The sequence below is a fragment of the Actinomadura luzonensis genome (genome assembly GCF_022664455.2).
In the GTDB taxonomy this organism is placed as follows: Bacteria; Actinomycetota; Actinomycetes; order Streptosporangiales; family Streptosporangiaceae; genus Nonomuraea; species Nonomuraea luzonensis.
The window spans coordinates 5,367,224-5,423,131 of the sequence record NZ_JAKRKC020000001.1; the positions used below are offsets into that span (position 1 = coordinate 5,367,224).

Genomic DNA, 55,908 nt, shown 5'->3' on the forward strand with positions numbered 1-55,908 from the left:
AGCCCGCGGCCATGAAGGCCGCGGCCTCCTCATGGTGGACGAGGACGAAGCGCACCCGGTCGCGGTGGCGCCGCAGCCCCTCCATGATGCCGTTGATGCCGTCGCCCGGCAGGCCGAAGACGGTGTCCACGCCCCACTCCGCCAGCCGTTCGATCAGAGCTTCCGATGCGATTCGTGCCATGGGAGCCGCCCTACCCCTCTGCGGCGGGGGCATGTCAGTCATGCGCGATCGGGGGTAGAGAGGCGCGCATGCGCATTCTGGTCACGGGAGCCACGGGCATGCTGGGCAGGGCGCTGGTGCCCGCGCTGGTCAAGGCGGGGCACCAGGTGCGGGCGCTCAGCCGTACGAAGAGGGAGAGCCGCGGGAACGTCGAGTGGGTGTGGGGCGACCTATTCTCCGGGCACGGCATCCCCGAGGCCGTGGCGGGCGTGGACGCCGTCGCGCACCTGGCCACCAGCGGGCGCAAGGGCCGCGGCGCCGCGGACATCCCCGGCACCCGGCAGCTCGTCCTCGCCGCCCGCGACGCCGGGATCGGGCACGTGCTGCTCACCTCGATGGTCGGCGCCGACCGCGTGCCCGTCGGGTACCTCACGTACAAGCTGGAGGCCGAGCGGCTGGTCGCGGGCAGCGGCCTGGGCTGGACGGTGCTCCGCAGCACCCCGTTCCAGCAGTGGCTGCACCGGCGGCTGCGCGACTACGCGTCGCTGCCGGTGCTGCCCGTGGACCCGTCGGTGCTCGTGCAGCCGGTGCACACGGGCGAGGTGGCGGCGCGGGCGGCCGAGCTGATCGCCGGCGCGCCGCTGGGGGCGGCGGTGGAGTTCGGCGGGCCGCAGGTGCTCGGGCACGCCGAGCTGACCAGGACGTGGTGCCGGCTGCACGGGCTGCGCCGGATGTTCCTGCCGGTGCGGTTCCCCGGGCGGCTGCACGCGGCCGAGCGCGCCGGCGACCTCACCACGGACGCGACGCCGGCCGGGACCATCACCTGGCGCGACTTCCTGGCGCCGCCCGCCCCCGCGGACACCCCGCCCGGCGGCTCCGACGACTTCGCCACCGAGCACACCGCCTCCCCCACCAGCCCGGCCACCCAGCCCGAGCAGGACCCGGACGTGCACGTGTACGGCGGCGACGACGGCTACGAACGCCCCACCCGGAGCTGACCCGGGGGGCTCAGCCGCGCCGCCACGGGTCGTAGTCGACCTCCAGCGGCTCCTGCGGCGGCCGCTCCCCCTCCGGCACGTGCTCCAGGTTGACCCGGATCCGGTACCAGACGCTGCTGCGGCCCCGCATGCCGTCGACCAGCACGTCGGCGGGCTCCAGCAGGGCCGCGGCCGCCGGGTGGCGGGCCTTCCACCGCTCGAACCCGGCCATCGCCTCGTCCTTGTGCTCGGCCCGCGCGATCTCGATGACCGGCTTCGTCTGCTGCCTGCGCCCCTCGCCCTTGGGCGGCTTGGGGGCGGGGCCCAGCTCCTCGGCCAGCGCCAGCAGCCCGTCGAGGGAGCCGGGGTGCAGGTCGATGTCCTCCCACGGGTCGCCGCGCTCGGCCAGCCGCGCGGGCACGGTCTCGATCGTGAACAGCTCCGGCCGGCAGCCCGGCACCTCGTCCCAGGTCAGGGGCGTGGACACGCGGGCGTCGGCCACGGCCCGCACCGAGTAGGCGGAGGCCACGGTGCGGTCGTAGGCGTTCTGGTTGAAGTCGACGAACACGCCGTGCCGCTCCTCCTTCCACCACCGGCTGGTGGCCAGCCCCGGGGCGCGCCGCTCGACCTCGCGCGCGACGGTCTCGGCGGCCCTGCGGACCTTGGCGAACGGCCAGCGCCGCTCGATCCGCGCGTACACGTGGAACCCGCGCGAACCCGACGTCTTCGGCCAGGCCACGAGCCCGTGGTCGGCCAGCACCTCGCGCGCCACCTGGGCGGTCTCCAGCACGTCGGACCACGGCACGCCGGGCACCGGGTCGAGGTCGATGCGCAGCTCGTCGGGGCGGGACAGGTCGTCGGCGCGCACCGGGTGGGGGTTGAGGTCGACGCAGCCGAGGTTGACCACCCACAGGAGCTGCGCCAGGTCGGTGCAGACGACCTCCTCGGCGCTCAGCCCCGAGCGGTACTTCAGCTCGGCCACCTCGATCCAGTCGGGCCGCTTGGCGGGGGCCCGCTTCTGGAAGAACGCCTCCTGCTCGATGCCGTGCACGAACCGTTTGAGCACCATCGGCCGCCCGTGCACGCCCCGCAGCGCGCCCTCGCCGACGGCCTCGTAGTAGCGGACCAGGTCGAGCTTGGTGTGCCCGGTCTCCGGGAAGACCACCTTGTCGGGGCTGGTGATGCGCACTTCGCGGCCGGCGACCTCGATCTCAGGCATGACCTCACGATACGTGCCGCCCCCGACAATCAGCCGTCGCGCCGCCCGGGGCCTAGAAGTCGCCGTGCCTCCCCTCCCCCTCCCTGAACCGGGCCGCCCCGCCGCTCGCCTCGGGCAGGGACGCCAGCCCGTGGCGCAGCTCGTTGCGCAGGGCCTCGCGCTCTCCCAGCCCCTCCTGCTCCAGCACCGACAGGCGGTCCTCGCGCAGGCAGGTCTGCGGGAAGCGGGCGATCTCCCGCGCCAGCTCCTCGGCCCGCGCCCGGGCCTCGCCGACCGGCACGACCCGGTTGACCAGCCCCATCTCGTACGCCTCCCGCGCCCCGACCGGCCGCCCGGTGAGGATCAGGTCCATGGCGCGGGACGTCCCGACGAGCCGCGGCAGGCGGACCGTGCCGCCGTCGATCAGCGGCACCCCCCACCTGCGGCAGAACACCCCGAACACGGCGTCCTCCTCGGCCACCCGGAGGTCGCACCACAGGGCCAGCTCCAGCCCGCCCGCGACCGCGTGCCCGGCGACGGCGGCGACGACCGGCTTGCCGAGCCGCATCCTGGTCGGCCCCATGGGCCCGTCGCCGTCCTCGGCGACCCGGTTGTCCATCGCCTTGAGATCGGCCCCCGCGCAGAACGTGCCGCCCTCCCCCCACAGCACGGCCACGGCGGCGTCGGACTCCTCGAACCCGCGGAAGGCGTCGGCCAGCGCCCCGGCCGTCGCCCGGTCGACCGCGTTCCGCGCCTCCGCCCGGCTGATGACCACCGTCGTTACAGCACCGGCTCGTTCCACCCGCACAGCCATCGAAACTCCCTTTCTTCGATAACCCGTCACTCCGGGTATTGCTCGTGCAACCATACGTGTCATGCCGTCTACTCAGCACGACGCACTCGTCCAGATGTTTACCGACCAGCCGGAGCTGGCGGTGGAGATCCTGCGCGACCGCATGGGCGTCCCGCTCCCCGACACCCCGCACCTCAGACAGGAGGAACGCTCCTTCAACACCCGCCCCTCCGACGACCTCGCGGCCGACGTCGTCTTCAGCATGGGCCCGCCCCGCGAACCCGCCCACGGGATCATCGTGGAGGTCCAGCACGACAAGTCGAAGGAGCCCCGGCAACTCGCCCGCTACGCCGCCGCGCTCTGGCTGCTGCTGAAGTGCGACGTGACCGTCCTGGTCATCTGCACCGACCGCGCCGCGGCCAGGCACTACTCGGCCCTGATCGACTCCGGGCTGACCGGCTACCGGCTGCGGGCGCAGGTCCTCGGCCCCGACGACATCCCGGTCATCACCGACCCGCGGGAGGCCGCCGCCAACATGGCCCTCACGGTCATGTCGGTGATGGTGCACGGCAGGGAACGCAAGGTCGTCGAAGCCTTCGTCACGGCGCTCGCCGACGCGCCCGCCGATCACTCTCCGAAGTACACTGAATACGCATACAGCATGTCCCCGTTCGAGATCCGCTGTCTCCTGGAGGAAATCATGGCATCCACCTCGTGGCCCGTCTTCACCCCGTTCGCCAAGGAGCACTACGGCCGCGGCGTCGAGGAGGGCATGGAAAAGGGGATGGAGAAGGGCATGGAGAAGGGCATGGAGAAGGGGATGGAAAAGGGCCGGGCTGAGGGCGCAGCCGAAGGGGCGGTCCGCGAAGCAGCCCGGATGCTGATGCTCGTCATCAACGCCCGCGGCTGGATCATCCCTCCCGACATCCACACGCTGATCACCACCACCAGCGACCTCGACACCCTCGAAGACTGGATCCTCAGGTCCGCCACCGTTCAGACCCCACAGGAGCTGTTCGACGAGCGCGATCGGCAGCCCGAATGAGGAATGCCGAGGAGGAGGGAGCGCCCGCCGCATCTCCCTGGCCCGTCTTCACCCCGTTCGCCAAGGAGCACTACGGCCGCGGGGTCGAGGAGGGCATGAAGAGGGGCCGGGAGAAGGGGATGGAGAAGGGCCGGGCTGAGGGCGCAGCCGAAGGGGCGGTCCGCGAAGCGACCCGGATGCTGATGCTCGTCATCAACGCCCGCGGCTGGATCATCCCTCCCGACATCCACACGCTGATCACCACCACCAGCGACCTCGACACCCTCGAAGACTGGATCCTCAGGTCCGCTACCGTTCAGACCCCGCAGGAGCTGTTCGACGAGCGCGATCGGCAGCCCGAATGAGCAATGCCGAGGAGGAGGGAGCGCCCACCGCATCTCCCTGGCCCGTCTTCACCCCGTTCGCCAAGGAGCACTACGGCCGCGGCGTTAAGGACGGCATGGAGAAGGGCCGGGCGGAGGGCATGGCGGAGGGCATGAAGGAGGGCATGAAGGAGGCATCGGCCGAAGGGGCGGTCCGCCAAGCGGCCCGGATGCTGATGCTCGTCATCAACGCCCGCGGCTGGATCATCCCTCCCGACATCCACACGCTGATCACCACCACCAGCGACCTCGACACCCTCGAAGACTGGATCCTCAGGTCCGCCACCGTTCAGACCCCGCAGGAGCTGTTCGACGAGCGCGATCGGCAGCCCGAATGAGCAATGCCGAGGAGGAGGGAGCGCCCGCCGCATCTCCCTGGCCCGTCTTCACCCCGTTCGCCAAGGAGCACTACGGCCGCGGCGTTAAGGACGGCATGGAGAAGGGCTGGGCGGAGGGCATGGCGGAGGGCATGAAGGAGGGCATGGCGGAGGGCATGAAGGAGGGCATGAAGGAGGGCATGAAGGAGGGCATGAAGGAGGCATCGGCCGAAGGGGCGGTCCGCCAAGCGGCCCGGATGCTGATGCTCGTCATCAACGCCCGCGGCTGGATCATCCCTCCCGACATCCGCACGCTGATCACCACCACCAGCGACCTCGACACCCTCGAGGACTGGATTCTCAGGTCCGCCACCGTTCAGACCGCGCAGGAGCTGTTCGACGAGTGCGGTCGGCAGCCCGGGTAAGGGTACGTGGTGCGGGCGGCGGCCGCCCGGGCCGGCGAGGAGTTGTTCGGTGAGCCGGGCGGCTGACCGCGGTCAGAGTGTGAGGGCTCCCGTGACGAGCGTGTCGAAGGGGTCCTCGGGTGGGGCGTCGAGGCCGCGCAGCGGGCCGTGGTCGGCGAGGTGGGCGTCCACGTAGAGGCGGGCGACCAGTGACTTGCGGCCGTCGTCCAGGCCCCAGCCGGCCTGTTCCTCCAGCAGGGCGGCGGCGTGGACGTCGGCCATGAACTGGGCCAGCGGGTAGAGCCGGGCCTCGGCGACGGCGGGGTCCAGGGCGGCCCAGGCGGTGATCGCCTTGGCGAGGTCGTCGATGCGGGTGTGCACGAGGTCGGAGGTGGCGGCGGCGCGCAGCCGGTCGAGGAAAGGCAGGTGGGCCTGTTCCTTGACCATGGCGCGGCGCACGTCCAGGCAAAGGATGTTGTCGCCGCCCTCCCAGATGGGGTTGACCTGGGCGTCGCGCAGCAGGCGGGCGACCGGCCACTGCTCGATGTAGCCGTTGCCGCCGTGCACCTCGACGGCGTCGCTCGCGGCGGTGAGGCCGAGCCGGGCGGCGCGCAGCTTGACCAGGGCCGGGGCGAGGCGGAGGCGCGGCCCGAGGTGGCCGTCGAAGACGAGCGCCTGCGCGGCCTCCACCTCGACGACGAGCTCGGCGAGCTTGCGGCGCATCAGCGGCTGTTCGATGAGCGGCCGGCCGAACGCCTCCCGGGCGCGGGCGTAGCAGATCGACTCGACCAGCGCCCGCCGGGCCACGCCGAGGCCCATCATGGCGACGCCGAGGCGGGAGGCGTTGGTGAGCTTCATCATGGTGCCGAGCCCGGAGGACGGGCGGGCCCCGGCTGCCGGGGAGCGGTCCATCAGCAGGAACGCCTCCGCGCCGGTGAACTCGACCTCGCCGGAGGCCACCGAGCGGGTGCCGAGCTTGTCCTTGAGCCGGCGGATGCGCATGCCGTTGCGGCTGCCGTCGCGCCGCTCGCGCAGCACGAGGAACGGCGCCACCCCGCCCTCGGGCAGCCGGGCGAGCACCACGAACGCCGACCCGCCCGCGTTGGAGGCGAACCACTTCAGGCCGGTCAGCAGCCAGGCGTCCCCGGCGGGTTCGACCGTCGCCTCCAGGGCCGCGAGGTCGGAGCCGCCTGTCCGCTCGGTGAACATCTGGGCCGCTTCGCCGGAGTAGTAGCCGTCGGCGAAGATCTCCCGTACCCGGTCGCGGACGTCCGGCGGCGCGTGCCGTTCGGCGAGCTGCACCACCATGTCGCCGCCGGTGCCGAGCGCGCAGCCCATCCCGATGTCGGCCTGATCGAGCAGGTACGTCCAGGCGGCGGCGAGCGCCGACGGGTTCGCCCCGTTCGCCCGGGCCTGCTCGGCGAAGGCGGGTGAGGTGAAGTTGTCGGCCATGAGCGCCTGCCGGGCGGCCTGGAACGACGGCGGCATGACGACCTCGCTGAGGTCCCTGCCCCACTTGTCGTACTTCTCCAGCCGGGGCGGGTTGCGGTCGGTCTCCTCCGCCCAGGCGGCGACGGGGCCGCCCATGAGCGCGCCGAGCCGGTCGAGGTGCGGCTCGGCCCAGGCGTAGCCGTCGCCGAGGTGGCGCCGCATGAGCAGGCGCAGCGTGGGATCGCAGGCCCACCAGTTGCGGCCGGCCGCGCCCTGGTAGCGCTCGGTCGCGTAGCGGTCGCTGCGGTCGAAGGGTTCGATGAGATAGCGGCCCATGCCGGGAGTGTTACATATACTCGACACGCGATGGAAGAGCGTAACAGTCTGAGTGCCCGGTCGGCCGTGCTGAGCGCGTTGCTGGGCAGCCATCCCCCGCGTCTGCCGGCCCGGCACCTCGTCCGTATCGGAGCGTTGTTCGGCGTGGCCGAGGGCACGGTCCGGGTGGCGCTGTCGCGCATGGTGGCGGCCGGCGACCTCGTCCAGGACAACGGCTTCTACACGCTCTCGCCGCGCCTGGTGGAGCGGCAGGCCCGCCAGGACGAGAGCCGCGACCCCCACACCCGCCCCTGGGACGGCACCTGGGAGGTGGCCGTGGTCACCGCCGAGCGGCGCGCCCCGGCCGAACGCGCCGCGCTGCGCCAGGCCATGACCGCGCTGCGCCTGGCCGAGCTGCGCGAGGGCACCTGGATGCGCCCCGCGAACCTGGTCCGGGCCGGCTGGCCGGAGATCGTCACCGCGCAGTGCACGCTCATCGACGGCCGCCCGCACGGCGACCCCACTCCTTTGCTGTGGGACCTGGACGGCTGGGCCGCCGAGGCCCGCCGCCTGGAGCGGGCCCTGGAGCGGGCCGACGGGCTGGCGGAGGGCTTCCTGGTGTCGGCCGCCGTGCTGCGCCACCTGCTGGCCGACCCCCTCCTGCCCGCCGAGCTGCTGCCCGGCGACTGGCCGGGCGCGGAGCTGCGGGCCCGCTACGACGCCTTCGACGCGCGCTACCGGGAGGTCCTGCTCCGGCATCTGACGGACCCGCCCTAGTTATTCCTTGACACGAATATTCGTCATGGTGAATACTTCTGGCCATGGACGAACTCCTCGCCGCGCTGGCCGACCCGGCCCGCTGGCGGCTGGTGCGCCTGCTGGCCGAGCGGCCCCGCCCGGTCGGCGTCCTCGCGCAACTCGCCGAGGCACGCCAGCCGCAGACCACCAAACACCTGCAGACCCTCGAACGCGCCGGGATCGTGGTGTCCCGGCGCAACGGCCAGCGGCGGATCTACGCCCTGCGCCCCGGCGCACTGCGCGACCTGGCGGCCACGTTCACCGGGCTCGCCGACAGCGCCGAGCGGGCCGGTGAGACCTTCGACCGCTACGGCGTCAGCCTCGACGCCGAACGGCTCGCCGCCGCGGAGCCGGGGTGGGCCGACGGCCGCTCGTTCACCTTCCACCGGTCGCTGGCGGCGCCTCCCGACCTGGTCTGGCGCCACCTGACCGAGACCTCCCTGCTCGGCCGGTGGTGGACGCCGGACGACCTGCGCGTCTCCGAGCTCGTCTTCGAGGCGCGGCCGGGCGGCCGGATCGTCCTGGAGTACCGCGACGCCGAGGACGCCGGCGGCTCCGACGTGGTCGCCGGCCGCGCCGAAGGCGTCGTGGAGGAGGCGCGCCCCGGCGAACGCCTCGTCTACCGGTCCTCGCCGCTGCTCCCCGGCGGCGGCGTGGCCTTCACCAGCCACGTCGACCTGCGCCTGCGCCCGTCGGCGTCCGGCACGGACCTCGACGTCACCTACCGCGTCACCGACAGCACGATCGACTCCGCGGACTTCGTCGCCGGCATCGAGATCGGCTTCGGCCAGAGCCTCGACAAGCTCGCCACCGCCCTCACCAGCACCAGCACCACTGACTCTAGGAGCACGAGATGACCAGCACCAACGGCCGCAAGGTGACCGCCAACCTCAGCCTCACCCTCGACGGGCGCTACAACGGCGCCGGCGGGCCCGGCGACTTCAGCGCGTTCGCCCCGTACGTCACGAGCGACGTCGCCCGCGACCACATGACCCGCATGTGGCAGGACGCCACCACCGCGCTGCTCGGCCGGCTGAACGCCGAGGGCTTCATGGGCTTCTGGGCGCCGGTCGCCGAGGACCAGCACGCCGACCCGCGCGACCGCGGGTACGCCTCGTGGCTGGTCGGCGTGGAGAAGGTGGTGCTGTCGAGCACCCTGACCGAGGCGCCCTGGGAGCGCACCCGCGTGGTCAACGCCCCCGCCGCCGACGTCGTCACCGAGCTCAAGGCCGCCGGCGAGGGCGACATCCTGGTCAACAGCAGCGCCAGCGTCATCAAGCCGCTGCTGGCGGCCGACCTGCTCGACCGGCTCCACCTCCTGGTCGTCCCGGAGATCGCGGGCGGCGGGCGGCGGCTGTTCGACGACGGCCTGCCGGCCACGAAGTGGACGCTCACCCACCAGGAGACCGGCAAGCTGGGCGAGCTGGCGCTGGTCTACGACCGCGCCCGCTGATCAGAGGGCGACCCCGAAGACGATGCGCCGGTCCTTGAACTCGGTGAGGCTCCACAGCTTGCCGTCCTGGACGGTGAGGTCCTCGGGGCCGATGGGGAACGGCCGGGTCTGCCACGCGCCGCCGCGCAGCACCAGCAGCTTGCCGTTGCGGGTGGAGTCGCCGGCCTGGCTGAGGTACCAGGTGTCGCCCTGCGAGAGCGCGCCCTGGATCTTGGCGTGCCCCATCAGGTAGGCCTCGGCCGGCTCGCCGCCCGCGAAGGGCAGGTCCCAGCGGCCCACCCAGCCGCGGGACACGTCCTCGCTGTACTCCCCGGAGATCAGCCTGGGCGTGCCGCCGTGGCGGTCGACGGAGACGAACGAGAAGTGCGGGCCGCTTTTGGCGAGCTGCCACATGTCGGTCTGCGGGATGACGTAGCGGTAGCCGAAGGCGTTGAACTTGCCGTTCTGGCGTCCGATGCGATCGGGGTCGCCGAGGTCGTTCTGGACGGTGCGCAGGTCCAGGATGTTGCCGAGGTCGAAGACGCGCAGGCCGCGCTCGGTGTCGGCCACGTAGAGCAGGTCGCCGTGCACGGCGATGCCGCCCGCGTGGATGTTGATCGGCCCGTACGAGCCGTCGGGCTTGGCCAGCACGAGCAGCGCGTGCCGGTAGCGGAGGGTGCGCGGGCTGAGGAACGTCAGCCTGATGCCGCGTTCGCCGGCCTGCGGCTTGAAGTACCAGCTCGCCAGGAACGCCGGCACGCCGATGCCGCCGGAGTCGGTGCTGCCGGTGAGTCCCTGCGGGTACCAGTCGACCGTGGCCTGGTCGGCCGCGTCGAAGGCGTACCACTCGGCGGGGCGGGGCCGCATGGCGCCGAGCGCGGCCGTCGCGCCCCTGCGCACCAGTGTCCGGTTGGCCGCGGCGAGCACGGCCTCCACCGCCGTGGCGCCGATCTCCTCGGCCAGTTTGGCCGCCCCGTCGGCCAGCTCGCCCGTAGCCCGTATTAGGGCATAAGGCGCTTTATCGGTTGATTCCATCCCCGTCGCCGCCATATGTTCCTTCCTTTTCCGTCCCTTTTACCAAGTGTGACGGAACGGAGACGGGGATGGTTGTGACTCAGCGCCACAAATGCACCGGCAACCCCGACAGGGCCAGCTCACGGTAACGGCGGACCAGGCGTTCGCGGTCGCCGCCGAAACGCTCCAGCGTCTCGCGCTGCCACACCGCGCCGGTGCGGCGCAGGCGCACGCGCTGCTCCATGACCTCCAGCGCGCGGTCGGCGTCGCCGGGGGCCACCCCCGCGCCCAGCAGCCCGGCCCGCGCCTCGGGGAGCAGCCGCAGGACGAGGTCGGCGGCGTCGTGCTCGCCGTCCCAGCCCGGCCAGGACAGCTTGGCGTCCAGCCCGTGCATCGCGGCCCGGTAGAAGTTCTGGTACGCCTCGGCGAAGCGGTAGCCGGTGAGGTCCCGCTCGGCCTGCGAGAGGGTCAGCCCCAGGAGGAAGGCGGTGTTGGCGGCCATGTCGGCGCACGAGGGCCCGGCGGGCAGCGCCCGCATCTCGATGCGCAGGTGACCGCCGTCGGCGGGGTCGTAGACGGGCCGGTTCCACTGCCAGATCGTGCCCTGGTGCAGCCGCAGCTCGGGCACCTCGTGCGGCGCGGCGTCGTCGGTGAGGTCGGGCACGATCGGCTCGTAGTCCTCGACGTACCGCTCGAACAGCTCGATCGCGCCCTCGCGCACCCAGTCGGAGCCGAAGGTGACCCGGCCGTCGCGGCGCTCGGGCCGCGCCACGTCCCGGTCGTCGACCGCCTCCTCCATGAGCGCGATCCGGGTCTCCTCCCACTTGCGCGGGCCCAGGAAGATCGGCGAGTTGCCGCACGCCGCCAGCACCGGCCCGATGGCGAGCTGGGCGGCGTTGAACAGCCGGGCGAAGCGCTCCGGCGGCGTGCGGATGTGCACCTGCCAGGAGGTGTTGGCGCTCTCCAGGATGACGTCCTCGACCGACAGCTCCAGGTCGTCGATCTTCACGAGGAACGGCTCCAGCCGCAGCCGCCGCACTCCCCTGCTCATGGCCCGGTACCGGTTCTGGTCGCTCATCGCGCCCGCGGTGAAGTCCCCGGTCTCCAGCGTGGGCAGGATGCCGATGGGCAGCGCGCCGCCGCCCTCGACGGCGGCGTCCACCTTGGAGACGGTGTCCTGGACCTCGGCGCTCAGCAGCTCGAACGGCCTGCCCTCCAGCGTCGTGGGGGTGAGGTTCACCTCCAGGTTGTAGCGGCCCAGCTCCAGCACCACGCGCGGGTCGCCGAGCGCGTCGCGCGTCTCGCTGTTGCGCGGGAGCGGCCTGCCCCGCTCGTCGACGAGGAACAGCTCCAGCTCGGCGCCGATCGTCACGGGTCCCTGCCCGAAGCCGGGGGTGCCGAGCAGCTCGCGGAGGGTGCCGAGCTGCTCACGGATGCGCTCGCCGAAGCGGGTGTACTCCTCCTCGGTGAAGCGCTCCTTGTCCAAGTCTTGTCCCATCACCCCTAACTGTCCCGCCCGCCGGATTCCACACCTTCACCTGGCGCCCCCTAAGCTCATGAGATGCGAGCGGTTGCGTTTGACGTCTTCGGGGGCGAGCTCGACGTGCGCGAGCTGCCCGACCCGGCCCCCGCCCCGCACGGCGCGGTCATCAGGGTCGAGGCGACGGGGCTGTGCCGGTCCGACTGGCACGGCTGGCAGGGCCACGACCCCGACATCAAGACGCTGCCCCACGTGCCCGGGCACGAGTTCGCGGGGGTGGTCGAGGCCGTCGGCGCCGACGTGCGCGGCTGGCGGCCGGGGGCGCGGGTGACGGCGCCGTTCGTGTGCGCCTGCGGCACCTGCCCGTCCTGCGCGGCCGGCGAGCAGCAGGTGTGCGAGCGGCAGACGCAGCCGGGCTTCACCCACTGGGGCTCCTTCGCCGAGTACGTCGCCGTCGGCCACGCCGACGTCAACCTGGTCGCCGTCCCCGAGGACATGGCCTTCGCCACGGCGGCCGGGCTCGGCTGCCGCTTCGCCACCGCCTTCCGCGCGGTCGCGCAGGTGGGCGAGGTGCGGCCGGGCGAGTGGGTGGCGGTGCACGGCTGCGGCGGCGTCGGGCTGTCGGCCGTCATGATCGCGACGGCGGCCGGGGCGCGGGTGGTGGCGGTCGACGTCAGCGGCGACGCGCTGCGGCTGGCCGAGCTGGCCGGCGCCACGCACTTCGTCAACGCCTCGGCGGGCGACGCGGCGGCCCAGGTGCGCGAGCTGACCAGGGGCGGCGCGCACGTGTCGCTCGACGCGCTGGGCAGCCCGCAGACCTGCGCGGCCTCGGTCGAGAGCCTGCGCCGCCGGGGCCGGCACGTGCAGGTGGGCCTGCTGCCGGGCGGGCCGACGCCGGTGCCGATGGGCCGCGTGATCGGTCACGAGCTGCGGCTGCTGGGCAGCCACGGCATGGCCGCGCACGCCTACCCGGGCATGCTGGAGCTGATCAGGGCCGGCGTGCTGCACCCCGACCAGCTCGTCACCAGGACCATCGGGCTGGCCGAGGCGGGCAAGGCGCTCGCCGCGATCGGCTCGGTGCCGGGCGTGACCATCGTCACTCCTCGAGCGCCACTTTGAGCGTGCGCAGCACCAGCGCCAGCATCCGGTAGTGGGCGACCAGCATGACCAGCTCGATCCGGCCCGGCTCGTCGTAGCGGTCGCAGAGCGCGGCCCAGGTGGCGTCGGTGAGATCGCCGCCGTAGTGGAGGTCGTCGGCGACCTGGAGCACGAGGCGGTCCTCGACCGGCCAGAGCGCGTCGAGGCGGCGCACCGAGTCGATCTCCAGGTCGGTGAGGCCCGCCTCGCGGGCGATGCGGGTGTGGTGGGCCCACTCGTAGGTGCTGCGGCTGTGGTAGGCCGTGCGCAGGATGGCCAGCTCGCGGTCGCGGGCCGGCAGCGTGCCGTCGAGCAGCGCGCCGCCGAAGCCGAGCCAGGCCCGGTAGAGCGCCGGATGACGGGCCAGGGTGGCGAAGACGTTGTAAGGGTTGGCCTTGATGAAGTCGTCCCACTCCTCAGGGGGAAGAGGCCGCACGCGGGGTTTCATGCTCGCAGCATCTCCCGAATTCGGGGTTAGTTGGTAGAACGGAAGGACCCCCTCAATCGATTGACCGTTTTATCCAGGACACTTTTCACGATCCGGTCAATACGTCAGGATTGAGGGGCCCGCAAACGTCGTGTAAGCCCGGCCGACCGCAAGGACGCACGGTGATTCGAACGTTGCTCGCAGAGGACATGAACCTGGTACGAGGGGCGCTCGTGGCCCTGCTGGCCTATGAGGAGGACATCGAGGTCGTCGCCGAGGTCGACAGGGGCGACCGCATCATGGCCGCCGCCCGGGCCTGCAAACCGGACGTCGCGGTGCTCGACATCGCGCTGCCCGGCAAGGACGGGCTCGCCGCGGCGGGCGAGCTGCACGAGAAGATGCCCGAGTGCGGGGTGCTCATCCTGACCGGCGTGGGCACGCCGGGGCTGCTGAAGCGGGCGCTCGACGTGCACGTGCGGGGCTTCATGGCCAAGGACTCGCCGCCGGGCCGGCTGGCCGACGGCATCAGGCGGGTGGCCGACGGCGAGCGGGTCATCGACTCCGAGCTGGCCATCGCGGCCATGCGCCCGGCGGACGCGCCGCTGACGCAGCGCGAGCTGGACGTCATCGGCGCGGCGGCCGACGGGGCCTCGATCGGGGAGATCGCCGCCACGCTGTTCCTGGCCGAGGGGACGGTGCGCAACTACCTGTCCAGGACGACGGCCAAGCTGGGGGCGCGCAGCAGGATCGACGCCATCCGGATCGCCAGGGAGTCCGGCTGGATCTGATCCGGCCCGCGCGGTCAGACGGTGAGACCGGTGCCGTGCGCGAGGAAGGCGAGGACGTCGGCCGCCAGCCGGATCGACCGGCTGGCCGCCCGCGCCCCGTGGCCCACGTCCGGCTCGTGCCGGAGCAGCACCGGCCGGTTCCCGCCGGCCGCCCGCTGCATGGCGGCGCACATCTTGCGGGCGTGCAGCGGGTCCACCCGGGTGTCGGCGGCCGAGACGGTGAACAGCGTCGCCGGGTAGCCGGCGCCCTTCCTGACGTTGTGGTAAGGCGAGTAGCGGAGCAGCCAGGCGAGGTGCTCGGGGTCGTCCGGGTCGCCGTACTCGCCGGTCCAGGTGGGGCCGAGGCCGCTGAGGTGGTAGCGGGCCATGTCGAGCAGCCCCGCCGAGCACACGGCGGCGGCGAACAGGTCGGGCCGCTGGGTGAGGGCGGCGCCGACGAGCAGGCCGCCGTTCGACTCGCCGCAGATGCCGAGCCGGCGGGGCGTGGTCCAGCCGTCGGCGATCAGCTTCTCCGCGGCGGCGGCGAAGTCGTCGAAGACGTTCTGCTTGCGCTCCAGCATGCCGTCCCGGTGCCAGGACTCGCCCTCCTCGCCGCCGCCCCGCAGGTTCGCGATCGCCAGCACGCCGCCCGCCTCGACCCAGGCCATGGAGTCGGCGGCGTAGCCGGGCATGAGGGGGATGCCGAAGCCGCCGTAGCCGTTGAGTATCGCCGGGCGCGGCCGGCCGTCCGAGGGGCGGGCCACGACGACCATGCGGATGGGCGTGCCGTCGGCGGAGGCGCAGGTGACGTGGTGGCTGCGCACGTCGGGGAGCGCGACCCGGCCGGGGGCGGCCGACCACAGGCCGGTCTCGCCGGTGCGGGCGTCGTAGCGCCAGACCTCGGCGGGCGTGACGGCGTCGGTGTAGGCGAACCACACCTCCGAGCCGCCCTCGGGGCGTGAGGTGAGCGAGGCGATCGAGCCGCGGCCGGGCAGCGGCACCTCCCCCAGCCGCTCGCCGGTGCGGGCGTGGTGCACGACGATCTCGCCGACCGCGTGCCGGGTGCGGCACAGCACCAGCCGGTCGCCGTCCAGCACGGTGAAGGCGCCGAGCACCGCCTCCGGGTCCTCGGGGACCAGCTCGCGCCAGGCGGCGGGCCGGGCCGGGTCGGCCACGCACAGCCGGCGGCGGGGCGCGTCGCGGTCGGTGAGCAGGTAGAGGCGGCCGTCGGCGGCCACGGCGCCGGCGGTGCGGGCGTGCGCGGCCTCCTGGACCGGCCGCGGGCGCAGGTCGGCCGGGTCGCGGCCGGCGAGGTCGGCCAGCCAGAGCGAGTTGCCGGTCTGGCCGCCGGCCGAGACGATCAGCCAGCGGCCGTCGGGGGTGATCTGCACGCCGTACGAGACCGGGCCGGCCCGCAGCACCGGCACGTCGCGGGGGTCGCCGAGCCGGTGCAGGCAGACGCCCTCGTGGAAGCGCACGTAGTAGAACGCCCGGCCGCCGGGCAGCCAGGCGACCGGCGAGTAGCGGCAGCCGCCGATCGGGCCGTCCACGACGGCGCCGGTGTCGACGTCGCGGACGTACAGGTCGGCGCGCTCGTCCCCGCTGCGCGAGAGCTGGTAGGCCAGCAGCCGGCCCTCCTGGTCGGGCTGCCAGTCGTCGAGCGTGGTCAGGCCGGTCGGGTCGAGCTCCATGGGGTCGAGCAGGGGGCGGTCGTCGCAGTAGAGGACGGGGTGCTCCTGCGAGGTGGACTGGCGCAGGTGGAAGCGCCGCCGGCCGCGCCACACCGGGGGCGTGACCAGGCCGGTGACGCTCATCTCGGTGAGGCGGGCGCGGAAGTGCTCGCGGAGCGGCAGCCGGCGGGCGTAGTCCTGCCAGAGCCGGTCCTGGGCGGCGAGCCAGGCGCGGGTGCGGGGGTCGCCGGGGTCCTCCAGCCAGCGGTACGGGTCGTCCGTGCCGGGGAGGGGGACGCGTTCGGCGGGCGGGTAGCTGTCTGGAAATTTCATGACACGGGCTCCGGGTGCCAGTGGCCGGCCAGGTCCGCGTACAACGGGGAGGCCTCGACCAGCGCGTCGTGGGTGCCGATCAGGGTCCGGCCGCCGTCCATGAGCAGGATGCGGCGGGCGCGCAGCGCCGAGGTGAGGCGGTGCGCGATCACGATGAGGGTGCCGCCGCGGGCGGCGAAGGCGCGCTCCGCGCGCGCCTCGGCGGCGGGGTCCAGGTGGCAGGTGGCCTCGTCCAGGATGACCAGCGGAGCGGGGCTGAGGTGGGCGCGGACCAGCGCGAGGAGCTGCCGCTGCCCGGCCGACAGCGCGGCCGGGTCGAGCTCGGCCCGGCAGCCGCCGAGCGCGTCCACCAGCTCGCGGGCGCCGACGGCCGCGACGGAGGCGTCCACCTCGGCGGGCGTGGCGGACGGGCGCAGGTAGGCGAGGTTCTCCATGACGGTGCCGCGGAAGACGTAGGCCTCCTGCGGGATCAGGACGCGGGCGGCGGGCTCGGCCAGCCCGGCCGGGACGCCGCCGATCAGCACCTCGCCCGCGTCCGGCCGCAGCAGGCCGCTGAGCAGCAGCGCGAGCGTCGACTTGCCGGCGCCGCTCGGGCCGACGACCCCCAGGTGGTCGCCCTCGGGGACGGTCAGGTCCAGCCCGTCGAGCACCGGGGCCGAGCGCGGGCCGTAGGAGAACGCGGCGCCGCGCACCACGACCCCGCCGCCGGCCGGGCGCACCCGCTCCGGCTCGGGTCCCGGCGGCGGCGCGGCGGCGGCGATGCGGCAGCGCGGCGGCCAGCCGGACGCCGCTGACGCCGAGCCCCTGCACGAGGCCGCTGAGCGCGGGCGCGAGCGACTGCGTGACGTAGGCCAGCGCCCCGACCACCACGCCCGCCCCCGCCCCGGACGACAGCAGCCACGGCGTGCCGGCGAGCAGCAGCAGCACCGGCAGCCACGAGCCGGCGGCCAGCGACGCCGTGCGCACGCCGGTCACCCGGGCCAGGGCGCGGGCGGCGGCGGCCTGCTCGCGGACCCGGCCGTCCAGCCGCTCGGCCACGCGGTCCTGCAGCCCGCACGCCTCGATGTCGCGCAGGCCGCCCGCCGCCGCGGTCATCTCCTCGGCCAGCCGCTCGTCGGCCAGCAGGAACGCCCGCTGCCGCCGGGCCAGCGCGGGCAGCGAGACCAGGAACAGGGCCAGCCCCAGCACGAACGGCGGCAGCACCAGCACCAGCGTCCGCGGGGCCAGGGTCAGCAGCCCGAGCACCACGCTGACCACGGTGAACGCGAACCCGCGCACGGTCGTGACCACGGCGGCGAAGGCGTCCCTGGCCAGCTCCACCTGGAGCCCGGCGCGGGCCACGGCCGCGCTGCCGTCGCCCGCCGCCGGCCCGCGCCGCAGCGCGCCGCCGACGACGTGCGCGAGCAGGTCGTCGCGGAACGGCTCGGCCACGGCGGCGACGGCCAGCACCACGCGCTTGGCGGCCAGGGCGGCGGCCAGCCAGGTCAGGCCGAGGCCGGCGAGCCAGGCGAGGCCGGTGAGGGGGGCGCCGGCGGCGAAGCCGTCCTCGATGGCGCGGGCGACGGCGTGGCCGATGAGGAAGGCGGGGGCGGCCTCCAGCAGCGACCACAGGGCGATGCGGGCCAGGGCGCGCGGGTCGCGCCGCAGCGCCCGCCAGAAGCCGGGGGGCGGGGTCATCGCGCCCTCCCGGACACCGCGTCGGGCAGCGGCGGTGCGGGGTCCTGCTGGTGGGCGTCCTGGAAGACGGCGCGGTAGGACGGTTCGCGCCACAGGACGTCGTGCGGCCCCACGGCGCGCACCCGTCCGCCGTCCAGCCAGACCACCTGGTCGGCGCGGGCGGCGGTGGCGGGCCGGTGGGCGGCGATGAGCCGGGTCCGGCCGCGCGGGTCGGCGGTGAGGGCGTGCGCGACCTGCCGTTCCGTGACGGTGTCGAGGCTGGAGGTGGCGTCGTCGAGCACCAGCACCCGCTCCCCCTGGGCGAAGGCGCGGGCCAGGCCGAGCCGCTGCCGTTCGCCGCCGGACATGGGAGCCTCGCGGAGCGGCGTGGCGTAGCCCTGGGGCAGGCGTTCGACGAAGGCCGCCGCGCACGCCGCCTCCGCGGCCTCGGCGACCGCGCCGGGGGGCGCGCCGCCGCCGACGGCTTCGGCGATCGTGTCGCCGACCAGCACCGGGCGTTCGAAGGCGTAGCCGACGGCCCGGCGCAGCTCCGCGCGGGACAGCTCGGGCAGCGCGACCCCGTCCAGCAGGACGGTGCCGCGCTCGGGGTCGGCCAGCCGCCCGGCGAGCGCGGCCAGCAGCGACTTCCCGGCCCCGGACCGGCCCACGACGGCCGTCACGGACCCGCCGGGCAGCGTCAGATCGCCGACGCTCAGCCCGTTGGCCGCGACGCCGCGGAACTCGACGGTCCCGTCGCCGGGCGGCAGGGCGCGCTCGCCGTGCGCGGCCGGGGTGAGGGACAGGACCTCCGCGACGCGGGCCGCGGCCGCCCTGGCCCTGGCCAGGCCGCCGACGTGGCCGAGCGCGGTGCTGAGCGCGGCGCCGAGGACGGCGTAGCGGGCGGCCGCGTACAGCTCGCCGACCGTGATCCGGCCGGCGGCGAGCATGAGCCCGCCGGCGGCCAGCACGGCGACCTCCAGCAGCGGCACGACCAGCCCGGCCCGGACGGCGGCGGAGGCGTTGGCGCGCCACAGCTCCATGCCGTGCGCACGCAGCCGGTCGAGCGGGGCGAGCACCCGCCGCGTCTCCTGCCCGGCGGTGCCGGCGGCGGCGATGGTGCGGGCGCCGTCCAGCGCGGCGACGAGCCGGGCGGCGATCTCGCCCTGGACCTCCTGGTAGCCGCCGGAGATCGAGGTCGTGGCGCGCAGGAAGGCGCGCAGCACGAAGAGGATGGCCACGACGCCCAGCCCGAGCGTCAGCGTCAGGAGGGGGTCGATGAGGGTGAGCGCGACCAGCGCGCCCGCGGTGGGCACGAGGAGCGCGAGCGCGCTGGTCAGGGTCTCCGGGGCGCGTCCGGTCTCCTCGGTGTTGAGGCCTGCCCGGGTGACGAGCTCGCCGGCCGGGAAGCGGCGGGTGGCCGGGTGCCCGGTGCCGAGGACGTGCCGCAGCACGCCGAGCCGGAGGCCGGCGGCGGCCTGGGCGCAGCTCGCGCCGCGGGCCCAGACGCCGAGACTCTCGCAGAGCAGGACGGCGGCCACGGCGCCGGCGCAGAGGGACAGCCAGCGGGCGCCTCCGGCGCCGCCGGCGACGAGGACGTCCAGGGTGCGGCCGATGACGTACGGGACCGCCAGCTCGGCGGCCGCTCCCGCGACCGCGGTGACGGTGAGCACGGCCGGCCACGCTCCGCCGCGCCGCAGCGTGCCGAGCACGAGCCGGTCTCCTGCCTGCACCGCGGGCCTCCCGTGTCGTACGGATGGGGGGTCGTGCCATGGCGGGTCCCCGCGCCTCCACGAACGGCGCGGGGACCCGATGTCGTCCGGGGGTCAGTGGCCCGGATCAGTGCACAGCATCAGTGGCACGGCTCAGTGGCACAGCGCGACACTCAGGTTGCTGGGCGTGTGGCTGCCGCACGTGGCGACGGTGAGGCTGCTGCCGCCGCTGGCCACGTCGCTGGCCGCGGGAGCCTCAAGACCCTGCAGGTCCAGAAGTACCATGTCGTACACCTCCTTCCACGGTGTCGCCGGGGGACGGCCGCTCGGGGGTTGCGGCCTCCAGGAACGGCAGGTGGACCTGCTGGTCACCCAGTGCCGCGCAGAGGGCGAAGAGCACGCCCGCCGTTCCGGTCGAGAAATCCATGGACAGGCGCAGCATCTGGTCGCCGGGGAAGGCGAGCCCTCCCTCGTACGGCAGCGCGTGCCACCTGAGGCCCCTGACCAGGTCGTGCGCCAGGGGGTCGCGGGCGAGCGCGGCGATGAGGCCCGCGCGCCCGCGGAACAGCCCGGACTGGACGAAGAACGCCGACCGCCCGACCAGCCGCAGCCGGGGCAGCGCGTCGGCCAGGTCGTCGCCGGGCCGGTGCGCGAGGTAGCGCTCCAGCACCAGGGCGATGCCGGCGGACCCCTCGTCGAGGTACGGCAGCAGCCGCCACCCCTGGTTGACCTGGAGGGACCCGTCGTCGGCCGGCTTGCAGCGGCGCAGGTCCTGCCGCAGCGCGGTGGCCGCGAGGTCGAGCAGCGCCGGGTCGCCGGTGTGCTCGTACAGGCGCAGGAACAGCAGCGCCGGCCCGGACGAGCCGTGCATGAGCCCGGCTCGCGGGTTGGTCCCGCCGCTGATCTCGGGGACGGGGCCGGCCAGCCGCCCGGCGCAGATGTCGGCCGCGCGCAGGGCGAGGTCGGGGTGGCCGAAGCGCAGGAGGTTGAGCCCGATGCCGGACAGCCCGGAGTAAAGGGCCGTGCCGGCGCTCTCCCAGTTCTCGCGCAGGCAGATGCCGAGCAGGTCGTGCGCGTCCTCGTGGTGTCCCAGCAGGTCGAGCACGTACGCGATGCCGTGCATCCCGTCGTACAGCCCGAGCCCGGAGCCGGTCGCGGGGCGCAGCGCGCGCTCGCGCAGCCATCGCTCGTGCTCGGGGAAGGGGCCGAGCCCGGCGGCGTGCAGCGCGAGGAGCACGCCGGCCGCGCCGTTGGCGAGGTTGAGCCCGCCGCCCGGCCGGAACTGGTCGACGTCGCCGGGGAAGAGCCGGTCGTCGCGGTCGGGGGTGGCGCTGGCCAGGATGGCGCGGCACATCGCCGCGCGCACCTCGGGCCAGGGCGCCTCGCCGGGCAGGGGCAGCGGCGTGCGCTCCGGCTCGCCGCCCGCGACGGTGGCGACCGCCGCGTCGATCAGCTCGGCGGGCGCGGGGAAGGTGTCCTTGACGATCTCGCCCAGGTGGGCGACCTTCGCCCGGCTGAGCGGCACCATGATCGTGCACTGCGGCGCGAACAGGCCGAGGCGCAGGCAGGCCAGGGCGTAGCGGTCCACGTCCACGCCCCGGCGGTCGGCGGGGGCGTAGAAGGCGGGGTGGGCGAGCGGCGGCCGGGCCTGGTCCGCGGCGAGCGTGGCGGCCTCGTAGTCGATGAGCGCGATGCGCCCGCTCTCGGTGAGCAGCACGTTGTCGGGGTGCAGGTCGCCGAAGACGACGCCGCGCTCGTGCAGCGCGTCGAGCGCGGCGCTCACGCCGGCGGCCGTCTCGACCGCCCAGGCCGTGTACTCGGCGAGGTCGTCGGGGGTGCAGGTGGCGCGGGTCAGCGGGTAGCGGTGCACCAGGCGGCGCTGCAGCGAGACGCCGTCCACGAACTCCTGCACGAGGAAGTGGTGCTCGCCCAGGGTGAAGTAGCCGCGCAGCCCGGGGGCGGCGTCGAGGCCGGCCAGCCGGCGCAGGATGTCGCGCTCGTGCTCCAGGCGGGCGACGGCGTCGCGGCCGGCCGCGTCGAGCCCGGCGTGCGGCCGGGCCTCCTTGAGCACGACCCGCTCGCCGGTGGCCTTGTCGCGGCCCAGGTAGACGCCGCCGCCGTTGGAGAAGTGCAGCACGCTCTCGATCTCGTACGGCAGCCCGAGCGTGGTCACGGCGTTGCGCGCGGCCAGGTGCGGCTCCAGGAAGGCGGGCAGCGTGGCCCAGGGCGGCACCGAGAACGTCGAGCCGCGCACGTCGGGCACCAGGTTGCCGTCGCCGTCCTCGACGGCGAGCACGCGCTCGCCCGTCTCGGACAGGCAGTGCCGCTCGGCGAAGCCGCCGTAGCGGACGAACAGGGGTCCGTCGCCGTAGCGCAGGTCGCTCAGCACGTACGGGCCGCGCACGTCGCGCAGCAGCTCGTCGAGCTCCTTCAGGACGAGCTCGAGGTGGGCCTCGTCGCGGGGGTAGACGGTGATGAGCTTGCCGCTGGAGGCGCGGGAGGCCGCCTTGGAGTTGACCATGACGTGCACCGCCGGCCCGCGCAGGAACTTGAACGCCGTTCCGCGCGGCACGCAGTAGTCCCAGACGGCGGCGATGGCCTTCTCGGCGTCGTCCGGCCGGGCGGAGACGTGAATCTTCCAGCCCTGCCGGGGCAGCGGGGGGCCGCCGGCCGGCGCGTAATAGGACCACATGTCACCAAGTTCGTGCGCCCAGCCGTCCGGGACGGGACGGTTGACGAAGGAGAAGTCGGCGTCCTCGGCCGTGCTGTGCTCGATGGTGTCGTAAAAAAACGGATCTACCAGGCAGTACAGCTCGTACTTGTCCATCGGGGGCGGACCTCCAGGGCGGTGTGGTTAAAAGACTGCCGCCTGGAGGGCTTTGCGGCTAGTTACACGTCACACGCCCTCAATATGGCTATTTGATATTCAATTGTGCAGCTATCACAAATCAACAGTTATTTCTTTCTGGGCACGTACACGGAGAAAGTGAATTGCCCGGCCCGCGTCGAGGTGGCCTCCAGCCAGCCGCCGAGGCTCGCCACCCGTTCGGCCAGGTTGAGCAGGCCCTGGCCGGCGCCGTCCGGGCGGCGCGAGGGGCGCACGCCGTCGTTGCGGAGCGTGAGGCGGACGAGCTGGTCCCGCTCCAGCAGGTGGATGGAGCACTGGCGGGCCTCGGCGTGCCGCAGCACGTTCGTGACGCCCTCGCGCAGCGCGTGCGTCAGCGCCTCCTCGACCTCCTCCGGCAGGTCCCGGCAGGACACCTTGATCTGGCAGCGCACCCGCGCCGACTCCAGCAGCGCCCGCGCCGAGCCCAGCTCGGCGGCCAGGGACGAGCTGCGCAGGCCGTGCGCGACCGCCCGGACGTCGGTGGACAGGCTGCGCAGCAGCTCGATGGTCTCCTCCACCTCGGCCCGCGCCTTCTCCTCGTCCCCCTCGGCCACCAGGCGCTGCACGAGCTGCGCCTTCAGCACCAGCACGGTGAGCCGGTGGCCGACCAGGTCGTGCAGGTCGCGGGTGAAGCGGCGGCGTTCCAGCGCCACGGCGCGCCGCATGACGTCGGTGCGCGCCTCGGTCAGCCGCTCGGCCCGCCTGGTCAGCGACACCAGCGCGAACTCCACCAGGCCCACCAGCGGCGCGGCGACCGCCCACGGCACGTCCACGGCCGACAGCTGCGGCGCGGCCAGCAGCACCAGCCCGCTGGCGGGCGCGAGCAGCGCCAGCACCACCGACCCGATCCGCGCCGCCATGACCAGCAGCGCGCCGGCCAGCAGCCCGGCGACCGGCGTCCAGACCGGGCCGAACACGGTGAGCGGCAGGTACGTCAGCCACGCCTGCACGGCCACGAGCCACCACGACCCCGCGGGCCGGCGTCCCGGGGTCTGCAGCACGAACCAGGCGTGCAGGACGAGCAGCACGACCAGCGTGACGACCCCCTGACCCATGCGGCCCGTGCCGGCCAGCCCGTTCACGACCGGCACCGACAGCGCGGCGCCGCCCGCCACCAGGCCGAGATCGCCCAGCCACCGCGGGGAGGACGGACTCTCGCTCCTGGAACGTGCCCAGGATCCCTTGTCACGTGCCCAGGCGCCCTTGGAACGTGCCCAAGTCAGAGCCCTCCGGTGCGTTTCCTCCACCTCACCCCCGCTCCGCGGCCCACGGACGTCGCTGCGCCGGCCGGCCCGCGCGCCTCACGGCCGGCCCCGTCACCAGAGCACCCCTCTGCCCGGTGCCCTCTAATCGACCCGATCTCCGCCACGTCTGTAAAGGTCATTTCCGCTTTTGGACAACCATGACTTTCCGTTCGACATGGCGGTTAACCAGTACGTTCACCCCCTAAGGTGGTCGTTATGGAATACACACGACTTGGTGCCACAGGCTTGAAGGTCTCACGGGTGTGCCTCGGCATGATGAGCTACGGGGACCCGTCCCGGCAGGACTGGGCGCTGCCGCAGGACCAGGCGGAGCCGATCGTGCGCAGGGCGGCCGACGCCGGCGTGACGTTCTTCGACACGGCCGACGTCTACAGCCAGGGCGAGAGCGAGGTCGTGACCGGGAACGTGCTACGCGCGATCTTCCCGCGCCGCGAGGACTACGTGCTGGCCACCAAGGTCTACTTCCCGATGAGCCGCCGCCCCAACGACGGCGGGCTGTCGCGCAAGCACATCATGGCCGGCATCGACGCCTCCCTGCGCCGCCTCGGCACCGACTACGTGGACCTCTACCAGATCCACCGGTGGGACGACGAGACGCCCATCGAGGAGACCATGGAGGCGCTGCACGACGTGGTCCGGGCCGGCAAGGCCCGCTACCTCGGCGCCTCCAGCATGTGGGCGTGGCAGTTCGCCAAGGCCCAGCACGTGGCCGAGCGCAACGGCTGGACCAGGTTCGTCTCCATGCAGAACCACTACAACTTGCTCTACCGCGAGGAGGAGCGCGAGATGCTGCCGCTCTGCCTCGACCAGGGCGTGGGCGTGATCCCGTGGAGCCCGCTGGCGCGCGGCGTGCTGGCCAGGGCCGGCTCGGCGGCCACCAGCGCCCGGGCCGGCTCCGACGAGCGCATCGAGGCGCTGTACGACCCGGAGAACGACAAGGTCATCGTGGACCGGGTGGCGCAGGTGGCCGCCGGCCGCGGGCTGCCCGCCGCGCAGGTCGCGCTGGCCTGGCTGCTGCACCAGCCGGCGGTCACCGCGCCGATCGTCGGGGCCACCAAGGACCGGCACGTGGACGACGCGGTCGCGGCCGTCGGGGTGCGGCTGTCGGAGGAGGAGCTGGCGCTGCTGGCCGAGCCGTACCGGCCGCGTGACGTGCGCTTCTGACCGTCCCGGACGGTCGCGCCGGATTGTCGGTGGCGGCCCCTAGGGTAGGGGCATGCGGGCAAATGAGGAGGCGGCGTCGGCGCTGCAGGAGTATGCGGAGCTGTTCGCGCTCTGCGGCGGCGACGCCTTCCGGGTGCGGAGCTACCAGAAGGCCGCCAAGGCCATCGCCGGGTTCCCCGAGGACATCTCGGTGGTCGACGTGCGCTCCGTCCCCGGGGTCGGCGAGGCGATCGCCAAGAAGATGGAGGAGTTCCTGCAGCGGGGGAGCTTCCGGCAGCTCGACGACCTGCGGGGGCGGGTGCCCGAGGGCGTGCGCAGGCTCACCAGGGTGCCGAGCCTGGGCCCGAAGACGGCGATCATGCTGTTCGAGGAGTACGGCGTCGACTCCACCGACGCGCTGCGCGAGGCCATCGAGGCGGGCCGGCTCAAGGGCGTCAAGGGTCTCGGCCCGAAGACGCTGGCCAACCTGCTCAAGGGCGTCGAGCAGCTGGAGCAGTCGGGGCGGCGGGTGCACATCGGGGTCGCGATGTCGCTGGCCGAGCAGGTGATGGCGTCGCTGACGGCCGAGCGGGCCGCCTACGCCGGGTCGCTGCGCCGGATGAAGGACACCATCGGCGACATCGACATCCTGGCCGTCGCGCCCGAGTCCGTCATGGAGGAGTTCCGCGCGCAGCCGTACGTGGCGGAGGTGATCGCGGCCGGCGACAAGAAGACCTCGGTCCGCACGACGTCCGGGGTGCAGGTCGACCTGCGGCGCATCCCCGCCGAGTCGTGGGGCGCGGCCATGCAGTACTTCACCGGCTCCAAGGAGCACAACGTCGCCATCAGGGAGATGGCGGTGAAGAAGGGCTGGAAGCTGTCGGAGTACGGCCTGTTCGAGGGCGACCGGGTGATCGCGGCCGAGTCGGAGGAGGACATCTACCACGCGCTCGGCATGCAGTACGTCCCGCCGCCGATGCGGGAGGACGGCGGCGAGGTCAAGGCGGCGCTGCGCGGCGAGCTGCCGGCGCTGGTGGAGCTCGCCGACCTCAAGGGCGACCTGCACACCCACACCGACCTCACCGACGGCATCGCCTCGCTGGAGGACATGGTGGCCGCCGGGCACGCCCGCGGTTACGCGTACTACGCGGTCACCGACCACGCGCCCGACCTGAGCATGCAGCGGATGACCCTGGACAAGGCGCTGGAGCAGCGCGAACGGCTCGCCCGTTTGCAGGAGAAATATCCTGACATGCGGCTCCTGCACGGCTCCGAGCTCAACATCGCGCCCGACGGGTCGGTCGACTGGCCGGGCGAGGTGCTGCGGGAGCTCGACGTGTGCGTGGCCTCGGTGCACTCCCACTTCGGCCTGTCACGCGACGAGATGACCCGCCGGTTCATCGCCGCCTGCGAGAACCCGTACGTGGACGTCATCGGCCACCCCACCACCCGCAAGATCGGCAAGCGCGAGCCGGTGGACGCCGACTGGGACGCCGTGTTCCGCGCGGCCGCCCGCACGGGCACCGCCATGGAGATCGACTCCTACCCCGACCGCTCCGACCTGCCCGCCGACCTGGTGCGGCTGGCCAAGCACCACGGGGTCAAGTTCTCCATCGACAGCGACTCGCACGCGATCCCGCACCTGGCCCACCAGCGTTTCGGGGTCGGCATCGCGCAGCGGGCCTGGCTGACCACCGAGGACGTCATCAACACCTGGCCCCTCGAACGCCTGCTGGCCTTCCTGGGCCGCTCCCGCTGACCGGCGACTGAGGGGCGGCCGCCCCTCAGTCCACCTCCGGCCAGTCCCACCCCAGCTGGAAGAACATCCCCAGCCGGTCGCTGACCGCCCGGATCTCGCTGATCCTCGCGGCGTCCGTCACGGTGAAGATGAAGATCACTTCCGCGACGAAGCGCCGGCCCGTCGGCTCCGGCATGCGCGGGTGGTAGCCGCTGTTGACCCCGTTCATCACCAGCCGGGCGACCACCCGCTCGTCCTCCTGGATCAGGTCCTCGATCGTGAGCCGGAACGGCTCGAACGCGTCGAGCTGCATCTTGAGGCCCTCGAACGCCGCTCCCGGCTCGTCCGGCTCACCGAAGATGATCTTGTTATGGTCCACCACGTCGGCGGCCAGGTAGTTCCCCAGGTCGTCCAGGCGGCGCTCGTTGACGGCGGCGATGAACCCGCGCACGACATCCTTCTTGTCCACGGCAGACCCCTCGTTCCTCTCTTACACTGTAAGACGACGCTATCTTACGGTGTATGAAACGGGTGGGATTGTCAACCGAGAAAGTGCTCGACGCCGCGCTCGGCCTCGTCGACCGGGAGGGCGTGGCCGCGCTGTCCATGCGCAGGCTGGGCCGCGAGCTGGGCGTCGAGGCGATGACGCTCTACTACTACGTGCCGAACAAGGACGCCGTCCTGGACGGCCTCATCGACCGCACCCTGTCACGCGCCCGCGTCCACCCGGAGGGGCCGTGGCGGGCCTGGGCCCGCGACTTCGCCCTCTCCTTCCGCTCCGCCCTGCTCGCCCACCCCGCCCTGCTGCCGCTGCTAGCCACCCGCCCGGTCACGACCCCGGGCGGCCTGGAGACCGTGGAACGTGCCGCCCGGGCGCTCACCGACGAGGGCTTCACCCCGACGGAGGCCCTGCACGTGATCACGACGCTCGCCACCTTCGTGATCGGCCAGGTCCTCGCCGAGGCCGGCCAGACGCCCGGCCACACCGACCCCGACCCCGCCCTCGTCCCCGACCCCGCCCATCACCCCACGCTCATGCGCGCCCTGTCCGCCGGCCTGGGCACCCCCGCCGACCACGAGGACCGCTTCACCTACGCCCTCGACGCCCTCCTGACCGGCCTCCGCCCCCGCGACACCACCCCCTGAAGCCCGCTCTCCGCAACCGACCGGCTCCCCCGGGCACCTCCGGGACTCGATGCCCAGAACGCCCGCCGCCGACGCCTCCGCCCTCCGCCCCCGCCCTTGCGACCCCCGCCACCCACACCGCGCTCCTCAGCGTCCACCCCTGGAATGACGAACCCTGGGTTGATGTGCCGCACCCACCGGATGCGGCAGAGTGTCCTCGCAGCTCCGCGACACCCGCCTCCAACACCTCGCCACCGCCGCCACCGCTGAAAGGACCCCTCGTGCGCCGCAACAAACCCCGCAGGCTGTGGGCACGCATCGCCGCGACGCTGACGGTCCTGCTCGCAGCCGCCGTGGCCGGCGTGGCCCTGGCCTTCCCCTCTGTCGCCGCCACCACCTGCCCCGGCTGCTACGGCCTGACCGAGCTGCAGGACGGCGTCTACACGGAGCCCGACCTCACCCCGGCCCAGCGTTCCCAGGTCATCCAGTCCGTGGCGCAGGCCCGCCAACTGGTGACGGCCTTCTACGGCGCCCGCCGCACCGACCCGTCCCTCCTGGTGTGCCTCACCGACTCCTGCTACCGGCGCATCGGCGGCGGCCAGGAACGCGGTATCGCCATCCTCAACCGCGCCGTGATGCTGTCCCCTCGCGGCGTCAACCCGGTGATCGCCGCTCACGAGCTGTCCCACGTCGAGCTCCACTCGCGCCTGCCCTCCGCCGACGCGGTCCCGCACTGGTTCGACGAGGGCCTGGCCGTCGTGGTCTCCAACGACTCCCGCTACCTGGCGCCACCATCCGCCCAGGACCGCTGCCTGATCGTCCCGGACGGCCCCCTCCCGGCGACACTCGACGAATGGTTGGCCACCGGCACCAAGGACCCGGCCATCTACGCGAAGTCCGCCTGCCGGACCAGCCGCTGGCTCCGCGCCCACGGCGACCGCGCGGGCCTGCTCGCCCAACTCGAACGCCTCAACACAGGCGAACGTTTCCCCAGTTCATAGCCCTGCCCCTGGGGTAGAACACGGACCAGCAGCAGGCCGTCGCCCGGCCGGACGAGCAGGATCCCAGCCAACTCCGGCGGTCATCGGCTCGGCACCACCACCGCAGGGCCTCAACAGAAGCAAGGACAGTCGAGAAGCTTCACTCCCACCGACGTGTCGCCCTCCACGATCACCACGACGACCGCTCACCGGCACCGCTACCGCCGCCGCCACCACCAGGCGCAGACGACGACACACCCACGACATCGTTTGGCAAAGGATCGTGACGGAGAGCAGCGGAAGGAGATTAAATGGTTTCCCGGTAGGGAATGCCGAGTAGCGAGGTGAGAGCCATGAGGAACGCCACGGCGACCATCCTGAAACCCCTGCCCGACCACCTCTTCAAGGTGCACGGCGAGAGCGCCGAGATGCGGTGGGAGGCCATGTCCGGCCAGGGTTACCACACCCCCATCGACCGGTTCTTCGTCCGCAACCACACCTACACGCCGCTCATCGACGCCACCACCTGGCATCTCCGCCTCCACGGCGCCGGCCTCCGATGTCCCCGCGAGTTCAGCTACGAGGAGCTGCGCGCCATGCCGTCGCGCACGTACGACGTCGCCATCGAGTGCGCGGGCAACGGGCGGCGGTTCTACGGCCGGCAGCAGCACGAGGCAGCGCCCGGCACGCAGTGGGGGCTGGGCGCGATCGGGGTGGCGCGCTGGCGCGGCGTGCCGCTCAAGCACCTGCTCAAGGAGGCGGGGGTACGGCCCGACGCCGTGGACGTGCTGCCCGTCGGCCTGGACGCGCCGTTCGAGGATCACGGGCACGTACGCCGCCCGCTGCCGATCGACAAGGCCATGGACGACGTTCTCGTGGCATACGAGATGAACGGCGAGCGCCTGCCGCCGGACCACGGGTTCCCGGCGCGGCTGGTGGTGCCCGGATGGGTGGGAATCGCGTCGGTCAAATGGCTCGGCGAGATAGAAGTTTCAACGAGCAAGCTGCTGAGCCCCTGGAACACCGTCTTTTATCCGGACGTCACCACCCAGCCGGTGAAGAGCGCTTTCGAGCTCGCCTGGAATGCGCGGCTGCCGATCAGCCGCGTTCCGCTGGTGCTGCACGGGCGGTCCTGGTCGGGGCGGGGCAGGATCGTCCGGGTCGAGGTCAGCTTCGACGGCGGGCTCACCTGGCGGGAGGCCGAGTCACACGGACGTCACCTGGTCAGCGCCTGGTTGCCGTGGCACGTGACCTGGGCTCCCCGGCGGCCGGGCCGTTACTTCCTCATGGCGCGGGCGACCGACGAGACCGGGGCCGCGCAGGCGCTGACCATCCCCCGGCACCCGTTCGGGTACCACTTCGACGCGGTTGTGCAACACCCGATTGAGGTTGTCATCGGATAGAGAATTGTCACCAGCAATCCGAGCTGGGAATTCCTTAAGGCAGGCGCGAGGCAGGCGAATTCATCTGGGAGACTCTGGCGGAAACCTCGCGGAAATCCCTTCATGCAATGCTGCCTGTACAACGGGAAAAGGAGAGCACATGCGCCAGCTCACTGCGCTCGACGCACAGTTCCTCAATGTCGAGACGGCGACCACCGCCGCGCACGTGGCGGGGCTGGCGATCCTGGACTCCGGCGACGGCTCGGTCAACCGGGCCGCGCTCGCGGACCTCCTGCTCGACCGGCTGCACCTCTCCCCTGCGCTGAGCCTCCGCCTGGCCGAAGTCCCGCTGGGGCTCGACCGGCCCTACTGGGCGCACGACCCCGGCTTCGACCTCGACAACCACCTGTTCGAGATGACGCTGCCCCGGCCGGGGAGCGACTGGCAGCTCGCCGAGGCGGTGGCGGAGCTGCATGCCCGGCGGCTGGACCGGTCGCATCCGTTGTGGGAGATGCACCTGATCCACGGACTGCCGGAGGGGCGGGTCGCCGTCTACACGAAGGTGCATCACGCCGCCATCGACGGCGTCTCCGGCGCCGAGACCCTGGCCACCCTCCTCGACCTCACCCCCGACGGCCACCTCACCAGCCGCCGCGACGACCACCGGAGCCCGCAGCCCGGCCCGACCGCCACGGACGAACCGTCCGCCGAAGGCCGATCGCCCGCCAGGGACGAGTCACCCGCTCTGGACGACCTGCCCACCAGCATGGGGCCCTCCGCCCAGGACGACCTGCCCACCCTCGCGCTCTCGGCCGCAGCCTCCGCGCCTTCACCTTCGGAAACGGCTGCCCCGGCGACCATGGTCCCGGCCACAGAAGGAGTCGGCTCGCAGACCGCACGCCCACCCGCAGAGGACGTTGCTTCGACGACTGCGGCTTCAGGTCCGGAAGAGGGTGCGCTGCCTGTGGTGGTGGCGGGGCGGAGGGACGAGGGGCCTGGGTGGGTCGGGATGTTGGCCGGGGCTGCGGTGCGGTCGGCGACGCAGCCGGTGCGGGCCGCGCAGGCCGTGGTGCGTGCGGCCGGGGACCTGGACGCCATCCCCGTGGCGTCGCGGCTGCCGGGCGCGCGGATGATCGCGAAGGCGGCGCGACTGGTGGCCCGTGAGCCGGTGGATCGGCCCGAGCTGCCGAGCCTGTCGGCTCCGCGCACGCCGTTCAACGGGCCCATCAGTGGCCGGCGGCACGTCTCGTTCGGGTCGTTGTCGCTCAAGGACGTCAAGAACGTCGCCAAGGCCAACGGTCTCAGCGTCAACGACGTCATCATGGCCCTCTGCACGTCGGCCCTGCGCGGCTGGCTTGCGGAGCGGGACGCGTTGCCGGTGGAGCCGCTGGTGGTGGCCGTTCCGGTGGCGGTCCGTACGCACGGGGCCAAGGACGCGGCGGGCAACCAGATCTCCGCCATGATCGCTCCCATGCCCACGGACGTCACCGACGCGCGGGAGCGGCTGCAGATCGTGGGCGAGACGATGGGGCGGGCCAAGCGCAGGTTCGCCCGGGCGCCGGCCACCTGGCTGCAGGAGCTGTGCTCGCTGCTGCCCGCCCCGGTGACGGCACTGGCCACGCCCGCGATCTTCAGGCTGGCGGGCATGGCGTTCCCGCCGATCAACCTGATCATCAGCAACGTGCCCGGGCCGCAGTTCCCGCTGTACCTGTGCGGCGGCAGGGTGTTGTCGTACTACCCGATGTCCGTACTGACGGACATGAGCGGCGGGCTCAGCATCACCTGCTTCTCTTACGACGGCATGCTCGACTTCGGCCTCGTCGCCTGCCCCGAGCGCGTCGACGACGTCTGGGCGCTGCTGCGGCACCTGCGCGACGCGCTGGACGAGCTGCTAGACGAGCGAGTGGGCGATGAGTTCCGCGACGGCGTCGGGGTCGATCTGGTGGCCGGTGAGCTGCCAGAGGTTCTCCTGGTAGAGCAGGACGGCGGCGAACATGGCGGCGGCGATCTCCAGCCGCGCCGCGTCACCCCGGGCCCCGGGTAGCGCCAGCTCCAGCGCGAAGCGGGCCCGGCGGACCAGCTCGCCGTTGAGGCGGCCGAGCCGTTCCTTGACCGAGCCGTGCGTGTCGGCCTCGCGGAACAGGATGCGCCGCATGGCCGGTGAGGCGCGCAACGGCAGGGCGCGGGCGAGCCGGGCGAGCGTGCCCACCGGGTCGCCGGGCACGGCGTCGACCTCGCGCCCCTCCTCGATCTGCGTACGTTCGTTGACCAGGGCGACCAGTACGTCGATCTTGCGCGGGAAATAGTCGACGATCAGCCCTTTGGGTACCTTCGCGAGTTTGGCGATGACAGCCGTCGGTGTGGCCTCGTAGCCGGAGCCCGCGAACAGCTCCTCCGCCGCGTCCAGGATGCGCGTGCGCATGTCACCCGTCACCACAGCACGAACCATAGCGGCACCATCGCCCCTCCGCCACGCCTCCCGGAGCTCCCACGATGCCACGAGTGGACCGGTCCCAAGCACTGATTCGGGATCGGTCCACGGTGATGCTGGTGGTGGGGAGGGGGTGAGGGGCGCGGGTGACGGCAAGAGCGCCGAAGGGGCCGGCGGGCGATGGGTGAGCGATGGGCGAGAGAGCAGACAAAAGCGTGCGAAACAGACTGGAACGGACAGGCGGGCGAGGCAGTCTGAAGCAGACAGGCGGCGAGGCCCAGGCGGGGCAGCGCGGCGCGGGCGGAGCGACCCAGGCAGGGGCGGCCCAGGCAGGGCGACCCAGGCAGGGCGACCCAGGCGGGGCGACCCAGGCGGGGGCAGGGCTGCCGAGGCGGACGACCCAGGCGGATGGCCCAAGCAGAGCGACCCAAGCAGAGCGACCCCAGCGGGGGTGACGCTGGCAAGGGCAGGGCCCAGGCGGGGTAACCCAGACGGGGCGACCCAAGCGGGAGCGGCGCGGGCGGCGGAGACGGGCAGACCCGGGGGTGTCGCTGGCGGGGCGGCGCACACGGCCCTCTGGGTCGGCAGTTCCCTGGTCGGCGGTCCTCTGTGTCAGCGGGCGTCGGTCTATCCGGTGACGTTCGGAGCGTCGGCGGCCCTTTGCGTCGGCGGGCGGCTGGGGCGGCGGCACTCTGCCTCAGCGGGCGGTTGAGGCAGAGTGCCGGCTGAGCCAGTGCCGGCCCTGGCCGGCGCCCGCTTCAGCCGGTGGGAGTCTGAGGCGACGGGCTTTTGAGACAGCGGGGTGCCCTGGTGGGCCTGAGCCTCTGTCAACGGGTGCCGATCGCGGCGAGGAGCATGGGGTAGGCGCGGTGGAGCTCGCGTTGCCAGTACGTGTGGTTGTGGCCGCCCCGGTAGAAGTGGGTGCGTACCGGGATGTCCAGGTCGCGGAGGTGGTCGGCGAAGGAGTGGGCGGCGCGGTTGGCGAGGTCCTCCACCAGGTCGCCTTCGCCCGCAGCCACGTACAGCTCGACGCCCTTCAGCTTCTCGGCCTGGTCGTACGGGTTGTGCGCGCGCCAGATCTCGCGCTGGGCCTCCGGGTCGCCCCAGATGCGCTTCCAGTCGGTGCCGAAGCAGCCCACCGCCGTGCCCGCCATCACCGCCTGCGGCACGCCGGGGGCGAGGATGTTGACGGCGCCGCTGAAGGAGGCCGCGGCCTTGAAGTAGCCCTTGGCCGCGTACAGCATCGCGCCCTGGCCGCCCATGGAGTAGCCGGCGATCGCGCGGCGCGGGCCGGCCCGGTAGCGGGCTTCGAGGAGGGGGAGCAGTTCGCGCAGGTGGTAGGTCTCCCAGCGCGGGGGGCCGCCGTCGCCGTCGTTCCACCAGTCGGAGTAGCTGCCGCACTTGCCGCCGTCCGGCATCACGACCATGACGCCGGAGTCGCGGGCCAGGTCGGCGACGTCGGTCTTGCCGGTCCAGGAGGTGTAGTCGTCGAGACCGCCGTGCAGCAGCCACAGCACCGGCCAGTCGCGGCGGGACTCCCAGTCGCGCGGGAGCAGCAGGCGGACCTTCGTGGTCTCGTCCCCGAGGGCCGGGGAGCGGATCGTGAGCTCCAGCCTGCGCTCGTCGAGGCGTCGCTCGTCGACGACCTGCGCGGACGCGCTCGCGGACGGGGCGGGGGATTTCCCGGTTTCGGTCGCGGAGGCGGTGGGTTGCGGGCCTGCCCGTTGGTCGCCGCGGGGCAGCAGCAGGGCCAGCCCCAGCAGGAACAGGCCGCCGGCGACCACCGCGCCGACCAGGCATCCACGTAATCGGGGCGCCATTGAGGCCTCCTTGTTGGATGCGCGGAATAATAGCCGGATGAGATCCATAGGCACCACGGACCTGTCCGTTTTTCCGATAGCGCTCGGCACCAACGTCTTCGGCTGGACGGCCGACAAGGAGACGTCGTTCGCGATCCTGGACGCGTACGTCGAGGGCGGCGGCAACTTCATCGACACCGCCGACGTGTACCCCCACTGGGCGACCGGCGAGTCCACCTCGGAGATCATCATCGGCGAGTGGCTGGCCGACCGGCGCAACCGCGACTCCGTCGTCCTGGCCACCAAGGTCGGCATGCTGGAGGGGCGACGCGGCCTGGCGCCGGCCACCATCCGCGCCGCTGTCGAGGACTCGCTGCGGCGGCTCCGCACCGACTACATCGACCTGTACTGGGCGCATGTGGACGATCGCGACACACCTCTGACCGAGACGCTGTCCACGTTCGACGCGCTGGTGCGCGAGGGCAAGGTGCGGTACGTCGGCGCGTCCAACCACGGGGCCGAGCGGCTGGCGGAGGCGCTCAAGGTCTCCGACAGTGAAGGGCTCGTGCGGTACGTGGCGCTGCAGCAGGAGTACAACCTGGTGGAGCGGGGGTACGAGGGCGAGCTGCGGGACGTGGTGACCAGGGAAGGGCTGGTCAGCACGCCGTACTCGGGGCTGGCCCGCGGGTTCCTGACCGGCAAGTACCGGCCGGGCGTCACCGTGGACAGCCCGCGGGCCGGGCGGGCGGCGGAGTACCTGGGCTCCGAGCACGGGCGGCGGACGATGGAGGCGCTGGTCGAGGTGGCCGGTGAACGGGGGGTGGAGCCGGCGTCGGTGGCGCTGGCGTGGCTGGCGGCGCAGCCCACCGTGGTGGCGCCGATCGCGAGTGGGCGTGACGGGGAGCAGGTGGGGGCTCTGATGGCGGCTGCGGAGGTGGTGCTGGGGGCGGAGGAACTGGCCCTGCTCGACACCGCCTCCCGCCCGACTCCCGCCCCCTGACCTTCGGTCCCCCAGGCACCGGCGGCCTCCGCCCGCCGACCGCGTCCGCAGACCGGCGGGCGGGCGCGGGAACGAAGGGCGAGCGGGCGGGGGCTGGCGCGGGTGCGAGCGGGTGCAGGAACGGCGGCCGGCGGGGTCGCGGCGGACGGTCGATCGCGGGGTGGACGGGTGGTGGAGGTTGGGGTCAGGGCAAGGGTGGTGGGCGGGGATCGGCCGGGAGCTGGGGGGAGTCAGTGGGTGCGGGTGGTCAGGGAGGTGCAGAGGGCGCGGAGTTCTGTGGCGTGCGGCAGGTGAGTGTCCAGGGCTCGGAGGGCGGCGGCGAGGTGGTGGTCGGCCAGGGCTTGGGCGTGGGCGCGGCCTCCGGCCTCCTCGACCAGGCGGGCCGCCGCGCCGATCGCGTCCTCGTCGCCGAGCCCCGCCGCCAGCAGGGCCGACAGGTCGCGGGCGGCGGTCCCGTCCGCGGCGAGGGCGCACAGCACGGGCAGGGTCTTCTTGTCGCGGCGCAGGTCGCTGTGGATGGGTTTGCCGGTGACGGCCGGGTCGCCCCAGATGCCGAGGACGTCGTCGGTGATCTGGAAGGCGACCCCGAGGTCGCGTCCCATCTCCCACATCAGGTCGGCCAGTTCGCGCGGCGCGCCGCCGAGGGTGACGCCGAGCGCCGCCGCGGCCCCCAGCAGGCTGCCGGTCTTGCCGGCGGCCATCCGCGTGTACTCGTCGAGGGTGACCGCGTGGGGGCCGTGCCAGGGGCGGTTCTCGAAGGCCATGTCGGTGCTCTGCCCGTGGACGAGCTCGGTCAGCGCGGCCGACAGCAGGCGCATCGCCTCCGGGGCGGTGGCGAGCTGGGCGACGGCCAGGGCCAGCAGGGCGTCGCCGGTGAGCAGGGCGGGCCCCACCCCGTACGCCTTCCACAGGGCGGCGCGGTGCCGGCGCCGCTCGTCGTGGTCGATGATGTCGTCGTGCGCCAGCGAGAAGGCGTGCACCAGCTCCACCGCCACCGCGCCCGGCACGGCGGCGGCCGCGTCGGCGCCGACGGCCTCGGCGGCGAGCAGCGCGAGGGCCGGACGCACCCCCTTGCCGCCGTCGCCGGCCTGGGGACGGCCGTCGGCGTCCGACCAGCCGAGCGTGTAGCCGGCCATCCGCGAGCTCCACGGGTGCAGGCCGGCGACGGCCTCGCGGAGGGCGGGTTCGAGCAGGCGGCGGCAGCGTTCCACGGCCTCCCCGGGAACGCCCGCGCGCTCGCCGGACGGCGGACGGCTGAGACTCAACTGGCGCTCCTACCTCGGTACGATCTTGAAGTTACATGCAAACGCATGCGATGATCCATCCCAAGTTCGCCGTTTGTCATGAAATGTCCGGCATGTGAGACAACCACCCCCACCCAGTTGATCATCACGCGCCCCCCATGTGACAATACGCGAAATATGACAAACGGCCTGTAGTTGCCCAGAAGGCTACATGCCGGCCCGCCGCTGCGTACGCATCCATACCAGGGGATCGCCGCCATGCCGCACGCCACGGACCCCTCCGTGACCAGCCCCCACGTCCTCCCCCTCCACAAGGCCGTACCCCGTTTGGTGAAGGACCCGGTGACCGAGCTGGCGAGGATGGGCGTCGAGGCCCGGGGCAAGGTGGTCCGCCTCGACCTCGGCCCCTTCCGCCCGTACCTGATCTCCCACCCGGACCACGTCCAGCAGGTGCTCAAGACCGACTGGACGAACTTCGTCAGGGAGGGCATGTTCTGGCGGCCCGTGCAGCGCGTGACCGGCCGGAGCATCCTCGGCGAAGGCGACGGATGGGCGTCGGCCAGGAAGATTCTCCAGCCGCTCTTCACCGCCCGCTACACCGCCTCGCTGGCCGAGGACATGGCCGACATCATCCACGGCTGCATGGCCGAGCTGGACGGGTACGCCCGCGCCGGCCGGCCGATCGACGGCGGGCACCAGATGACCAGCATCGTCAACCAGGCGGTCATCAAGGTGTTGTTCGGCGGCCGGATCTCGCGGGAGGTGGCCGAGCGGCTGCAGCCGGAGTTCGCCACGTGCGCCACCTCGATCGCCTTCCGGCTGCTGGTGCCGTTCGCGCCGTACTCGATCAAGGTGCCGGGCGACCGGGCGTTCCTGCGGTCCGCGAAGAAGATCGACGAGATCGTGTACCCGCTCATCGAGCAGGCCCGGCGCGAGCGCCCGCACAGCAACGAGGTCGTCTCCGCGCTGATCGCGGCCCGGCTGGAGCAGGAGGGCGAGGTCGACCTCAAGCAGGTGCGCGACGACCTGGTCAGCATCTACGGGGCCGCCTCCGAGACCACCGCCATGTCGCTGACCTGGCTCTGGTCGGTGCTGCACGACCACCCCGAGGTGAACGCCCGCCTCCAGGACGAGATCGCCGGCGTGGTCGGCGGCGGGCCGGTGCGGCCCGCGCACATGGAACGGCTCCCCTACCTCCGCATGGTGCTCCAGGAGCTGCTGCGCGTGCACCCGTCGGCCTGGATCATCCCCCGGCAGACGGTGGCGGACACGGAGATCGGCGGCGTCCGGATCAAGGCCGGCTCGCAGGTGCTGGTCAGCCCGTACACGACGCACCGGCTGCCGGAGTTCTGGGAGCGCCCGCTGGAGTTCGACCCGGAGCGCTGGGCCGACGAGCGGAGCGCGCGGCGGCACCGCTACGCGTTCATCCCCTTCGGCGCGGGGCCGCATGTCTGCCTCGGTCAGGCGCTGTTCTACGTGGAGGCGCCGCTGGTGATCGCGAACGTGCTCAGCAGGTACCGGCAGGTGCTCACCAACCCGCAGCCGCTCACCCCCGTACCGGGCGCCTCCGTGCGGCCGAAGGAGAAGCTGCTGCTCAGGCTGGAACCCCGGCGATGAGCGCGCGTCTCGCCGCGGCGGCGGCCGAGCTGGTGACCAGCCTCATGCTGCGGCCGTGGGGGCAGGTGTCGCCCTCCGTGTACGAGACCGGGCGGCTGGTCTCGCTGGCCCCCTGGCTGACCGGGCACCGCGAGCGGATCGACTACCTGACCGGCACCCAGCGCCCGGACGGCACGTGGGGCGCCCCCGACGGCTACGGGCTGGTGCCGACGCTGAGCGCCACCGAGGGCCTGCTCGCCGCGCTCGTCCGCGGCGACGCCGAGCGCGGGCGCCTCGCCCCGGCGGCCGAACGCGGGCTCGCCGCACTCCGCGCCTGGCTGGACGCCCGTCCGGACGGGCAACACGACGGGCAGCCGGGCGGGCGGCTCGGGCTGCCGGACATGCCGGCGATCGAGCACATCGTCCCCTCGCTCGTGGCGCTCATCAACCGGCACGCCGCCGCCCTGCCCGGCCACCCGCCGAGCCGCCCGCTGCCGCTGCCGGAGGGGATGAGCTACGACGCGCTCACCCGGGTGCGGACGTGGATCGCCTCGGGCGCGCGGATCCCGGAGAAGCTGCTGCACGCGCTGGAGGTCGCGGGCGAGGCGGCCGCGCGGGCGCCGGGCGTGCGGCCCACGGCCATCGGCACGGTGGGCGCCTCCCCCGCCGCCACCGCCGCCTGGTTGTCCCCGGGCCCTTCCGGGTCCGCGCTCGCGGACGACCAGCCCGAGCGGACGGCCGACGCGTCGGAGGCGGCGCGCGGGCACCTGGAGGCGATCGTCCGCCTGCACGGCGGCCCGGTGCCGGTGGGCCTGCCGATCACCGTGTTCGAGCGGGGCTGGGTGCTGAGCCTCCTGGTACGGGCGGGCGTGCCGGTGGAGGTGCCGCCGGAGATCCCGGCCGACCTGCGGGCCGCGATCGGGCCGGCCGGCACCCCCGCGGGGCCGGGGCTGCCGGCCGACGCCGACACGACGTCGGTCGCCCTGTACGCGCTGGCGCTGCTCGGCCTGCCCTGCGAGCCGGACAGCCTGTGGAGCTTCCGCTCGGGCGCGCACTTCGCCACCTGGCCGGGCGAGCAGGGCGTGTCGGTGAGCGTCAACGCGCACGTCCTGGACGCCTTCGGCCAGTACGCCGCCCGCCGCCCCGGCGCCGCGCCCCGCTACGCCGGCACCATACGTGACCTGGCCGGCTGGCTGCGCGAGCGGCAGGAGCCGGACGGGAGCTGGAGCGACCGCTGGCACGCCTCGCCGTACTACGCCACGGTGAGCTGCGCGCTCGCGCTGGACGCCTTCGGCGGCGAGCGGTCGGCCCCCGCGGTGCGCGCCGCCGCCGAGTGGGTGCTGGCCACGCAGCGCCCGGACGGCTCCTGGGGCCGCTGGGCGGGCACCGCCGAGGAGAGCGCGTACGCGATCCAGACCCTGCTGCTGACCCGCTGCCGGCAGGACCCGCGCGGCCTGGAGGCCGCGCGGCGGGGGCAGGCGTACCTGGCGGGGGCGGCGGGCGCGGACCACCCGCCGCTCTGGCACGACAAGGACCTGTACGCGCCGATCGCCATCACCCGGGCGGCGGTCATCGCGGCGTCCTACCTGGTCGAGCGGGCGGCCCGGGACGCCGCCCCGGCCGGGCGCGACGGACGTTAGCCGCGATGCCCCTCCGCGTCCCTGGCCAGGTCCCGCACGGTGTACGCGTGCGTGTCCCTGGCCAGGTACCAGCCGCCGTTGAAGGCCACGCTGCGGCGCTGGCCGTCGGCGGCCCCGGCCAGGGCGGCGGGCAGCGCGGCGAGCCCGGCGGCCAGCTCCCGGCCGAGCCCGGCGAGGTGACCCTTGACCCGCTCGACCGCGGCGGGGACGTCAAGACCGCCGCGCTCCAGGATGAGCACGGCGTTCGGCTTGCCCTCGCGCCGCTCCCGCTCGAACGTGCGGAGGTCGTTGGCCAGCCGCAGGCACGCCGCGCCCAGGTCGAGGACCGGCTCCAGGGCCCGCCAGTGCTCCTCGGGCGCGCCGGGCGGGCCGCAGAGGGGCAGGGCGGCCAGCCACCAGGCGTGGTAGAGGATGGTGATCCGCCCGTTGGCCAGGTACGGCTCGTAGCCGGGCCACGGCCGCTCCCCCGTCGCCCAGGCGCGCTCGCGGGCCATCGCGGCCCCGGCGATCGAGAGCTGGTCGGCCAGGACGGGCGCGTACCCGGCGGAGGCGGCGTGGCCGTACCAGCGCTCGCACCACGCCGACCAGGCGCGCAGGGCCTCGCCGACGGGGCCGTCGCCGGTGGGGGGCGGGGAGCCGGCGAGGGCGGCGGCCATCCGGTCGAAGAGCTCCGCGACGCCGTCCGGCGACACGCCGCCGGACCCGGCCGTCAAGCCGCCCGCGACCCCGCCCGCGGGGCCGTCCGTGATGCCGCCCGTGATGCCGTCCGCGATGTCGTCCACGCCGAACAGGATCGTCGTCAGCGTCCCCAGGTCGGCGACCCGCCCGGCGTCCGCGCGCGGGAACGTGGCCGCCGCCGACAGGCAGCTGAACGCGAGCCGGCTGGCCGAGCTGTCGCCGTCCGGGAAAAGGCGGTTGTAAGGACGCAGCAGCGCCGCGGCGCGGGGCACGGCGTCAAGGGCGGTGGCGAGCACCGCGTCGCGGTCGCCCGCGGGCACGCCGGCCAGTTGATGTGATCGGTCAAGGAGGCGGTCGGCGAGCTGGTTGTGAATGGTGAAGTAAGCGGGGGAGGAGTCACTCACTCGCACAAGATATCGTTTTTGACCATATATGACCAATTTTGTCAATATGGTTATTTGGTGTGCCCGATGTTTGCCGTTGCTTGAGAGGCCCTTTGCGACTGCGCTAGAGTTCCTTGATCGATACGGCCGCCGGCAACGCGAATGAGATTCACACAGGGTGGGTAAAATGGGCTTCCGCAATACACGACTGCGGACCAAAGTCACGGCTCTGCTGCTCTCCCTGGCGGCGTTGTGGGCGTTCGCGGCCTGGGTCACCCTGCGCGAGGGCGTCAACCTGCTGTGGGTCTCCCAGCTCGACTCGTCCGTGGTCGCGCCGAGCGAGCCGCTGCTGGTCGAGCTGCAGAAGGAGCGCCGCGTCTCGATCGTGCGGCTCAGCGACGACACCCCGCGCTCCCGCCGCGACCTCGACCTCCAGCGCAAGGAGACCGACCGCCTGCTCGGCGCGTTCCGCGAGTCGGCGAGCGCGGCGATCGTCGGCTGGGCCAGCGACGAGGAGGGCGAGCAGCGGCTCGCCGACGTCTTCCGGCGGCTCGACTCCATCAAGCAGCTCCGGCGCTCGGTGGACGCCGGCAAGCTCGACCGGGTGGGCGTCACCGACGCCTACGCCGAGGTCATCGACCCCGTCTTCAGCCTGTACGGCTCCCTCGCCACGCTCGACGACAAGGCCCTCGCCAAGGACGTCCGCACCCTGCTCGCCCTCAGCCGCGCCCGCGAGGTGCTCACCCGCGAGGACGCGCTGCTCGCCGGCGCGCTGGCCGAGGGCCGGCTGACCGCCGCCGAGCACGCGCAGTTCACGCAGACCGTCGGCGCCTGGCGGATCATCGCCGAGCAGGCCGCCGCCGACCTGCCGGCCGAGGACCGGGTGACCTACGACAAGCTGATGAAGGGCGCGGCCTTCGCCCGCCTGGCGACCATGGAACGCCAGATCGGCGAGCAGAACCCGAGCCTCGCGATCCTGCCCTTCGGCGGCGACGCCTGGAAGGCCGCGACCGAGCGGGCGCTGACCGAGTTCAACACGATGGTGCTGAGCGCGGGCGACCGCCTCGTGGAGCGGGTCGTGCCGGTCGCCGTGAACGTGGTCATCCGGCTGGCCCTGGCCGGCGGCCTCGGCCTGATCGCGGTCATCGCCTCGATCGTCCTGTCCATCACCACGGCCCGCGCCCTGTTCGCCCAGCTCCAAAAGCTGCGCGACGCCGCGCACGAGCTGTCCGACCACCGCCTGCCGGACATCGTGGAGCGCATCGGCCGCGGCGAGGAGGTGGACGTGGCCGCCGAGGCGCCGCCGCTGCAGTTCGGCGACGACGAGATCGGCCAGGTGGGCCAGGCGTTCAACACCGTGCAGAGCACCGCGATCCGGGTCGCCGCCGAGCAGGCCGAGCTGCGCCGCGGCATCCGCGACATCCTGCTGAGCCTGGCCCGCCGCACGCAGGGCCTGGTGCACCGGCAGCTCACCGTCCTCGACGTGATGGAGCGCCGCGAGACCGACCCCGAGGAGCTGAAGGAGCTGTTCCGGCTGGACCACCTGGCCATCCGGATGCGGCGCAACGCGGAGAACCTCATCGTGCTGTCCGGCTCCTCCCCCGCCCGGACCTGGCGCCGCTCGGTGCCCATGGTGGACGTCGTCCGCGGCGCGCTGGCCGAGGTCGAGGACTACACCCGGGTCTCGCTGCTGCCCATGGGCGACGTGGTGCTGGTCGGCCGGGCCGTCGGCGACGTCGTGCACCTGCTGGCCGAGCTCATCGAGAACGCGGTGTCGTTCTCGCCGCCGTACACGAACGTGCAGGTCAGCGGCCAGCTCGTGGCCAACGGGTACGTGATCGAGGTCGAGGACCGCGGCCTCGGCATGAAGCCCGAGGACCTGGAGGCCGCCAACCGGCGCATCGCCGACCCGCCGGAGTTCCGCATCAGCGGCACCGCCCGCCTCGGCCTGTACGTGGTGAGCCGGCTCGCCCGCCGGCACGACATCCAGGTGGTGCTGAAGGCCAGCCCGTACGGCGGGACGACGGTCGTGGTGCTGCTGCCGCAGGAGCTCGTCGAGCTCGACCCGGCGCCGCGGCACCACGGCGGCGACGCCGAGCGGCTGCCCCGCAGGCAGACGGGGGTGGCCACGGCGGCCCGCCCGGAGGTGGCCCGGCCTGAGGTGGCCCGCCCGGAGGTGACCCGCCCTGAGATGACCCGTTCCGAGACGCCCCGGCCGGAGAGGCCGGCGGAGAACGTCCGCACGCTCAAGCCCGCGGTCCCGGCCCAGGCCCCGGCCCCGAGCCGCGGCCCCCAGCCCGCCCCGCCCCCTGAGGCCGGAGCGGGGACGACACCCGAGCCGGAGCCCGAGACCGGCCCGGCCGCGCGGCGGCCCGCGGCCGAGTTCACCCCGGGGGGCCTGCCGCTCCGCGTGCCGCAGGCGAACCTCGCCCCGGCGCTGCGGGACGACACGCCCACGCAGCCAGATTTCGAGGAGGACGATGACGAGCGCTCGCCGGAGGAGATCCGCGCGATGATGGGATCTCTGCAGTCAGGCACGCGCCTCGGCCGCACGGAGGCGGCCAGGCTGCTGGACGAACAGTCGGGAGGCGAGGAAGCATGACCCCCACCTCGGGCACTGACCTCAACTGGCTGCTCGACGACCTCGTCGGGCGGGTCAAGGAGGCCGAGCACGCGATCGTGTTGTCCTCCGACGGCCTGCTGATGGCCTCGTCGGCCGGGTTGCAGCGCACCGACGGCGAGCACCTGTCGGCCGTGGCCTCCGGGCTGCAGAGCCTGGCGAGGGGCGTCTCCGACTACATCAAGGGCGGCGCGGTGCGCCAGACGGTGGTGGAGTGGCGCAGCCAGTTCCTCATCGTGACCACGGCGGGCGAGCGCGCCTGCCTGGCGGTGTTGTGCGCGCAGAACGCCGACATCGGCCTCATCGCGTACGAGATGGCGATGATGGTGGCCCGCGTCGGCCAGTACCTCACCTCGGGCGCCCGCAACCCCGAGGCCGTCGGCGGCACGGCCGGGAGCGACCGGTGACCGTTCCCGACGGCTCCGCCGACGAGCACTGGGTCGACCCGGAGATCGTCCGGCCCTACGTCGTGACGCGGGGCCGGACGATGCCGGCGCACGGCAAGTTCGACCTGATCTCCATGGCCCTGGCGATCGGCCCGCCGCCGGGGCCCGACGCCGGGCTCGATCCCGAGCACCTGCGCATCCTCCAGATCTGCCGCGAGCCCAAGTCCGTGGCGGAGATCGCCGCGCACCTCGATTTGCCGGCCGGCACCATCCGGGTGCTGCTCGGCGACCTGTTCGACCGCGAACTCGTCTCTGCCCAGGAACCCCGATCCGAGGTGGACATGCACGACATGAAGATGTACAGGGCGGTGCTCGATGGTCTTCGCTCGCTCTGAGCGCCCGCGCCTGCCGACGGCGATCAAGATCCTCGTCGCCGGCGGGTTCGGCGCGGGCAAGACGACGATGGTCGGCGCGGTCTCCGAGACCCGGCCGCTGCGCACCGAGGAGATCCTCACCGACCGCGGCATCGGCGTCGACGACCTGACGTCGGTCGAGGCCAAGCGGACCACCACCGTGGCCATGGACTTCGGCCGGATCACCCTCGGCAACGACTACGTCCTGTACCTGTTCGGCACGCCGGGCCAGGAGCGCTTCTGGTTCGTGTGGGACGAGCTGGCGGAGGGCTCGCTGGGGGCGGTGATCCTGGCCGACACGCGGCGGCTGGCCGACTGCTTCCCGTCGGTCGACTACTTCGAGCGGCGCGGCACGCCGTTCGTGGTGGCGGTCAACTGCTTCGAGGGGGCGCCGACGTACGAGCTGGACGAGGTGCGGCTGGCGTTGCAGCTCGACCCGGCGATCCCCATCGTCCTGTGCGACGCCCGCAAGCGGGAGTCGAGCAGGGAGGTGCTGATCGCCTTGGTCAAGCACTCGGCGCGGCTGCGGGCGGAGCCCGTCGGGAGCTGAGCCGTCTTGTCAGGCTGGATTGACACGCGCGCAGGTGTCAATCTAGCCTGACAGGCATGCGCACACTCACTCCCCCGGCGCCCGAGGCGCCGCGCGCCCCCGCGCCCGGGCCGGTCACCAGGCGACTGCTCGCGTGCGGGCCGGCCGCCGGGACGCTGTTCGTCGGCGCGTTCCTCGTGCAGGGCGCCCTGCGCGCCGGGTACGACCCGCTGCGCCACCCGGTCAGCTCCCTCGCGCTCGGCCCGCACGGCTGGGTGCAGTCGGCGAACTTCGTCGTGGCCGGGCTGCTGACCCTCGCTTTCACCGCCGGCCTCGCGCGGGCGCTGCGCGGCTCCCGCTCGCTGCCGGTCCTCGTCGGGATCTGGGGGGCCATGCTGGTGGCGGCCGGCGTGTTCACCACCGACCCGGTGAGCGGCTATCCGCCGGGCACGCCCGATCTGCTGCCGCACTACAGCGGCCTGGCCGCCGAGCTGCACGACCTGGTGTCGCTGCCCGCGTTCGTGGCGCTGCCGGTCGCGTGCGCGGTGTTCGCCGTGCGCTGCGCGCGGGCCGGCGAGCGGGCGTGGGCGGTGTACTCGGCGGTGAGCGCGGTCGTGTTCGCGGTGGCGTTCGGGCTGGCGACGGCGGCCTTCGCGCAGGCGCCCGCGCTGGTCGCGTACGGCGGGCTGTTCCAGCGGGTGGCGGTGGTCACCGGGTGGGCGTGGCTGGCGCTGCTGGGCGTGCGCCTGCTGCGCCGCCCGTGACCCGCCCCTGCCCCCGCTCAGTCCGGCGGGCTCAGGTACGCCTCCAGCGCGGCGGCGGCGGACAACATCGCCCGGCCCCTGGCCGACAGCCGGTCGCGCCAGCCCTGGAGCGCCGCCTCCAGGGGCTCGACGCCGCCGGCCTCGCGCACCTGGCCGATCAGCGGGGCGATCTGCTCCAGCAGGTAGCCGCCGCGCCTGAGCTGGTGCGCGAGCCGCGCGTCGCGGACGTCGGCGGCGGTGTAGACCCGGTAGCCGGTGCGCGGGTCGCGGCGCGGCCTGACCAGCCCGGCCCGCTCCCACTTGCGCAGCGTCGCGGGGCGCAGGCCGAGCCGCCGGGCCAGCGGCCCGATGAACGTCCCCTCCGCCCCGGCTTCCGCCGCTTCTCCTCTGGCCTCCGTCCCCCGCCGTCCCGTTCCGCCGGGCGGCCGGGTGCCGGTCAGGTCGCCGAGGGCCTGCTCCACCGCCTGGAGCGTGCGCCGGTCGTCGAGGAGCTGGGCGTGGCTCTCGTCGATGAGCCGCAACGCCTGCTCGACCGTCCCCGCGTTGACCGCCCGCATGATCGCCGTCGCGGTGGCGTGCCCGTGGGCGGGCACCAGGGCGAGGAAGGCCCGCAGCGCCTGCGCGTGGCGCGGCGTGTACGTCCGGTACCCCGTCTCCGTCCGCGCGGCGGCCGGCAGGATGCCCGCTTCCTCGTAGTTGCGTACCGCCTGGGTGGACAGGCCGTGCTCGCGCGCCAGGTCCACCGGCCGCAGCCGACCGGCCCGCCCGCTCACCGACCGGGCCGCGCGTCGAGCACCGCGGCGGTGGCCCGCCAGCCCTCCCGGGCGCTGCGGTGGCGCGGCGCCCAGCCGGTGGCCTCGCGCAGCCGGCGGTTGGCGACCCGCAGCGAGCGGGTGAGCGAGGTGAGCCGGTCCCCCAGCAGGTACGCGGCCCGCCCCGGCCCCCGCACCCACGGGCGCGCCCCGGCGGCGGCGGCCAGCGCGGCGGCGAAGGCGCGCTTGGTCAGCGGCTCGTCGTCCACCACGTTGTAGACGCCCGGCGGAGCGGTGAGCGCGGCGACGACGGCGGTGGCGGCGTCGTCCAGGTGGATCGCGGACAGGTAGCCGTCCGGGTGGCCGAGGATCATGGCGACGTGCCGGCGGGCCTGCGCGTAGAGCTGCTCGCTGTGCGCCGCGCCGGGGCCGTAGAACCAGCCGAGGCGCAGCACCACCGCCGCGCCGCCGGCCTCGCCGAGGCGGCGGGCGTTCGCCTCGGCGGCGTGGTTGCCGCGGGCCATCGGGTAGTGGTCGACCGGCGCGTCCTCGTCGATCCACCGGTCGCCCTGGTCGCGGTAGATCATGCTGACCGACTCCTGGACGAGCCTCGGCACCCCGGCGGCGAGCGCCGCGTCCGCGACGGCGGCCGAGCCCTCCACGCGCACGCGGCGGTTGGCGGCCTGGGCGCTCGCGCTCATGAACCTGCTCATGGACGGGATCGCGGTCGCGAGGTTGACCACCGCGTCGTGGCCGGCGAACGCGGCGGCCAGGGCGTCGCGGTCGAAGAGCGACACCTCGGCGGGGGTCGCGCCCGAGGCGGCGAGCGCGGCGGCCTTGGCGGGCGTGCGGGCGAGAGCGGTCACCGCGTGCCCCGCGGCCAGCAGGGCCGGGACCGCGTGCCCGCCGATCGCCCCGGTGCCGCCTGTGACGAAGACTCGCATAGTGAGAGAGTACTCTCTTACTATGGCGAGGACGACACCGGGCGTCACCCGGCAGCGGCTCATCGACGAGGCGCTCAAGCTGTTCGCGACGCGGGGCTACGCCGCGACGTCGGTCGCCGACATCCAGGCGGCGTGCGGGCTCACCACCGGCTCCGGCGCGCTCTACAAGCACTTCCCGTCCAAGCGGGCCCTGCTGGAGGAGGCGGTGCGGCGCAACCTGGAGACGATCGCCGCGCGCGCCGCCGAGGCCACGCGGCCCCTGCCGGAGGACGGGCGGGCGGCGCTGGAGCGCCTGGCGCGCACGGTGTGGGAGGTCCTGGACGCCGACCGGGCGCTGATCCGGGTCATGCTGCGCGAGTTCGACGCCTTTCCTGAGCTGTTCGAGCAGCTCTGGCAGGGGGTGGTCGCGAGCGTCTACGCCCAGGGCGCCGCCTGGATCACCGCCCGCGGGGAGGCGGGCGAGGCCGGCGGCGGGGCAGGCGCGGGGATGGGCGCCGAGGCGGGCGGCGAGGCCGACGCGGGCGGCGGAGCCGGGACCGGGGCCGGGGCCGGTCCCGGTGATCCGGAGGCGGCCTCGGCCGTGTTGCTGGCGTCCCTCACCTACTACCCGCTGCTGCGGATCATGATCGGCCACACGCCCGGCGACCTCGACCCCGAGCGGTTCCTGGCGGCGTGGGTCGAGCACGCCGCCGCCACGCTCAGCCTGCGCTGACCGGCTCCGCGAGGCCGGCCGCCCGCTCGGCGGCGAGCGCCTGCTCGCAGGCCAGCAGCAGCACCCCGGCGCTCCAGGCGTGCGACAGCGTCAGGTACATGCCCTTCGGCTGGAAGCAGTCCGTCTGGTAGTAGCGCTCGGTGATCATGCCCCGGTAGCCGTTGACGTCGCCGTCGGCGGCCGGGAGGAGCTGCCGGAAGCAGGCCAGGGTCTCGGCCGCCCGCTCGGCGTAGTAGGGGTCGCCGAGGGCCCGCGACAGCTCGATCAGCTCGGCGGTGCAGACCAGGCCGTAGGCGTGCACGTGCTGGTTCGACGGGGACGCCTGGTCGGCGCCGCGGGTGGCGAAGCCGTACACGCCGAGCGGGGTGCGCGGCCCGAAGCGCACGTTGTAGGTGTAGCGGAAGGTGAGCGTCCAGTCGGCGGCGCGGCGGGCCAGCTCCAGCCAGCGCCGCTCGCCGGTGCGGCGGTGCAGCGCCAGGTAGGCGAGCACGGCGGCGTAGCCGTCCTCGGAGGTGGGGGCCAGGTCCACGTCCTCGGGGGCGCCGTAGATGAACTCGTCGTGCACGAAACGGGCGTAGTACTCCCCCGCCCGGACCGCCGCCGCCAGGTAGCGCTCCCCGCCGGCCTCGGCCAGCGCGGCCACCCAGGTCAGCCCGGAGGCGCCGGACCACGACAGCACCTCGCCGGTGGCGGCGTGGTGCAGGCTGCCGAGGTTGCCGTCGGCGCGCTGCCGGGCGGCCATGACGTCCAGGTTGGAGCGGGCGGCGGCCGCCCATTCCGGGTCGGGACGCAGCCGCAGCGCCCGCACCAGGAACAGCGTGGCCTCGCCCAGCGTGCGGGCGTGCAGCGCGTCCTTGACCGGGGTCCAGCTCTGCGACCAGCCCGCGTGCCGGTACCAGGTGCCCCAGAACGTGCCGGACGGCGACAGGTTCGCGCAGACGAAGCCGATGACCTTCTCCGCGGCGGCCACGTGCTCGGCCCGCCCGGTGCGCAGCCCGTGCTCCAGCAGCGCCACCGCCCAGGGGATGCCGCTCACCCACCCGACGTGCATGGCCTGCCGGTCCACGCGCTCGCCGTTCGTGCCGCTCACCTCGCGGTCGAAGCCGACGGTCTCCAGCAGCACGCCGGGGTCGGGGTCGTAGTGCCAGCGGTAGAGGCCGTCGGCGGCGATGCCGGCCGCCGACGCGACGCTCTCCCACGGGGTGACCGGCGCGCCGGGCAGCCGCAGCTCGCGGTCCTCGCGCAGCAGCGGCGCGTACGCGTGCCGGTCGGCGGGCAGGGCGCACGTCGCCAGGGTGAGCGTCCGGGTCTCCCCCGGCTGCCACACGTGCTCGGCGGCGCGGGCGGGCAGCGGCAGCGCCGACCCGTAGTACGTCACCGGGTACTCCCGGTACGGGAAGAGCAGCGCGATGGTGGCCCGGTCGCCGTCCTGCTCGAACGCGAGCCCGGTCGGCCCCAGCGGCGACTCCTCGTCGGCGATGAGCGCGGCCCCGCCGTCCTCGCCCCACACCAGCACGGCGGGCGTGGCGGCGCGGTCCGCGCGGAACCCCCACCGGGCGGAGACCATCTCCGCCGGCCGGTCGGCGCCGGCCTCGAAGCGGGGGAAGATCCGGGCGCAGGCCGCGGGCCGGTTCTCGCCGTAGAACAGGCCGGGGATCAGCCACCACGGGTCGGCGGCGGGCAGCGTCCGGCCGACCCGGACGGTGCCGGGCGCGGGCGCGGCGCCGTCGTGGCGGACGGTGAGCCGCAGCTCGCGCCGCCCGCTGGGCAGCGGCTCGCCCCACCGCCCGTCGATCGCGAACGGCCCCTCGCCCAGCACCTCGACGGTCACCTCGCCGCCGCCGGGGTCGCGGAAGGTCACCATGCTTCCACCGTGAACGCTCCCTTGCGGGTGGTCAGCTCGACCAGGTCGCTCTCCACGGCGGCGAACGGGTCGTCCAGCGGGATGCGGAACGTCCTGATCTGGCTCGGCCCGAAGTCGGCGGTCAGCCGGACGCCGGCCAGCGGCACGTCCAGGGTGGCCACGGCGGGCCGCCCGGTGCACTCGACGGCCCGCACGACCAGGTCGCGCGGCGCGTCCTCGTGCAGCTTGACCGCGGTCACCATCACCTGGCCGCCGCCGTCGTCGAGGTAGCCGAGCGCGCCGGGCAGCGGCCCGTCGTGGAAGCTCTCCAGCATGGCCCGCACCGGGGAGCCGAGCAGCGCCGCCCGCCGCGCGAGCCCGGCCGCCCGCCAGTCGCCGGCGTGCGGCACCAGCAGGTACGTGAACCGCTGCGTCCCCTGGTCCTGGTAGGAGTAGACGCCGTCGGGGTCCAGCAGCCGTGGATCGTGCCAGGCGTGCACCGGGCTGCGCACGGCGGTGATGCCGATGCTGGGGCTGCGGCCGGGGGCCTGCGGGGCGACGTCGTAGCCGTGCTTGGCGTTGTTGACGACGGCGAGGCCGGCGCCGGCGCCCGACAGGTCCACCCACGACTGGGCGGGCTCCTCGGCCCCGTCCACCGGCCTGGCCAGGTGCCCGAACGGGATCTCGTACGTGGCCGCCGGGTCCTCCAGCGCGACCGGGAAGCGCAGCTTCATCAGGTGGGCCCGCTCGCGCCAGTCGAGCGTGACCCGCACCTCGACCGCGTCGTCGTCGCCCGCGCCGAGGATGAACTCCTCGGCCAGCGTGGAGCGGCCCCACTCCCGCTCGACCCGGATGCGGCCGCGCAGCGGGCCGTGCTCGCGCAGCGTGATCGAGGTGACGGCCATCGCCTCGCCCGGCCAGTCGTAGGACAGCACGCGGTGCCCCCACGTGTCGGTCGGGTCCTCGCAGACCACGGTGTGCTCGCCGCTCGCGCCGGCCACGAGGTCCACGCCGGTGCGCTTGTCGAGCAGGCCGCGCAGCCAGCCGGTGGCCGGGTCCAGCTCCAGGCGCAGGACGTCGTTCTCCAGGAGGTGCGCGGTGGCCGTGAGGCCGGCGGCCGGCATCGGCGGGCCCTGGCGCAGCCGGTAGAGGCGGTAGCCGAGCGGCGGCAGCTCGGCGCGGAACACGGTCGCCCCGCGGCCCTTGTCGTCGGTGGTGGCGACCGACTGGGTGCGCTGGCACAGCACGTCGGCCCCGTCGGCGTCCACGACGTGCACGCCGCCGGGCGCGAGCCCGTACTGCATCTCGACGCGGGTGGTGACCGGCCACGGGTGCGGGTTGAACACGACGACCGGCTGGGTGCCGTCCTCCTGCGGGACGGCGATCTCGCGGGCGATCACGTTCTGCGCCCGCGTGATGATCCGCTTGGCGATCGCGACGGCCTCGCCGAGCTGGTCGCGGGCGTCGTCGTAGGCGGGCTCGATGGCCGAGCCGGGCAGCACGTCGTGGAACTGGTTGAACAGCACCTGCTTCCAGGCCCGCTCCAGGTCGGCGCGGGCGTCGTGGCCGGCGACGGCGGCCCAGCGCTCGGCCGACAGCACCGCGGCCTGCGCGCGGCGCTGCCACTGCTTGACGCCGGAGTGGGCGGAGTAGCAGCCGGCCGCGTGGTGCTGGAGGTCGTCGCGCCACACCGGCAGCGCGGCCAGGCCCTCCTCGCCGAGGCGCTTGGCGACCTCGTCGAAGTAGCGGCGCGGCGAGGACATCGTCAGCTCGCCGAAGGTGCCCATCCGGTCGTAGCGGTGGATGGACTCGATGTTGGCCTTGGTGGGGCCGCCGCCGTGGTTGCCGACGCCGTAGAAGACCATGAGGTCGCCGAGCGAGCGGTCGAGCTGGCCGAGCGCCTTCTCGGTCTGGCCGGCCACCTCGCCGGGCGGGCTGCAGTACTCGAACGGGATGCGGTAGGCCAGCACCCGGCTGCCGTCCGGGGACTCCCACCAGAACATCGTGCCGGGCAGCTCGCTCTCGTGCGGGCCCGGGCGCAGGAAGCAGTAGGAGTCCATGCCCTGGCCGCGCAGGATGGCCGGGAGCATGGCGTTGTGGCCGAACGGGTCGACGTTCATGCCGACCGTGGCGGTGACGCCGAACTTCTCCTTCAGGTAGCGCTGGCCGTACAGGCCCTGCCGGACGAACGACTCGCCGGCCGGCATGTTGCAGTCGGGCTCGACCCACCAGCCGCCGGTCATGACCCAGCGGCCCTCGGCGACCCGCTCGCGGATGCGGGCGAACAGCTCGGGGTCGGACTCCTCCACCCACGACAGCAGCACGACCTGGTCGCAGGTGAAGACGAAGTCGGGGTACTCGTCCATGCGGTGGATCGCCGACCAGAACGTGGCGCGGGCCTCCTGGTAGCCCTCCTGCCAGGGCCAGAGCCAGACCGGGTCGAGGTGGGCGTTGCCGATCATGTGGAGGGTGCGGCCGGGGGCGGCGGCCGGGCGCGGGGCGCGCGGCAGCCCGGCGGGCTGGGCGCCGGAGGGGGCGTTCGCCATGGGCGCCCTGCGGCCGGTCGTGGGGCCGGTCGTGCGGCCGGTCGGGCGGCCGGTCGGGCGGCCGGTCATGCGGCCGCCCAAGCGTCGACCTTCTCGCTGATCATGTGCAGCATCAGTGTGTGGATCTCCTGGATGCGCGGTGTCTCTGCGGAGGGGGCGAGGAGAAGATGGTCGGCGTGCGCTGCGGCGGCTCCGCCGTCGCCTCCGCCGAACAGTACCGTCACCGCGCCGTTGCTCCGTGCGGCCCGCAGGGCCGCGACCACGTTGGGCGAGTCGCCGCTCGTGGTGAAGGCGGCCACGACGTCGCCGGGGCGGGCCAGGGCCAGCACCTGACGGGCGAAGACGTCCTCGTAGGAGTAGTCGTTGGCGATGCAGGTCATGACGGTGGCGTCGGTGGTGAGCGTCACCGTGGGCAGGGGGCGGCGGTCGCGCTTGTAGTGGCCGATCAGCTCGCCGGTGAGGTGCTGGGCGTCGGCCGCGCTGCCGCCGTTGCCCAGGGTGTAGAGGGTGCCGCCGCGGGCGAAGGTCTCGATGAGCAGGTCGGCGGCGGCCTCGACGACCGGCACCAGCGCCGCCATGGCGCGGGCCGCGGCGAGGTGCCCGGCGACGTGCTCGGCCAGCGCGGGCGGCAGCTCCTGCACGCCGCCACGGGACGGCTCGCGCGGCGGCTCCTGCACGCTCTCATTAGACGGCTCGCGCGCGGGAAGGGACGGGAGCATGGGGGCGCCGCCGCGGTGCACCTCCCCTCTCTTGAGCGAGGCGGCGGTGCGGGACGGGGTCGAGGTCATCGGGCGCCTTCCGTGGTCAGCAGGTCGTGGGCGACGGCGCCGGCCCCGACCACGCCGACGCCCGCGCCGAGCCGGGACAGCTCGACGCGCGCGGCGCGGGCCGCCGGGGGCATGGCGTCGCGGGCGACGGCCTCGGCGACGGGCCGCAGCAGCCGGTCGCCGGAGCGGGTGACGCCGCCGCCGAGGACGACCAGCTCGGGCTCGAAGGCGTTCACCAGGTCGGTGAGCGCGCTGCCGAGCGCCCAGGTGGTCTCGTCCCAGATCTCCATGGCGAGCGGGTCGCCGGCCGCCGCCGCGAGGGAGACGTCCTCCGCGGTGGGCCGCCCGACGGCGGGCAGAGCAGGGGCGGGCAGAGCAGGGGCGGGCAGAGCAGCGGCGGGCAGGGCAGCCGACAGGGACGACGGCCGGCCGGCGGCCAGCGCCTCGCGGGCGCGCTCGGCGATGGCCGTCCCGGAGGCGTAGGCCTCCAGGCAGCCGAGCCGCCCGCACGAGCACCGCCGGCCGCCCGGCCGGACGAGGACGTGTCCGAGCTCGCCGCCGTTGCCGGCCGCGCCCCGGTGCAGCCGCCCGCCGATGACGGCGCCGCCGCCGACGCCGGTCGAGACGGTCAGGTAGAGCATGGTGGAGGTGCCGCGGCCCGCGCCGTAGCGGTGCTCGCCGAGCGCGGCGGCCGTGGCATCGTTCTCAAGCGCGGACGGCACCCCGAACGCCTCGGCCGCCATCGCGCCCACCGGCACGCCGATCCAGCCGGGCAGGTGCGGCGGGCACTCCAGCACGCCCGCCGCGGCGTCCAGCGGCCCGCCGCAGGAGATGCCGACGGCGGCCGGCCCCTCCGGCAGCCCGGCCTCGGCCACCGCTTTCCTGCCCAGGTCGAACAGCCTGGTCAGGACGGCCTCCGGCCCCTCCTCCCTGCGGGTGGGGGCGCTCTGCCAGCCGTGGATCGCGCCGTCGCCGGTGACCACGCCCACGGCGAGCTTGGTGCCGCCGATGTCGAGCGCCAGGACGGGCGGAAGATCGTGCTCCATCAGACCTCCGAGAGGGAACGAGCGCCGCAGTGCGGGCTGTGACATCGTTCCCACACGGGAGCATAGGCCGGGCTTTCCCCACGGGTCAACGCGAGCGGCGGGAGAATTGTCAGAGCGCGGGCGGGGCGGCGCTCGACTCGCGGGCCACCAGCCGCACGTTGAGCACGGTCGTGACGGAGTCGGCCTCGGGCATCTCGATGCGCTCGTCGAGCCGGCGCACGGCGGTCGCGCCCAGGTTGAAGGTGTCCTGGGCGACGGCGGTGACGGTGGGCGAGACCATGCTCATCCAGGGCGCGTCGTCGAAGGCGACCAGGCTGATGTCCGCGGGCACGCGCAGCCCCAGCTCGCCGATGGCCCGCCACACGCCCTCGGCGAGCACGTTGTTGGCGGCGAAGACGGCGGTCGGCCGGTCGGGGCCGCGCAACATGTCGACCGCCCGCCGCCGCGAGTCGGCGACGTCCCAGCCGGAGGAGACCACGAGGTCGGGGTCGACCTTGATGTCGGCGGCCGACAGCGCCTCCAGGTAGCCCTGGTAACGCTCGTAGCCGGTGGTCCAGTCGGTCTCGTCGATGAACAGCGCGATGCGGCGGTGGCCGAGCCCCACCAGGTGCGCGGTGGCGGTGCGGGCGCCGACCCGGTTGCCCACCACGACGCCGTCGGTGGAGCCGGCCGCGAACTGCCGGTCGACCTCGACCACGGGGATGTGGTGCGAGGCCAGGTAGGTGGAGACGGCCGAGGAGTTGGGCGTGACGATGACGCCGGCCACCCGCAGCGCGACCAGCGCCTCGGCGGCCTCGCTCTCGGCCTCGGCGGACAGGCTCGTGTCGGCCAGCACGAGGGTGTAGCCGCGTTCGCGGGCCTCCCTGCTGGCGCCGGCGGCCAGCTCGGCGTAGAAGGGGTTGCGCAGGTCGCTGACCAGCACCCCGACCGACCGGCTCACCTGCTGCTTCAGCGTGCGGGCCATGACGTCGGGGACGTAGCCCAGCTCGGCGGCGGCCCTCAGCACCCGCTCGCGCACGTCGCTGGCCGCGTACCCGCGGCCGGTGAGGGCGCGGGATACGGTGGAGCGCGAGACGCCGGCGGCCTCCGCGACGTCCTTGATGGTGGGCCGCCGGGAACGGCTGAGGGGGGTACGCCGCTCGATGGTCATCGAATCCCTTCCGCGACCACGTCGGCGAGCGCCTCGGCGTGCTGCCCGAGGCGCAGGTCGCCGATGGTCAAGTCGACTGCGAGGCGAACGCGTCGTCGCGGCACGACGTCGGCGCCGAGACGGAGATGCACCTGCTCCATACCCCCTCCGGGGATTCTTAGCGTCACCGGCCCCTGCTCGCGCTCCCATCCCGGCGGGACGACCGGCTCGACGGTGGCGATGACCTTCTCCGGGAAGGGGTTGCGCACCGTGGCCGTGAGCACCAGCTCGCCCCCCGCGGGGACGCTGGCATAGTACGGCGTCAGCCGGCACAGCACGCCGTCCGCCCCGAGGTCGAGCCGGTCCAGCGGCAGCAGGTCGTGGTGGAGCGCGACCAGCTCCTCGCCGCGCTCGGTGAGCATGCGCAGGTGGGCCTCGTCCACCCAGCGGGGCCGCCAGTGGCCGCTGACCATGAGGTCGGGACGCAGCCGCCGGTAGAGCGCGGCGCTCTTGCGGTAGTCGTCGATGCGGAAGCGGTTCTTGTACTGGAAGTTCAGGATCTCCTGGCGTTCGCCCGGGATGCCCATGCCGTCCTGCTGGTCGCCGGTGACCAGGACCTTGTGGCCGTCGACGGTGAACTCGTAGGCGGCGGCGAACAGGGTGTGGCCGGGCAGGTCGTGCACGGTGATCTCGTACTCCCGCCAGCGCACGGCCCTGCCCAGCTCCAGCACCCGGTCGGCG

Annotated in this window: 51 protein-coding genes and 1 pseudogene (2 of these 52 only partly in view); 26 read left to right on the forward strand and 26 right to left on the reverse strand. The window is 73.7% G+C overall.

The annotated features are described in order from the left end of the window. Positions 1-181, reverse strand: the 5' portion of a protein-coding gene (locus MF672_RS25550) for a thiamine pyrophosphate-dependent enzyme (RefSeq protein WP_242376681.1). Its footprint begins 1,586 nt before the window's first position; only the first 181 of its 1,767 coding nucleotides appear in the window; its start codon is at positions 179-181; the stop codon falls past the left edge of the window. 68 nt (positions 182-249) lie between these two features. Here MF672_RS25550 and MF672_RS25555 point away from each other — a divergent pair, with 68 nt between their 5' ends. Continuing rightward, entirely contained in the window at positions 250-1,158 is a 909-nt protein-coding gene (locus MF672_RS25555) for an SDR family oxidoreductase (protein ID WP_242376680.1), read from the forward strand. A gap of 10 nt (positions 1,159-1,168) precedes the next feature. Here MF672_RS25555 and ligD read toward each other — a convergent pair whose 3' ends face one another. Then, on the reverse strand, positions 1,169-2,356 hold the full coding sequence (gene ligD, locus MF672_RS25560; RefSeq protein ID WP_242376679.1) for a non-homologous end-joining DNA ligase: 1,188 nt from the start codon (positions 2,354-2,356) through the stop codon (positions 1,169-1,171). Between the two features lie 52 nt (positions 2,357-2,408). Then, positions 2,409-3,149: a crotonase/enoyl-CoA hydratase family protein gene (locus tag MF672_RS25565; RefSeq protein ID WP_242376678.1), complete on the reverse strand. Its 741-nt coding sequence runs from the start codon at positions 3,147-3,149 to the stop codon at positions 2,409-2,411. A 61-nt stretch (positions 3,150-3,210) separates the two neighbouring features. On the opposite strand from MF672_RS25565, the gene MF672_RS25570 reads away from it, so the two are divergent. The 4 genes from MF672_RS25570 to MF672_RS25585 are packed head-to-tail and all read left to right on the forward strand — an operon-like array spanning position 3,211 to position 5,277. Then, positions 3,211-4,173, forward strand: a complete 963-nt coding sequence (locus tag MF672_RS25570; RefSeq protein ID WP_242376677.1) for an RpnC/YadD family protein — start codon at positions 3,211-3,213, stop codon at positions 4,171-4,173. Then, positions 4,170-4,517: an RpnC/YadD family protein gene (locus MF672_RS25575; protein WP_242376676.1), complete on the forward strand. Its 348-nt coding sequence runs from the start codon at positions 4,170-4,172 to the stop codon at positions 4,515-4,517. The genes MF672_RS25570 and MF672_RS25575 overlap by 4 nt, the downstream gene beginning before the upstream one ends. Next, positions 4,514-4,873 (forward strand): hypothetical protein, encoded by a 360-nt coding sequence (locus MF672_RS25580; RefSeq protein WP_242376675.1) that lies wholly within the window; start codon positions 4,514-4,516, stop codon positions 4,871-4,873. Before MF672_RS25575 ends, MF672_RS25580 begins: the two co-directional genes overlap by 4 nt. Further along, on the forward strand, positions 4,870-5,277 hold the full coding sequence (locus MF672_RS25585; RefSeq protein ID WP_242376674.1) for a FliH/SctL family protein: 408 nt from the start codon (positions 4,870-4,872) through the stop codon (positions 5,275-5,277). Before MF672_RS25580 ends, MF672_RS25585 begins: the two co-directional genes overlap by 4 nt. Before the next feature lie 72 nt (positions 5,278-5,349). Here the strand turns inward: MF672_RS25585 and MF672_RS25590 are convergent, their stop codons facing one another. Continuing rightward, entirely contained in the window at positions 5,350-7,023 is a 1,674-nt protein-coding gene (locus tag MF672_RS25590; protein WP_302893264.1) for an acyl-CoA dehydrogenase family protein, read from the reverse strand. Between the two features lie 30 nt (positions 7,024-7,053). On the opposite strand from MF672_RS25590, the gene MF672_RS25595 reads away from it, so the two are divergent. From MF672_RS25595 to MF672_RS25605, 3 genes are read left to right on the forward strand one after another with little or no spacing between them, the layout of a single operon-like run. Continuing rightward, entirely contained in the window at positions 7,054-7,779 is a 726-nt protein-coding gene (locus MF672_RS25595) for a PaaX family transcriptional regulator C-terminal domain-containing protein (protein ID WP_242376673.1), read from the forward strand. 44 nt (positions 7,780-7,823) lie between these two features. Further along, positions 7,824-8,657 (forward strand): metalloregulator ArsR/SmtB family transcription factor, encoded by an 834-nt coding sequence (locus MF672_RS25600; RefSeq protein WP_242376672.1) that lies wholly within the window; start codon positions 7,824-7,826, stop codon positions 8,655-8,657. Then, complete coding sequence (locus tag MF672_RS25605) at positions 8,654-9,253, forward strand: dihydrofolate reductase family protein (protein ID WP_242376671.1); 600 nt, start codon at positions 8,654-8,656, stop codon at positions 9,251-9,253. Before MF672_RS25600 ends, MF672_RS25605 begins: the two co-directional genes overlap by 4 nt. Here the strand turns inward: MF672_RS25605 and MF672_RS25610 are convergent, their stop codons facing one another. Continuing rightward, a complete protein-coding gene (locus MF672_RS25610; protein WP_242376670.1) occupies positions 9,254-10,267 on the reverse strand; it encodes a hypothetical protein in 1,014 nt (337 codons plus the stop codon). 79 nt (positions 10,268-10,346) lie between these two features. Next, complete coding sequence (locus MF672_RS25615; protein ID WP_242376669.1) at positions 10,347-11,744, reverse strand: glutamate-cysteine ligase family protein; 1,398 nt, start codon at positions 11,742-11,744, stop codon at positions 10,347-10,349. A gap of 63 nt (positions 11,745-11,807) precedes the next feature. Here MF672_RS25615 and MF672_RS25620 point away from each other — a divergent pair, with 63 nt between their 5' ends. Beyond that, a complete protein-coding gene (locus MF672_RS25620; RefSeq protein ID WP_242376668.1) occupies positions 11,808-12,845 on the forward strand; it encodes a zinc-dependent alcohol dehydrogenase family protein in 1,038 nt (345 codons plus the stop codon). On the opposite strand, the gene MF672_RS25625 is transcribed toward MF672_RS25620, so the two are convergent. Further along, entirely contained in the window at positions 12,823-13,311 is a 489-nt protein-coding gene (locus MF672_RS25625; RefSeq protein ID WP_242376667.1) for a carboxymuconolactone decarboxylase family protein, read from the reverse strand. The two genes, MF672_RS25620 and MF672_RS25625, sit on opposite strands and share 23 nt — an antisense overlap. 161 nt (positions 13,312-13,472) lie before the next feature. Here MF672_RS25625 and MF672_RS25630 point away from each other — a divergent pair, with 161 nt between their 5' ends. Further along, entirely contained in the window at positions 13,473-14,078 is a 606-nt protein-coding gene (locus tag MF672_RS25630) for a response regulator transcription factor (protein WP_242376666.1), read from the forward strand. Positions 14,079-14,092: 14 nt separating this feature from the next. Here MF672_RS25630 and MF672_RS25635 read toward each other — a convergent pair whose 3' ends face one another. After that, complete coding sequence (locus MF672_RS25635; protein ID WP_242376665.1) at positions 14,093-16,060, reverse strand: prolyl oligopeptidase family serine peptidase; 1,968 nt, start codon at positions 16,058-16,060, stop codon at positions 14,093-14,095. After that, a complete protein-coding gene (locus MF672_RS25640) occupies positions 16,057-16,779 on the reverse strand; it encodes an ATP-binding cassette domain-containing protein (protein ID WP_247815430.1) in 723 nt (240 codons plus the stop codon). Before MF672_RS25640 ends, MF672_RS25635 begins: the two co-directional genes overlap by 4 nt. Positions 16,780-16,819: 40 nt before the next feature. Here MF672_RS25640 and MF672_RS25645 point away from each other — a divergent pair, with 40 nt between their 5' ends. Next, positions 16,820-17,815, forward strand: a complete 996-nt coding sequence (locus MF672_RS25645) for a hypothetical protein (protein ID WP_247815431.1) — start codon at positions 16,820-16,822, stop codon at positions 17,813-17,815. On the opposite strand, the gene MF672_RS25650 is transcribed toward MF672_RS25645, so the two are convergent. The 4 genes from MF672_RS25650 to MF672_RS25665 form a co-directional block, all read right to left on the reverse strand. Next, positions 17,734-19,446 carry an ATP-binding cassette domain-containing protein gene (locus MF672_RS25650; RefSeq protein WP_242374761.1) on the reverse strand — a complete coding sequence of 571 codons (1,713 nt, stop codon included), beginning with the start codon at positions 19,444-19,446 and terminating at the stop codon, positions 17,734-17,736. The genes MF672_RS25645 and MF672_RS25650 overlap by 82 nt on opposite strands. Before the next feature lie 132 nt (positions 19,447-19,578). Next, complete coding sequence (locus tag MF672_RS25655) at positions 19,579-19,710, reverse strand: SapB/AmfS family lanthipeptide (protein ID WP_242374760.1); 132 nt, start codon at positions 19,708-19,710, stop codon at positions 19,579-19,581. Further along, a complete protein-coding gene (gene lanKC / locus MF672_RS25660) occupies positions 19,682-22,252 on the reverse strand; it encodes a class III lanthionine synthetase LanKC (protein ID WP_242374759.1) in 2,571 nt (856 codons plus the stop codon). The genes MF672_RS25655 and lanKC overlap by 29 nt, the downstream gene beginning before the upstream one ends. Positions 22,253-22,380: 128 nt before the next feature. Beyond that, positions 22,381-23,427, reverse strand: coding sequence for a sensor histidine kinase (locus tag MF672_RS25665; protein ID WP_242374758.1), 1,047 nt, complete (start codon positions 23,425-23,427; stop codon positions 22,381-22,383). Positions 23,428-23,772: 345 nt separating this feature from the next. Here MF672_RS25665 and MF672_RS25670 point away from each other — a divergent pair, with 345 nt between their 5' ends. Both MF672_RS25670 and polX read left to right on the forward strand, forming a co-directional pair. Further along, a complete protein-coding gene (locus tag MF672_RS25670; RefSeq protein WP_242374757.1) occupies positions 23,773-24,741 on the forward strand; it encodes an aldo/keto reductase in 969 nt (322 codons plus the stop codon). 52 nt (positions 24,742-24,793) lie between these two features. Beyond that, positions 24,794-26,479: a DNA polymerase/3'-5' exonuclease PolX gene (gene polX, locus MF672_RS25675; protein ID WP_242374756.1), complete on the forward strand. Its 1,686-nt coding sequence runs from the start codon at positions 24,794-24,796 to the stop codon at positions 26,477-26,479. Positions 26,480-26,504: 25 nt separating this feature from the next. Here polX and MF672_RS25680 read toward each other — a convergent pair whose 3' ends face one another. Beyond that, the gene (locus MF672_RS25680) at positions 26,505-26,927 is read right to left on the reverse strand and encodes an ester cyclase (protein ID WP_242374755.1); all 423 of its coding nucleotides are present in this window, start codon (positions 26,925-26,927) and stop codon (positions 26,505-26,507) included. Between the two features lie 68 nt (positions 26,928-26,995). On the opposite strand from MF672_RS25680, the gene MF672_RS25685 reads away from it, so the two are divergent. The 4 genes and pseudogenes from MF672_RS25685 to MF672_RS25700 all read left to right on the forward strand — a co-directional run. Beyond that, on the forward strand, positions 26,996-27,604 hold the full coding sequence (locus MF672_RS25685) for a TetR/AcrR family transcriptional regulator C-terminal domain-containing protein (RefSeq protein WP_242374754.1): 609 nt from the start codon (positions 26,996-26,998) through the stop codon (positions 27,602-27,604). A 260-nt stretch (positions 27,605-27,864) separates the two neighbouring features. After that, complete coding sequence (locus MF672_RS25690; RefSeq protein ID WP_242374753.1) at positions 27,865-28,584, forward strand: hypothetical protein; 720 nt, start codon at positions 27,865-27,867, stop codon at positions 28,582-28,584. Between the two features lie 332 nt (positions 28,585-28,916). Continuing rightward, positions 28,917-29,966: a sulfite oxidase gene (locus tag MF672_RS25695; RefSeq protein WP_242374752.1), complete on the forward strand. Its 1,050-nt coding sequence runs from the start codon at positions 28,917-28,919 to the stop codon at positions 29,964-29,966. A gap of 139 nt (positions 29,967-30,105) precedes the next feature. Then, positions 30,106-31,824 (forward strand): annotated as a pseudogene (locus MF672_RS25700) (wax ester/triacylglycerol synthase domain-containing protein); the annotation flags it as partial. 12 nt (positions 31,825-31,836) lie between these two features. Here MF672_RS25700 and MF672_RS25705 read toward each other — a convergent pair. Together MF672_RS25705 and MF672_RS25710 are read right to left on the reverse strand one after the other, a co-directional pair. Further along, complete coding sequence (locus MF672_RS25705; protein ID WP_242374751.1) at positions 31,837-32,367, reverse strand: TetR/AcrR family transcriptional regulator; 531 nt, start codon at positions 32,365-32,367, stop codon at positions 31,837-31,839. Positions 32,368-33,203: 836 nt separating this feature from the next. Beyond that, on the reverse strand, positions 33,204-34,196 hold the full coding sequence (locus MF672_RS25710) for an alpha/beta hydrolase (RefSeq protein ID WP_242374750.1): 993 nt from the start codon (positions 34,194-34,196) through the stop codon (positions 33,204-33,206). 37 nt (positions 34,197-34,233) lie between these two features. Between MF672_RS25710 and MF672_RS25715 the strand changes: the two genes are divergently transcribed. After that, a complete protein-coding gene (locus MF672_RS25715) occupies positions 34,234-35,175 on the forward strand; it encodes an aldo/keto reductase (protein ID WP_242374749.1) in 942 nt (313 codons plus the stop codon). 230 nt (positions 35,176-35,405) lie between these two features. On the opposite strand, the gene MF672_RS25720 is transcribed toward MF672_RS25715, so the two are convergent. Next, positions 35,406-36,440 (reverse strand): polyprenyl synthetase family protein, encoded by a 1,035-nt coding sequence (locus MF672_RS25720; RefSeq protein ID WP_242374748.1) that lies wholly within the window; start codon positions 36,438-36,440, stop codon positions 35,406-35,408. Positions 36,441-36,677: 237 nt separating this feature from the next. On the opposite strand from MF672_RS25720, the gene MF672_RS25725 reads away from it, so the two are divergent. Beyond that, a complete protein-coding gene (locus tag MF672_RS25725; protein WP_242374747.1) occupies positions 36,678-38,036 on the forward strand; it encodes a cytochrome P450 in 1,359 nt (452 codons plus the stop codon). Then, positions 38,033-39,655, forward strand: a complete 1,623-nt coding sequence (locus tag MF672_RS25730; protein WP_242374746.1) for a prenyltransferase/squalene oxidase repeat-containing protein — start codon at positions 38,033-38,035, stop codon at positions 39,653-39,655. The genes MF672_RS25725 and MF672_RS25730 overlap by 4 nt, the downstream gene beginning before the upstream one ends. On the opposite strand, the gene MF672_RS25735 is transcribed toward MF672_RS25730, so the two are convergent. Next, positions 39,652-40,737: a terpene synthase family protein gene (locus tag MF672_RS25735; RefSeq protein ID WP_242374745.1), complete on the reverse strand. Its 1,086-nt coding sequence runs from the start codon at positions 40,735-40,737 to the stop codon at positions 39,652-39,654. The genes MF672_RS25730 and MF672_RS25735 overlap by 4 nt on opposite strands. Positions 40,738-40,903: 166 nt before the next feature. On the opposite strand from MF672_RS25735, the gene MF672_RS25740 reads away from it, so the two are divergent. From MF672_RS25740 to MF672_RS25760, 5 genes are read left to right on the forward strand one after another with little or no spacing between them, the layout of a single operon-like run. Continuing rightward, positions 40,904-43,318 carry a nitrate- and nitrite sensing domain-containing protein gene (locus tag MF672_RS25740; protein ID WP_242374744.1) on the forward strand — a complete coding sequence of 805 codons (2,415 nt, stop codon included), beginning with the start codon at positions 40,904-40,906 and terminating at the stop codon, positions 43,316-43,318. Then, entirely contained in the window at positions 43,315-43,743 is a 429-nt protein-coding gene (locus tag MF672_RS25745; protein WP_242374743.1) for a roadblock/LC7 domain-containing protein, read from the forward strand. Before MF672_RS25740 ends, MF672_RS25745 begins: the two co-directional genes overlap by 4 nt. Beyond that, positions 43,740-44,117 carry a DUF742 domain-containing protein gene (locus MF672_RS25750; RefSeq protein WP_242374742.1) on the forward strand — a complete coding sequence of 126 codons (378 nt, stop codon included), beginning with the start codon at positions 43,740-43,742 and terminating at the stop codon, positions 44,115-44,117. Before MF672_RS25745 ends, MF672_RS25750 begins: the two co-directional genes overlap by 4 nt. Continuing rightward, positions 44,098-44,685: a GTP-binding protein gene (locus tag MF672_RS25755; protein WP_242374741.1), complete on the forward strand. Its 588-nt coding sequence runs from the start codon at positions 44,098-44,100 to the stop codon at positions 44,683-44,685. The genes MF672_RS25750 and MF672_RS25755 overlap by 20 nt, the downstream gene beginning before the upstream one ends. Positions 44,686-44,741: 56 nt before the next feature. Continuing rightward, a complete protein-coding gene (locus tag MF672_RS25760; RefSeq protein WP_242374740.1) occupies positions 44,742-45,428 on the forward strand; it encodes a DUF998 domain-containing protein in 687 nt (228 codons plus the stop codon). Between the two features lie 17 nt (positions 45,429-45,445). Here the strand turns inward: MF672_RS25760 and MF672_RS25765 are convergent, their stop codons facing one another. Next, entirely contained in the window at positions 45,446-46,180 is a 735-nt protein-coding gene (locus MF672_RS25765; protein ID WP_242374763.1) for a TioE family transcriptional regulator, read from the reverse strand. A 17-nt stretch (positions 46,181-46,197) separates the two neighbouring features. After that, positions 46,198-47,124, reverse strand: a complete 927-nt coding sequence (locus MF672_RS25770) for an NAD-dependent epimerase/dehydratase family protein (protein ID WP_242374739.1) — start codon at positions 47,122-47,124, stop codon at positions 46,198-46,200. A 22-nt stretch (positions 47,125-47,146) separates the two neighbouring features. Here MF672_RS25770 and MF672_RS25775 point away from each other — a divergent pair, with 22 nt between their 5' ends. Further along, positions 47,147-47,836, forward strand: coding sequence for a TetR/AcrR family transcriptional regulator (locus MF672_RS25775; protein WP_242374738.1), 690 nt, complete (start codon positions 47,147-47,149; stop codon positions 47,834-47,836). Here MF672_RS25775 and MF672_RS25780 read toward each other — a convergent pair. The 6 genes from MF672_RS25780 to MF672_RS25805 all read right to left on the reverse strand — a co-directional run. After that, positions 47,823-49,700: a YyaL domain-containing protein gene (locus tag MF672_RS25780; RefSeq protein ID WP_242374737.1), complete on the reverse strand. Its 1,878-nt coding sequence runs from the start codon at positions 49,698-49,700 to the stop codon at positions 47,823-47,825. The genes MF672_RS25775 and MF672_RS25780 overlap by 14 nt on opposite strands. Beyond that, positions 49,694-52,294 carry an alpha-mannosidase gene (locus MF672_RS25785; RefSeq protein WP_242374736.1) on the reverse strand — a complete coding sequence of 867 codons (2,601 nt, stop codon included), beginning with the start codon at positions 52,292-52,294 and terminating at the stop codon, positions 49,694-49,696. The genes MF672_RS25780 and MF672_RS25785 overlap by 7 nt, the downstream gene beginning before the upstream one ends. Continuing rightward, entirely contained in the window at positions 52,291-53,013 is a 723-nt protein-coding gene (locus tag MF672_RS25790) for a D-sedoheptulose-7-phosphate isomerase (protein ID WP_242374735.1), read from the reverse strand. The genes MF672_RS25785 and MF672_RS25790 overlap by 4 nt, the downstream gene beginning before the upstream one ends. Then, the gene (locus MF672_RS25795) at positions 53,010-54,038 is read right to left on the reverse strand and encodes an ROK family protein (protein ID WP_242374734.1); all 1,029 of its coding nucleotides are present in this window, start codon (positions 54,036-54,038) and stop codon (positions 53,010-53,012) included. Before MF672_RS25795 ends, MF672_RS25790 begins: the two co-directional genes overlap by 4 nt. A 109-nt stretch (positions 54,039-54,147) precedes the next feature. After that, positions 54,148-55,188 carry a LacI family DNA-binding transcriptional regulator gene (locus MF672_RS25800; RefSeq protein ID WP_242374733.1) on the reverse strand — a complete coding sequence of 347 codons (1,041 nt, stop codon included), beginning with the start codon at positions 55,186-55,188 and terminating at the stop codon, positions 54,148-54,150. After that, positions 55,185-55,908: the final stretch of an MBL fold metallo-hydrolase gene (locus tag MF672_RS25805; RefSeq protein ID WP_242374732.1), read on the reverse strand. Its footprint extends 1,124 nt past the window's final position; only the last 724 of its 1,848 coding nucleotides appear in the window; its start codon lies beyond the right edge, outside the window — the gene reads right to left on this strand; it ends in the stop codon at positions 55,185-55,187. The genes MF672_RS25800 and MF672_RS25805 overlap by 4 nt, the downstream gene beginning before the upstream one ends.

Coding starts and splice junctions, on each gene's coding strand:
- MF672_RS25555 (WP_242376680.1), top strand. CDS start 250: ATGCGCATTCTGGTCACGGGAGCCACGGGCATGCTGGGCAGGGCGCTG.
- ligD (WP_242376679.1), bottom strand. CDS start 2,356: ATGCCTGAGATCGAGGTCGCCGGCCGCGAAGTGCGCATCACCAGCCCC.
- MF672_RS25565 (WP_242376678.1), bottom strand. CDS start 3,149: ATGGCTGTGCGGGTGGAACGAGCCGGTGCTGTAACGACGGTGGTCATC.
- MF672_RS25570 (WP_242376677.1), top strand. CDS start 3,211: ATGCCGTCTACTCAGCACGACGCACTCGTCCAGATGTTTACCGACCAG.
- MF672_RS25575 (WP_242376676.1), top strand. CDS start 4,170: ATGAGGAATGCCGAGGAGGAGGGAGCGCCCGCCGCATCTCCCTGGCCC.
- MF672_RS25580 (WP_242376675.1), top strand. CDS start 4,514: ATGAGCAATGCCGAGGAGGAGGGAGCGCCCACCGCATCTCCCTGGCCC.
- MF672_RS25585 (WP_242376674.1), top strand. CDS start 4,870: ATGAGCAATGCCGAGGAGGAGGGAGCGCCCGCCGCATCTCCCTGGCCC.
- MF672_RS25590 (WP_302893264.1), bottom strand. CDS start 7,023: ATGGGCCGCTATCTCATCGAACCCTTCGACCGCAGCGACCGCTACGCG.
- MF672_RS25595 (WP_242376673.1), top strand. CDS start 7,054: ATGGAAGAGCGTAACAGTCTGAGTGCCCGGTCGGCCGTGCTGAGCGCG.
- MF672_RS25600 (WP_242376672.1), top strand. CDS start 7,824: ATGGACGAACTCCTCGCCGCGCTGGCCGACCCGGCCCGCTGGCGGCTG.
- MF672_RS25605 (WP_242376671.1), top strand. CDS start 8,654: ATGACCAGCACCAACGGCCGCAAGGTGACCGCCAACCTCAGCCTCACC.
- MF672_RS25610 (WP_242376670.1), bottom strand. CDS start 10,267: ATGGAATCAACCGATAAAGCGCCTTATGCCCTAATACGGGCTACGGGC.
- MF672_RS25615 (WP_242376669.1), bottom strand. CDS start 11,744: ATGGGACAAGACTTGGACAAGGAGCGCTTCACCGAGGAGGAGTACACC.
- MF672_RS25620 (WP_242376668.1), top strand. CDS start 11,808: ATGCGAGCGGTTGCGTTTGACGTCTTCGGGGGCGAGCTCGACGTGCGC.
- MF672_RS25625 (WP_242376667.1), bottom strand. CDS start 13,311: ATGAAACCCCGCGTGCGGCCTCTTCCCCCTGAGGAGTGGGACGACTTC.
- MF672_RS25635 (WP_242376665.1), bottom strand. CDS start 16,060: ATGAAATTTCCAGACAGCTACCCGCCCGCCGAACGCGTCCCCCTCCCC.
- MF672_RS25645 (WP_247815431.1), top strand. CDS start 16,820: ATGCGGCAGCGCGGCGGCCAGCCGGACGCCGCTGACGCCGAGCCCCTG.
- MF672_RS25655 (WP_242374760.1), bottom strand. CDS start 19,710: ATGGTACTTCTGGACCTGCAGGGTCTTGAGGCTCCCGCGGCCAGCGAC.
- lanKC (WP_242374759.1), bottom strand. CDS start 22,252: ATGGACAAGTACGAGCTGTACTGCCTGGTAGATCCGTTTTTTTACGAC.
- MF672_RS25670 (WP_242374757.1), top strand. CDS start 23,773: ATGGAATACACACGACTTGGTGCCACAGGCTTGAAGGTCTCACGGGTG.
- polX (WP_242374756.1), top strand. CDS start 24,794: ATGCGGGCAAATGAGGAGGCGGCGTCGGCGCTGCAGGAGTATGCGGAG.
- MF672_RS25695 (WP_242374752.1), top strand. CDS start 28,917: ATGAGGAACGCCACGGCGACCATCCTGAAACCCCTGCCCGACCACCTC.
- MF672_RS25705 (WP_242374751.1), bottom strand. CDS start 32,367: ATGCGCACGCGCATCCTGGACGCGGCGGAGGAGCTGTTCGCGGGCTCC.
- MF672_RS25710 (WP_242374750.1), bottom strand. CDS start 34,196: ATGGCGCCCCGATTACGTGGATGCCTGGTCGGCGCGGTGGTCGCCGGC.
- MF672_RS25715 (WP_242374749.1), top strand. CDS start 34,234: ATGAGATCCATAGGCACCACGGACCTGTCCGTTTTTCCGATAGCGCTC.
- MF672_RS25725 (WP_242374747.1), top strand. CDS start 36,678: ATGCCGCACGCCACGGACCCCTCCGTGACCAGCCCCCACGTCCTCCCC.
- MF672_RS25730 (WP_242374746.1), top strand. CDS start 38,033: ATGAGCGCGCGTCTCGCCGCGGCGGCGGCCGAGCTGGTGACCAGCCTC.
- MF672_RS25740 (WP_242374744.1), top strand. CDS start 40,904: ATGGGCTTCCGCAATACACGACTGCGGACCAAAGTCACGGCTCTGCTG.
- MF672_RS25745 (WP_242374743.1), top strand. CDS start 43,315: ATGACCCCCACCTCGGGCACTGACCTCAACTGGCTGCTCGACGACCTC.
- MF672_RS25755 (WP_242374741.1), top strand. CDS start 44,098: ATGGTCTTCGCTCGCTCTGAGCGCCCGCGCCTGCCGACGGCGATCAAG.
- MF672_RS25760 (WP_242374740.1), top strand. CDS start 44,742: ATGCGCACACTCACTCCCCCGGCGCCCGAGGCGCCGCGCGCCCCCGCG.
- MF672_RS25770 (WP_242374739.1), bottom strand. CDS start 47,124: ATGCGAGTCTTCGTCACAGGCGGCACCGGGGCGATCGGCGGGCACGCG.
- MF672_RS25775 (WP_242374738.1), top strand. CDS start 47,147: ATGGCGAGGACGACACCGGGCGTCACCCGGCAGCGGCTCATCGACGAG.
- MF672_RS25780 (WP_242374737.1), bottom strand. CDS start 49,700: ATGGTGACCTTCCGCGACCCCGGCGGCGGCGAGGTGACCGTCGAGGTG.
- MF672_RS25785 (WP_242374736.1), bottom strand. CDS start 52,294: ATGACCGGCCGCCCGACCGGCCGCCCGACCGGCCGCACGACCGGCCCC.
- MF672_RS25790 (WP_242374735.1), bottom strand. CDS start 53,013: ATGACCTCGACCCCGTCCCGCACCGCCGCCTCGCTCAAGAGAGGGGAG.
- MF672_RS25795 (WP_242374734.1), bottom strand. CDS start 54,038: ATGGAGCACGATCTTCCGCCCGTCCTGGCGCTCGACATCGGCGGCACC.
- MF672_RS25800 (WP_242374733.1), bottom strand. CDS start 55,188: ATGACCATCGAGCGGCGTACCCCCCTCAGCCGTTCCCGGCGGCCCACC.